At 65.6% G+C, this 56,543-nt stretch carries 50 protein-coding genes (2 of these 50 cut by a window edge); 27 read left to right on the top strand and 23 right to left on the bottom strand.

What is annotated here, in order from left to right; genetic code table 11:
* A protein-coding gene (locus BRSPCE3_RS06195) for a (2Fe-2S)-binding protein (RefSeq protein WP_244064902.1) crosses the window boundary here: on the bottom strand, positions 1 to 203 show its beginning. Its footprint begins 265 nt before the window's first position; the window shows 203 of its 468 coding nt (coding positions 1-203); the start codon lies at positions 201 to 203; its stop codon lies off the left edge, out of view.
* A gap of 277 nt (positions 204 to 480) precedes the next feature.
* Between BRSPCE3_RS06195 and BRSPCE3_RS06190 the strand changes: the two genes are divergently transcribed.
* From BRSPCE3_RS06190 to BRSPCE3_RS06155, 8 genes are all read left to right on the top strand, one after another.
* Positions 481 to 1,929, top strand: a complete 1,449-nt coding sequence (locus BRSPCE3_RS06190) for a 6-hydroxynicotinate reductase (protein WP_244064901.1) — start codon at positions 481 to 483, stop codon at positions 1,927 to 1,929.
* On the top strand, positions 1,926 to 2,834 hold the full coding sequence (locus BRSPCE3_RS06185; protein ID WP_244064900.1) for a UPF0280 family protein: 909 nt from the start codon (positions 1,926 to 1,928) through the stop codon (positions 2,832 to 2,834). The genes BRSPCE3_RS06190 and BRSPCE3_RS06185 overlap by 4 nt, the downstream gene beginning before the upstream one ends.
* A gap of 16 nt (positions 2,835 to 2,850) precedes the next feature.
* The gene (locus BRSPCE3_RS06180) at positions 2,851 to 3,435 is read left to right on the top strand and encodes an amino acid synthesis family protein (RefSeq protein WP_244064899.1); all 585 of its coding nucleotides are present in this window, start codon (positions 2,851 to 2,853) and stop codon (positions 3,433 to 3,435) included.
* Positions 3,436 to 3,462: 27 nt separating this feature from the next.
* The gene (locus BRSPCE3_RS06175) at positions 3,463 to 4,677 is read left to right on the top strand and encodes an ABC transporter substrate-binding protein (RefSeq protein ID WP_244064898.1); all 1,215 of its coding nucleotides are present in this window, start codon (positions 3,463 to 3,465) and stop codon (positions 4,675 to 4,677) included.
* Positions 4,678 to 4,860: 183 nt separating this feature from the next.
* Positions 4,861 to 6,750, top strand: a complete 1,890-nt coding sequence (locus BRSPCE3_RS06170) for an ABC transporter permease (RefSeq protein ID WP_244064897.1) — start codon at positions 4,861 to 4,863, stop codon at positions 6,748 to 6,750.
* On the top strand, positions 6,747 to 7,538 hold the full coding sequence (locus BRSPCE3_RS06165; RefSeq protein ID WP_244064896.1) for an ABC transporter ATP-binding protein: 792 nt from the start codon (positions 6,747 to 6,749) through the stop codon (positions 7,536 to 7,538). The genes BRSPCE3_RS06170 and BRSPCE3_RS06165 overlap by 4 nt, the downstream gene beginning before the upstream one ends.
* Entirely contained in the window at positions 7,535 to 8,239 is a 705-nt protein-coding gene (locus tag BRSPCE3_RS06160) for an ABC transporter ATP-binding protein (RefSeq protein ID WP_097670354.1), read from the top strand. Before BRSPCE3_RS06165 ends, BRSPCE3_RS06160 begins: the two co-directional genes overlap by 4 nt.
* Positions 8,240 to 8,254: 15 nt before the next feature.
* A complete protein-coding gene (locus BRSPCE3_RS06155) occupies positions 8,255 to 8,710 on the top strand; it encodes a MarR family winged helix-turn-helix transcriptional regulator (RefSeq protein WP_244064895.1) in 456 nt (151 codons plus the stop codon).
* A 40-nt stretch (positions 8,711 to 8,750) separates the two neighbouring features.
* Here BRSPCE3_RS06155 and BRSPCE3_RS06150 read toward each other — a convergent pair whose 3' ends face one another.
* The gene (locus BRSPCE3_RS06150; protein WP_244064894.1) at positions 8,751 to 9,947 is read right to left on the bottom strand and encodes an amidohydrolase family protein; all 1,197 of its coding nucleotides are present in this window, start codon (positions 9,945 to 9,947) and stop codon (positions 8,751 to 8,753) included.
* 167 nt (positions 9,948 to 10,114) lie between these two features.
* Between BRSPCE3_RS06150 and BRSPCE3_RS06145 the strand changes: the two genes are divergently transcribed.
* Positions 10,115 to 10,888 (top strand): ferredoxin--NADP reductase, encoded by a 774-nt coding sequence (locus BRSPCE3_RS06145; RefSeq protein WP_207836068.1) that lies wholly within the window; start codon positions 10,115 to 10,117, stop codon positions 10,886 to 10,888.
* Between the two features lie 143 nt (positions 10,889 to 11,031).
* On the opposite strand, the gene soxA is transcribed toward BRSPCE3_RS06145, so the two are convergent.
* From soxA to BRSPCE3_RS06105, 8 genes are all read right to left on the bottom strand, one after another.
* Positions 11,032 to 11,805: a sulfur oxidation c-type cytochrome SoxA gene (gene soxA, locus BRSPCE3_RS06140; RefSeq protein ID WP_244064893.1), complete on the bottom strand. Its 774-nt coding sequence runs from the start codon at positions 11,803 to 11,805 to the stop codon at positions 11,032 to 11,034.
* Entirely contained in the window at positions 11,802 to 12,122 is a 321-nt protein-coding gene (gene soxZ, locus BRSPCE3_RS06135) for a thiosulfate oxidation carrier complex protein SoxZ (RefSeq protein ID WP_244064892.1), read from the bottom strand. The genes soxA and soxZ overlap by 4 nt, the downstream gene beginning before the upstream one ends.
* Positions 12,122 to 12,586, bottom strand: coding sequence for a SoxY-related AACIE arm protein (locus BRSPCE3_RS06130; RefSeq protein ID WP_244064891.1), 465 nt, complete (start codon positions 12,584 to 12,586; stop codon positions 12,122 to 12,124). Before BRSPCE3_RS06130 ends, soxZ begins: the two co-directional genes overlap by 1 nt.
* 13 nt (positions 12,587 to 12,599) lie before the next feature.
* Entirely contained in the window at positions 12,600 to 13,055 is a 456-nt protein-coding gene (gene soxX / locus BRSPCE3_RS06125) for a sulfur oxidation c-type cytochrome SoxX (RefSeq protein ID WP_244064890.1), read from the bottom strand.
* On the bottom strand, positions 13,042 to 14,313 hold the full coding sequence (locus BRSPCE3_RS06120; protein WP_244064889.1) for an NAD(P)/FAD-dependent oxidoreductase: 1,272 nt from the start codon (positions 14,311 to 14,313) through the stop codon (positions 13,042 to 13,044). The genes soxX and BRSPCE3_RS06120 overlap by 14 nt, the downstream gene beginning before the upstream one ends.
* Positions 14,314 to 14,370: 57 nt before the next feature.
* A complete protein-coding gene (locus BRSPCE3_RS06115; RefSeq protein ID WP_244064888.1) occupies positions 14,371 to 16,584 on the bottom strand; it encodes a xanthine dehydrogenase family protein molybdopterin-binding subunit in 2,214 nt (737 codons plus the stop codon).
* 10 nt (positions 16,585 to 16,594) lie between these two features.
* Positions 16,595 to 17,044 (bottom strand): (2Fe-2S)-binding protein, encoded by a 450-nt coding sequence (locus BRSPCE3_RS06110; protein ID WP_244064887.1) that lies wholly within the window; start codon positions 17,042 to 17,044, stop codon positions 16,595 to 16,597.
* A 153-nt stretch (positions 17,045 to 17,197) separates the two neighbouring features.
* Positions 17,198 to 18,595 carry an MFS transporter gene (locus tag BRSPCE3_RS06105; protein WP_244064886.1) on the bottom strand — a complete coding sequence of 466 codons (1,398 nt, stop codon included), beginning with the start codon at positions 18,593 to 18,595 and terminating at the stop codon, positions 17,198 to 17,200.
* A gap of 456 nt (positions 18,596 to 19,051) precedes the next feature.
* On the opposite strand from BRSPCE3_RS06105, the gene BRSPCE3_RS06100 reads away from it, so the two are divergent.
* From BRSPCE3_RS06100 to BRSPCE3_RS06090, 3 genes are read left to right on the top strand one after another with little or no spacing between them, the layout of a single operon-like run.
* A complete protein-coding gene (locus BRSPCE3_RS06100) occupies positions 19,052 to 20,827 on the top strand; it encodes an iron ABC transporter permease (RefSeq protein WP_244064884.1) in 1,776 nt (591 codons plus the stop codon).
* Between the two features lie 20 nt (positions 20,828 to 20,847).
* Positions 20,848 to 21,873 carry an ABC transporter substrate-binding protein gene (locus BRSPCE3_RS06095; RefSeq protein WP_244064882.1) on the top strand — a complete coding sequence of 342 codons (1,026 nt, stop codon included), beginning with the start codon at positions 20,848 to 20,850 and terminating at the stop codon, positions 21,871 to 21,873.
* 15 nt (positions 21,874 to 21,888) lie between these two features.
* Complete coding sequence (locus BRSPCE3_RS06090; RefSeq protein ID WP_244064880.1) at positions 21,889 to 22,992, top strand: ABC transporter ATP-binding protein; 1,104 nt, start codon at positions 21,889 to 21,891, stop codon at positions 22,990 to 22,992.
* 15 nt (positions 22,993 to 23,007) lie between these two features.
* On the opposite strand, the gene BRSPCE3_RS06085 is transcribed toward BRSPCE3_RS06090, so the two are convergent.
* On the bottom strand, positions 23,008 to 23,796 hold the full coding sequence (locus tag BRSPCE3_RS06085; protein ID WP_244064878.1) for an IclR family transcriptional regulator: 789 nt from the start codon (positions 23,794 to 23,796) through the stop codon (positions 23,008 to 23,010).
* Between the two features lie 122 nt (positions 23,797 to 23,918).
* On the opposite strand from BRSPCE3_RS06085, the gene BRSPCE3_RS06080 reads away from it, so the two are divergent.
* Entirely contained in the window at positions 23,919 to 25,739 is a 1,821-nt protein-coding gene (locus BRSPCE3_RS06080; RefSeq protein ID WP_244064877.1) for an NAD(P)/FAD-dependent oxidoreductase, read from the top strand.
* A gap of 49 nt (positions 25,740 to 25,788) precedes the next feature.
* Entirely contained in the window at positions 25,789 to 27,732 is a 1,944-nt protein-coding gene (locus tag BRSPCE3_RS06075) for an alkyl/aryl-sulfatase (protein ID WP_244064875.1), read from the top strand.
* Positions 27,733 to 27,853: 121 nt separating this feature from the next.
* Here BRSPCE3_RS06075 and BRSPCE3_RS06070 read toward each other — a convergent pair whose 3' ends face one another.
* From BRSPCE3_RS06070 to BRSPCE3_RS06045, 6 genes are all read right to left on the bottom strand, one after another.
* Positions 27,854 to 28,558, bottom strand: a complete 705-nt coding sequence (locus BRSPCE3_RS06070) for an ABC transporter ATP-binding protein (RefSeq protein WP_244064873.1) — start codon at positions 28,556 to 28,558, stop codon at positions 27,854 to 27,856.
* On the bottom strand, positions 28,551 to 29,300 hold the full coding sequence (locus tag BRSPCE3_RS06065) for an ABC transporter ATP-binding protein (RefSeq protein WP_244064871.1): 750 nt from the start codon (positions 29,298 to 29,300) through the stop codon (positions 28,551 to 28,553). Before BRSPCE3_RS06065 ends, BRSPCE3_RS06070 begins: the two co-directional genes overlap by 8 nt.
* A gap of 10 nt (positions 29,301 to 29,310) precedes the next feature.
* Positions 29,311 to 30,297, bottom strand: a complete 987-nt coding sequence (locus BRSPCE3_RS06060; RefSeq protein WP_244064869.1) for a branched-chain amino acid ABC transporter permease — start codon at positions 30,295 to 30,297, stop codon at positions 29,311 to 29,313.
* Positions 30,297 to 31,166 (bottom strand): branched-chain amino acid ABC transporter permease, encoded by an 870-nt coding sequence (locus tag BRSPCE3_RS06055; protein WP_244064867.1) that lies wholly within the window; start codon positions 31,164 to 31,166, stop codon positions 30,297 to 30,299. The genes BRSPCE3_RS06060 and BRSPCE3_RS06055 overlap by 1 nt, the downstream gene beginning before the upstream one ends.
* 16 nt (positions 31,167 to 31,182) lie before the next feature.
* Positions 31,183 to 32,433 carry an ABC transporter substrate-binding protein gene (locus tag BRSPCE3_RS06050; protein ID WP_244064865.1) on the bottom strand — a complete coding sequence of 417 codons (1,251 nt, stop codon included), beginning with the start codon at positions 32,431 to 32,433 and terminating at the stop codon, positions 31,183 to 31,185.
* A gap of 293 nt (positions 32,434 to 32,726) precedes the next feature.
* Positions 32,727 to 33,794, bottom strand: coding sequence for a glycosyltransferase family 4 protein (locus tag BRSPCE3_RS06045; RefSeq protein ID WP_244064863.1), 1,068 nt, complete (start codon positions 33,792 to 33,794; stop codon positions 32,727 to 32,729).
* 317 nt (positions 33,795 to 34,111) lie between these two features.
* Here BRSPCE3_RS06045 and BRSPCE3_RS06040 point away from each other — a divergent pair, with 317 nt between their 5' ends.
* The 5 genes from BRSPCE3_RS06040 (at position 34,112) to BRSPCE3_RS06020 (ending at position 41,920) form a co-directional block, all read left to right on the top strand.
* The gene (locus BRSPCE3_RS06040) at positions 34,112 to 35,875 is read left to right on the top strand and encodes an ABC transporter ATP-binding protein (RefSeq protein WP_244064861.1); all 1,764 of its coding nucleotides are present in this window, start codon (positions 34,112 to 34,114) and stop codon (positions 35,873 to 35,875) included.
* An 84-nt stretch (positions 35,876 to 35,959) separates the two neighbouring features.
* Positions 35,960 to 38,161, top strand: a complete 2,202-nt coding sequence (locus tag BRSPCE3_RS06035) for an amylo-alpha-1,6-glucosidase (RefSeq protein WP_244064859.1) — start codon at positions 35,960 to 35,962, stop codon at positions 38,159 to 38,161.
* Positions 38,162 to 38,214: 53 nt separating this feature from the next.
* The gene (locus BRSPCE3_RS06030; RefSeq protein WP_244064858.1) at positions 38,215 to 38,754 is read left to right on the top strand and encodes a PRC-barrel domain-containing protein; all 540 of its coding nucleotides are present in this window, start codon (positions 38,215 to 38,217) and stop codon (positions 38,752 to 38,754) included.
* A gap of 88 nt (positions 38,755 to 38,842) precedes the next feature.
* Positions 38,843 to 40,081, top strand: a complete 1,239-nt coding sequence (locus BRSPCE3_RS06025) for an MFS transporter (RefSeq protein ID WP_244064856.1) — start codon at positions 38,843 to 38,845, stop codon at positions 40,079 to 40,081.
* 216 nt (positions 40,082 to 40,297) lie between these two features.
* Positions 40,298 to 41,920: a L,D-transpeptidase gene (locus BRSPCE3_RS06020; RefSeq protein WP_244064853.1), complete on the top strand. Its 1,623-nt coding sequence runs from the start codon at positions 40,298 to 40,300 to the stop codon at positions 41,918 to 41,920.
* Between the two features lie 77 nt (positions 41,921 to 41,997).
* On the opposite strand, the gene BRSPCE3_RS06015 is transcribed toward BRSPCE3_RS06020, so the two are convergent.
* Positions 41,998 to 43,056 (bottom strand): class I SAM-dependent methyltransferase, encoded by a 1,059-nt coding sequence (locus BRSPCE3_RS06015; RefSeq protein WP_244064851.1) that lies wholly within the window; start codon positions 43,054 to 43,056, stop codon positions 41,998 to 42,000.
* Between the two features lie 181 nt (positions 43,057 to 43,237).
* On the bottom strand, positions 43,238 to 44,665 hold the full coding sequence (glgA, locus tag BRSPCE3_RS06010) for a glycogen synthase GlgA (RefSeq protein WP_244064850.1): 1,428 nt from the start codon (positions 44,663 to 44,665) through the stop codon (positions 43,238 to 43,240).
* 212 nt (positions 44,666 to 44,877) lie between these two features.
* Here glgA and BRSPCE3_RS06005 point away from each other — a divergent pair, with 212 nt between their 5' ends.
* The 8 genes from BRSPCE3_RS06005 to BRSPCE3_RS05970 all read left to right on the top strand — a co-directional run bounded on the left by BRSPCE3_RS06005 (position 44,878) and on the right by BRSPCE3_RS05970 (position 53,923).
* On the top strand, positions 44,878 to 46,047 hold the full coding sequence (locus BRSPCE3_RS06005; protein WP_244064848.1) for a CaiB/BaiF CoA-transferase family protein: 1,170 nt from the start codon (positions 44,878 to 44,880) through the stop codon (positions 46,045 to 46,047).
* Between the two features lie 116 nt (positions 46,048 to 46,163).
* Complete coding sequence (locus BRSPCE3_RS06000; RefSeq protein ID WP_244064847.1) at positions 46,164 to 47,705, top strand: ABC transporter substrate-binding protein; 1,542 nt, start codon at positions 46,164 to 46,166, stop codon at positions 47,703 to 47,705.
* A 6-nt stretch (positions 47,706 to 47,711) separates the two neighbouring features.
* Positions 47,712 to 48,662, top strand: coding sequence for an ABC transporter permease (locus BRSPCE3_RS05995; protein WP_244064845.1), 951 nt, complete (start codon positions 47,712 to 47,714; stop codon positions 48,660 to 48,662).
* Positions 48,649 to 49,518: an ABC transporter permease gene (locus BRSPCE3_RS05990; RefSeq protein WP_244064843.1), complete on the top strand. Its 870-nt coding sequence runs from the start codon at positions 48,649 to 48,651 to the stop codon at positions 49,516 to 49,518. The genes BRSPCE3_RS05995 and BRSPCE3_RS05990 overlap by 14 nt, the downstream gene beginning before the upstream one ends.
* Positions 49,515 to 50,501, top strand: a complete 987-nt coding sequence (locus BRSPCE3_RS05985) for an ABC transporter ATP-binding protein (RefSeq protein WP_244064842.1) — start codon at positions 49,515 to 49,517, stop codon at positions 50,499 to 50,501. The genes BRSPCE3_RS05990 and BRSPCE3_RS05985 overlap by 4 nt, the downstream gene beginning before the upstream one ends.
* Positions 50,498 to 51,466: an ABC transporter ATP-binding protein gene (locus BRSPCE3_RS05980; protein ID WP_244064840.1), complete on the top strand. Its 969-nt coding sequence runs from the start codon at positions 50,498 to 50,500 to the stop codon at positions 51,464 to 51,466. The genes BRSPCE3_RS05985 and BRSPCE3_RS05980 overlap by 4 nt, the downstream gene beginning before the upstream one ends.
* Before the next feature lie 139 nt (positions 51,467 to 51,605).
* Positions 51,606 to 52,676 carry an alcohol dehydrogenase gene (locus BRSPCE3_RS05975; protein WP_244064838.1) on the top strand — a complete coding sequence of 357 codons (1,071 nt, stop codon included), beginning with the start codon at positions 51,606 to 51,608 and terminating at the stop codon, positions 52,674 to 52,676.
* Positions 52,677 to 52,840: 164 nt separating this feature from the next.
* Positions 52,841 to 53,923 carry an isocitrate/isopropylmalate dehydrogenase family protein gene (locus BRSPCE3_RS05970; protein WP_244064836.1) on the top strand — a complete coding sequence of 361 codons (1,083 nt, stop codon included), beginning with the start codon at positions 52,841 to 52,843 and terminating at the stop codon, positions 53,921 to 53,923.
* A gap of 45 nt (positions 53,924 to 53,968) precedes the next feature.
* Here BRSPCE3_RS05970 and BRSPCE3_RS05965 read toward each other — a convergent pair whose 3' ends face one another.
* The 4 genes from BRSPCE3_RS05965 to BRSPCE3_RS05950 all read right to left on the bottom strand — a co-directional run.
* Positions 53,969 to 54,943 (bottom strand): bifunctional 2-polyprenyl-6-hydroxyphenol methylase/3-demethylubiquinol 3-O-methyltransferase UbiG, encoded by a 975-nt coding sequence (locus tag BRSPCE3_RS05965; RefSeq protein ID WP_244064834.1) that lies wholly within the window; start codon positions 54,941 to 54,943, stop codon positions 53,969 to 53,971.
* Positions 54,944 to 55,006: 63 nt separating this feature from the next.
* Entirely contained in the window at positions 55,007 to 56,242 is a 1,236-nt protein-coding gene (locus tag BRSPCE3_RS05960; protein ID WP_244064831.1) for a GNAT family N-acetyltransferase, read from the bottom strand.
* Positions 56,239 to 56,520 (bottom strand): acyl carrier protein, encoded by a 282-nt coding sequence (locus tag BRSPCE3_RS05955; protein WP_244064829.1) that lies wholly within the window; start codon positions 56,518 to 56,520, stop codon positions 56,239 to 56,241. The genes BRSPCE3_RS05960 and BRSPCE3_RS05955 overlap by 4 nt, the downstream gene beginning before the upstream one ends.
* Positions 56,517 to 56,543: the end of an amino acid adenylation domain-containing protein gene (locus BRSPCE3_RS05950; protein WP_244064828.1), read on the bottom strand. The gene runs 1,581 nt beyond the window's last position; only the last 27 of its 1,608 coding nucleotides appear in the window; its start codon lies off the right edge, out of view; the stop codon is at positions 56,517 to 56,519. The genes BRSPCE3_RS05955 and BRSPCE3_RS05950 overlap by 4 nt, the downstream gene beginning before the upstream one ends.

Raw genomic sequence — 56,543 nt, 5'->3', positions numbered from 1 at the left:
CTGCGGTCCGTGCAGCCTTCGATCGGGATCACGCAGGCGCGTGCGGCGACGCCGTCGATCAGCACCGCGCAGGCGCCGCACTCGCCGAGCCCGCAGCCGTATTTCGGTCCGTTCAATGCGAGGTCGTTGCGCAGCACGTAAAGCAATGCGGTGTCGGGAGCGGCGTCGACATCATGATTCCTGCCGTTCACGGTCAGGCGCATTGCTCCGGTTCTCCCCTGATGTTTGCGCTGCAATGTCAGCGTCAAATCCGCCGGTGAGGATAACGTTTGTATACAAACGTGCAAGCGGCGGCATGCCGCGCTGCAGCGAGTGCACGCTTTATGAACAGGGTGCGCAAGCGAATGGCAGCTTTTGATCGCAAAGGCCGCTTGACAGGTTTGAGACCTGCGCGCAGGATCATTCGTATACGAACGATATAGGCAGGGAGGCGGAAGCGCAGTATGATCGACCGCCACCACAAGTCCAGGCTTGGTCACGATGGCTGACACAATGACCGTCGCCGCCGGCGACAAGATACGCTGCGATGCCTGTCCGGTGATGTGCTACATCAAACCGGGCGCGGCCGGCGCCTGCGACCGTTATGCCAATCACGACGGCACGCTGGTGCGCGTCGATCCGCATGTGGTGCTGGAGCGCACCGTCTCGCATGGCGGCAAGCTGGTGCCGTTCCAGGCGAGCGGCGACTGGGACGGCAAGATCGTCCGTCAGCCCGAACTGTTCGTCACCGCGATCGGCGCCGGCACCACCTATCCGGACTACAAACCGGCGCCCTTCATCGTGTCGTCGGAGGTCGACGGCGTCGATATGGTCACCGTGGTGACCGAGGGCATTTTCTCCTATTGCGGCGTCAAGGTGAAGATCGACACCGATCGCTATCTCGGCCCGGAGACCGCGACCGTGCGCGCCGATGGCGAGGCGGTGGGCCATGTCACGACCAGCGAATACGGCTCGCAGATGCTCTCGCTCGGCGGCGTGCATCATCTGACCGGCGGCTCCAAGAAGGAGGGCCGCGTCACCTGCGACACGCTGATGGACCTCTCCAACTGCAAGGCGGTGGAGCTTGTGATCGACGGCGGCGCCACCGTCGTGGTGCAGGCCGGCAAGCCGCCGATCGTCAATGGCGTGGCGGAAGAGCGCATGCGGGTCGGCTGCGGCTCGGCGACCATCGGCATGTTCGCCAAGCAATGGCACGGCAAGGTCGACGAGGTCGTGGTGGTCGACGACCACATCACCGGCGTGCTGAGCGAGCACCAGGCCGGTAAGCTGCTCGATATCGCCGACACCGGCATCAAGATGAAGGGCCGCCGCTCGACGCCCGGCCGCTATTTCCAGGTCGCCGATCCCGGCACCGGATGGGGCGGCACCAACATCTCCGATCCGCTGTCGATCCTCGGTCCCTTCAATGCCAAGGAAGCGCGGCCGGGGTTGACCATGCTGATGGTCTCGACCACCGGCGAGCATGCGTCCTACTACGTGCTCGACGAGGCGCTGCAGCCGGTCGAGACCGAGATGCCCGCGGACCTCAAATTCTCGGTCGAGCGCATCCAGGAGAATTGCGAGCCGGCGCTGTGCACGGTGCTGTTCATGGGCGGCGCGGGTGGCTCGTTGCGCGCCGGCGTCACCGACAACCCGGTGCGGCTGACCCGCTCGGTCAAGGACGCGCTGACCCGGGTGACCAGCGGTGGCGCACCGGTCTATGTCTGGCCCGGCGGCGGCATCACCTATATGGTCGATGTCACGCAAATGCCGACCGGCGCCTTCGGCTATGTGCCGACGCCGGCACTTGTGGCGCCGATCGAATTCACGATGCGGATGTCGGATTACGCGGCGCTCGGCGGCCATATGGACTTTGTCCGGCCGCTGTCCTCGCTGCGTGACAGCGCCGAGGTCCGCCCGATGCCGGTTCTGCCCGGGCGGCGCGCATGACGAGGCTCCCGCAAATCGCGCTTCTTCCTGACGGCAAGCGGCTGCATTTGCAGGACGGTCCGATTGATCTGGTCATCGAGGCCAAGGGCAGGGACTTGGACGTCAGCGCGGCCTATCAGGCGGCGGCCGAGCGTTTCACCGGTTTGCTCGACGAACTCTGTGCGGAACTCGCCGGGCTGCGCAGTGCGGCTGATCCGCAGCGCTGCACGCTGAAGGGCGCCATCGCACGGCGTATGCATGCGGCAGTCGCGCCGTTCGCCGCCGATTGGTTCATCACGCCGATGGCGGCGGTCGCGGGCTCGGTCGCCGAGGAGATTCTCCGTGCGATGCTGCAGGCCGCGCCGCTCGACCGCGCCTATGTCAACAATGGCGGCGATATCGCCCTGCATCTCGGCGATGGCAAACAGTTCAGCGTCGGCCTGATGGACCGGCCGGACCGCCATGGCGTGATGCGGACCATGACCGTGGAGAGCGACATGCCGGTCCGCGGCATCGCGACCAGCGGCCGGCACGGCCGCAGTTTCTCGCTCGGCATTGCCGATGCCGTCACCGTGCTGGCGCGGACGGCGTCGCAGGCCGATGCCGCGGCGACCGTGATCGCCAATGCGGTCGATCTGCCCAATCATCCCGCGATTCTGCGCGTTCCGGCCAACGAGTTGCAGCCGGACAGCGATCTCGGCGCACGGCTGGTGACGCGCGATGTCGGGCGGCTCGCGGAACACGAGATCGAGCAGGCGCTTGAGGCGGGGGCGGCGCGGGCGCGCGTGCTCCTGATGTCGGGATTGATCGAGGGCGCGGCATTGCGTCTACTGGGCGAAACGCGGTTTGTCGGTGCAACTGGGGCGGGGGCGCCGGTGTCGCACGCGTTTCAAGGAAGAACGTCAGAAATCATGCTGCAGGCATGACCGGGAGCGAAGCAAGATGAGCGCCGTCATTCGCAAGATCGTCACCGTGGTCGAGGAGACCCATCTGGAGATGGGCAAGACCATTGCGCCGCCGACCCGGCGCGCCGCGGCGATCGCCGTGATCGAAAACCCGTTTGCCGGCCGCTATGTCGAAGATCTGGCGCCGCTGATCGCGATTGGCGAGGAACTCGGAGAGTTGCTCTCCAAGCGGGCCGTCGCCGCGCTCGGCATCGACGGCGCCAAGGCACACAGCTACGGCAAGGCTGCCGCCGTCGGCGAGAATGGCGAACTCGAGCACGCGGCCGCGATCTTGCATCCCAAGATGGGCGCGCCGGTGCGCAAGGTGCTCTCCAAGGGCGCGGCGCTGATCCCGTCGTCGAAGAAGCGCTCGGGTCCAGGCACCACGCTGGATATTCCGCTCGGGCACAAGGATGCGGCTTTCGTGCGTAGTCACTTCGACGGCATGGAGGTGCAGATCAACGACGCGCCGCGGGCCAACGAGATCATGGTCGCGGTCGCGGTGACCGACAGCGGCCGGCCGCTGCCGCGCGTCGGCGGGCTGACGGTTTCTGAAGTCAAAGGCGAAGACGGATTGCGATAATCTTTTGAAGAAAAACTGGAGGACGGGATGCGTGGTTATTTCGTAGGGGCGGGATTGGCGATCGCGGTGGCGACCATGGCAACGAGCGCCATGACGACGCAGGCCCTGGCGCAGAGCGAGATCAAGATCGGCGAGATCAACTCCTATTCCTTGCTGCCGGCGTTCACCGAGCCCTATCGCAAGGGCTGGCAGCTCGCGGTGGAGGAGATCAATGCGGCCGGCGGCATCAACGGCAAGAAGCTGGTCGTCGTCTCCAAGGACGACGGCGGCAAGCCGGCCGATGCGCAGACCGCGGCCAACGAGCTGGTGTCGAGCGAGAACGTCGCGATGCTCACCGGTACCTTCCTTTCCAATATCGGCCTCGCGGTCTCTGACTTCGCCAACCAGAAGAAGGTGTTCTTCCTGGCGGCTGAACCTTTGACCGACGCGATCACATGGTCGAAGGGCAACCGCTACACTTTCCGCCTGCGGCCGTCGAACTACATGCAGGCGGCGATGCTGGTGGAGGAGGCGGCAAAGCTGCCCGCAAAACGCTGGGCGACGATCGCGCCGAACTATGAATACGGCCAGTCGGCGGTCGCGGTGTTCAAGAAGCTGATGTCGGAGAAGCGGCCCGATATTCAGTGGGTCGACGAGCAGTGGCCGCCGCAAGGCAAGATCGACGCCGGTCCCGTGGTGCAGGCGGTTGCCGCGGCCAATCCGGAAGCGATCCTCAACGTCACCTTCGGTGCCGACCTCGTCAAGCTCGTGCGCGAAGGCAACACCCGCGGCGTGTTCAAGGGCCGCACGGTGGTGAGCTTCCTGACCGGCGAGCCGGAATATCTCGATCCGCTGAAAGACGAGACGCCCGAAGGCTGGATCGTCACTGGTTACCCCTGGTACTCGATCAAGACGCCAGAGCACGACGCGTTTCTGAAAGCCTATCAGGCCAAGTACAACGACTATCCGCGGCTCGGCTCGATCGTCGGCTACCAGACTATCAAGGCGGCAGCGGCGATCCTCGCCAAGGCCGGTTCGAGCGATCCGGAGAAGCTGATCGCTGCGGCGGAAGGCATCTCGATGCCGTCGCCATTCGGCGAGATCACTTTCCGCAAGATCGATCACCAGTCGACGCTTGGCGCCTTCACCGGCAAGACCGCGCTGAAGGACGGCAAGGGCATCATGGTCGATACCGCCTATCGCAAGGGTTCGGATTATCTGCCCAGCGACGCCGAAATCGAGAAGCTGCGGCCGAAGGATTGAGGCTTCTTCTCCCTCGCCCCGTTCTTACGGGGAGAGGGTCGGGGTGAGGGGCTCCATCCATGAATCGTACTCGTGGAGAGTCTCCCTCACCCGAATTCAGGCTCGCGCGTGAATTCGACCTCTCCCCGCAAGCGGGGCGAGGTGAAGGAAACTGACGCTTGTGATCTCCAACGCGGACCGCCCATGGCCTTCTACATCGTCCAGTTCCTGACCGGTCTTGCCAGCGCGGCGTCGCTGTTCCTGGTCGCTTCGGGTCTGTCGATCATCTTCGGCGTGACGCGGATCGTGAATTTCGCGCACGGCGCGTTCTACATGCTGGGCGCCTATGTCGCCTTCACGCTGACCGAGCGCTTTTCCGGCGCGTTCGGCTTCTGGGGCGGCATCGTCGTCGCGGCGCTGATCGTCGCCGTGATCGGCGTGCTGGTCGAGATGGTGCTGCTGCGCCGGATCTATCATTCGCCCGAACTGTTTCAGTTGCTGGCGACCTTCGGCTTGACGCTGATGGTCGAGGATCTCGTGGTGCTGATCTGGGGGCCCGACGATCTGGTCGGCCGCCGCGCGCCCGGCTTCAAGGGCGCGATCGATTTCTTCGGCCAGAATATTCCGAGCTACGATCTGTTCCTGATCGTGCTGGGGCCGGTCGTGCTCGGCGTGCTCTGGCTCTTGTTCCAGCGCACCCGCTGGGGCGTGCTGGTGCGCGCAGCGACGCAGGACCGCGACATGGTCGCGGCGCTCGGCGTCAATCAGAAGTGGCTGTTCACCAGCGTGTTCGCGCTCGGCGTCTTCCTCGCCGCGCTCGGCGGTGCGCTGCAGATCCCGCGCGATGCGGTCAATCATGCGATGGACCTGCGCGTCATCGTCGAGGTCTTCGTCGTGGTCGTGATCGGCGGCCTCGGCAGCATCATCGGCGCCTTCGTCGCGGCGGTCCTGGTGTCGGAGCTCAACGCCTTCGGCATCCTGATCTTCCCGAAGATCTCCATCATCCTGGTGTTCCTGGTGATGGCGGTGGTGCTGATCGTCCGTCCATGGGGCCTGTTCGGCAAGCCGGAGGCGCCGGCGCGGCGTACGCCGGGCCTGACCGTCAATCCGTGGCGGCCGCTGACGACGAACGAGCGGCTTGCGGCGCTCGCTGCGCTTGTGGTCGCCGCCGCGCTGCCGCTCGTCGCCGGCAATTACCTGCTCACCGTCGGCTCGGAGATCGCGATCTTCGTGATCTTCGCGGTCAGCCTGCACTTCCTGATGTCGGTCGGCGGGCTCGCCTCGTTCGGCCACGCCGCCTATTTCGGCCTCGGCGCCTATGGCGTCGCGCTGCTCGCCAAGATGGCGGGCTTGCCGATGATCGCCTGCCTGCTGCTCGGCCCGCTGCTCGGGCTGATGGGCGCCGCCGTGTTCGGCTTCTTCGCCGTACAACTCTCCGGCGTCTATTTCGCGATGCTGACCCTGGCCTTTGCCCAGATCGTCTGGTCGATCGCGTTCCAATGGGTTTCGGTGACCGGCGGCGACAACGGCATTCTCGGCGTCTGGCCGGAGAAATGGGCGGCGAGCCCGTCGCATTTCTACTGGCTGTCGCTCGGCATCGCCGCGCTTGCGGTCGTGATCCTGCGCATCATCGTGTTCTCGCCGTTCGGCTTTGCACTGCGTGCCACGCGCGACTCGCCGTTGCGCAGCGAAGCGGTCGGCATCGACGGCAAGCGCATCCAGTGGACCGCCTTCGTGATCGCAGGCACGGTCGCCGGCCTCGCCGGCGCGCTGTTCGCCTATCTCAAGGGCAGCGTCTTCCCTGACAACATGGGCATCTCGCTGTCGGTCGATGCGCTGGTCATGGTGCTGCTCGGCGGCGTCGAGACGGTGTCGGGCGCGGTGGTCGGCGCCATCGTCTACAAGGCGCTCAATATCTGGCTGGTCAGCCAGACCGATTGGTCGAAACTCGTGCTCGGCGCGTTCGTCGTGCTGATCGTGGTCGCCTTTCCGAAGGGCATCGTCGGCACGCTGGAAGCGTTGCTGTATCGCCGCCGCAAATCCTCGTCCTCGGTGTCGCCCTTGCTGACCTCCCGCGTCGAGAGCGCCGAATGAGCATGGTCCCCACATTGCTGTCGGTCGAAGGGCTGACCAAATCCTACGGCGGCGTCCATGCCGTGCGCGGCGTCTCGTTCGACCTGCGCGCCGGCGAGATCCTGGCGCTGATCGGGCCGAACGGCGCCGGCAAGAGCACCTGCTTCGACATGCTGAACGGCCAGAACATCCCGGATAGCGGCCGCATCCGCGTGCTCGGCGCAGAGACCACCGGCAAGAAGCCGCGGGTGATCTGGCGGATGGGCGTCGGCCGCACCTTCCAGATCGCGGCGACATTCCCGACCATGACGGTGCGCGAGAACGTCCAGGTCGCGCTGGTCTCGCATGGCGGGCAATTGTTCAACCTTTGGGCCTCGACCGCGCGCCACGCCCGCGACGTGGCCGGGCGGCTGCTCGATCTGGTCGGCATGGGCGCCTATGCCGAGCGGCCCTGCGGCGAGCTGGCCTATGGCGACGTCAAGCGGCTGGAGCTTGCGATCGCGCTCGCCAACCAGCCGAAACTGCTCTTGATGGACGAGCCGACCGCCGGCATGGCGCCGCGCGAGCGCGTCGAGTTGATGCGGCTGACCGCGCGGATCGCGCGCGAGCAGTCGATCGGCGTGCTGTTCACCGAGCACGACATGGATGTGGTGTTCGAGCACGCCGACCGCATCCTGGTGCTGAACCGCGGCAGCCTGATCGCCGAAGGCTCGCCCGAGGAAGTCCGCGGCAACGCCCAAGTGCGGGCGATCTATCTCGGCGAGGGCCTGCTCTATGACGCCCGGCACCGCGAGGGAGCATCGGCATGAAGCTCACGGTGAAGGACCTCAACAGCTTCTACGGTCCGGCGCATATCCTGTTCGACATCGCGCTCGAGGTCGGGGAGGGCGAAGTCGTCGCGCTGCTCGGCCGCAACGGCGCCGGCAAGTCGACCACGTTCCGCTCCATCGTCGGCCTGGTCGAGAACCGCTCGGGCCGTGTGATGTTCGAGGGCCGGGACGTCTCCGAGCTGCCGACGCACGCGATCGTACGCGGCGGGCTCGGCTATGTGCCGGAGGAGCGGCGCATCTTCACGGATTTGACGGTCGAGGAGAATCTCGAGGTCGGCCGGCAGCCGAAACGGCCGGGCGCGCCGCAATGGGACCGCGACAAGCTGTTCAAGCTGTTCCCGAACCTCGGCGAGATGCGCGGCCGGCCCGGCGGGCGGATGAGCGGCGGCGAGCAGCAGATGCTGACGATCGCGCGCACGCTGATGGGCAATCCGTCGCTGGTGCTGCTCGATGAGCCGTCGGAAGGCCTGTCGCCGAAGATCGTCGAGCAGATGGTCGATGCGATCCTGGCGATGAAGAAAGAGGGCGTCAGCATCGTCGTCTCCGAGCAGAATCTGCATTTCGCCCGGCTGATCTCGGATCGCGCCTATATCATCGAGCGCGGCCGGATCTGCTTCGGCGGCACCATGGCGGAGCTCGACGCGCGTCCGGATATCCGTGACGCGCATCTGTCGCTGTAACGGGTGGGGTGGACAATGGCGAGGAGTGCTGCACAGAAGCGAAGCGTCAAGGCGGCCAAGCCGGGTTACGTGCTCGACGACCAGATCGGCTTCATCCTGCGCCAGGTGTCGCAGCGCCACGCCGTGATCTTCGCCCGCGAAATCGGCATCAATCTGACGCCGACGCAGTGGGCGGCGCTCTCGAAGCTGTCGGAGGTCGGCGCGTGCTCGCAGAATCAGCTCGGGCGGCTGACCTCGATGGACGTTGCGACCATCAAAGGCGTGATCGATCGTCTGACCGCGCGCGGCCTGACCGAGACCTCGCCCGATCCCGACGACGGCCGCCGGCTGCAGGTGAGCCTGACGCGCGCCGGCCAGCAGATGGCGGACAAGGCCGCGCCGAATGCGCTTGTGATCTCCAGGGAGACGCTGGCGCCACTCGATGCCAAGGAGCGCGAGACGCTGATGGCCCTGCTCGGCAGGCTGCGGTGATCTTACCCTCCCCCTCCAGGGGAGGATGAAGAAGTGTCGCCTACTTCGCCACGATCTCCGGCACTTTCCCTGCGGGCGGCGTGTTGCGGCTGCGCTGGGTGCGGACGATGCCGTCGATGATGGTCATGCCGATGCCGGGAAGATCGCCGAGCTGAACGCTCTCCAGGATGTTCTTGCCCGGCGAATGCTGCGCCTTGTCCATCAGCACGAAATCGGCGGAGCGGCCGACCTCGATCAGGCCGCAATCGAGCTCGCGCATCCGTGCGGTGTTGCCGGTGGCTAGGCAGAATGCCAGCTCGGCCGGCAGCTCGCCGAGCGAGGACAGCAGCGACACCATGCGCAGGATGCCGAGCGGCTGCACGCCGGAGCCGGCCGGCGCGTCGGTGCCGAGGATGACGCGGTGCAGATCGCCCATCTCGCGCGCGGTGCGCAGCGTGAACAGCGCCGAACGCTCATTGCCGTTATGCACCAGCTCGAGCCCGCGCTTGCAGCCCTCGCAGATGCAGCGGATCTGGTCGTCGGGCAGCGCGGTGTGGCCGCCATTGATGTGGCCGACCACGTCGGTGTCGGCCTCCAGCACCACGTCCTTGTCGATCAGGCCCGAGCCGGGAATCGAAGGTCCTCCGGTGTGGATCGTGCTCTGAATGCCGTATTTGCGCGCCCAGCCGACCATCTTGCGTGCCGTCGGTCCGTCCTTGACGCCGCCGAGCCCGACCTCGCCGAGCAGCTTGACGCCGGCGGCGGCCATTTCCTTGAAATCGTCCTCGACCATCTCGCATTCGATGACGGGCGCGCCGGCATGCACCTTCACGCCGCCCGGCCGCAGCGTCCAGAACGCGCGCTGCGCGAAGATCGCCATCGCCTTGACGCCGACCACGTCGCGCGGCCGCCCGGGCATGTGCACCTCGCCGGCGGAGATCATGGTGGTGACGCCGCCATGCAGATAGCTGTCGATCCAGTTGATCTGGTTCTGCCGCGGCGTCCAGTCGCCGGCGACCGGGTGGACGTGGCTGTCGATCAGGCCGGGCGCGACCGTCGTTCCCATGGCATCGACGATCGTGGTGGCGCCTTCGGTGTCGACGTCCTTGAAGCGGCCGATCGCAGTGATCTTGCCGTTCTCGGCGACGATGGTATCGGCATCCAGGATCGGCTTCTCCAGCGCTCCCGACAGCAATAGCCCGATATTGCGGATCACCAGCTTGCTGGGGCCGGTGGCCTGGGGCGCGTCGTGAGCCATGGGTGTTGTCCTTCTGTTTCTGCCGAATAGCCCGGGAATTTGAGCCCGGCTTGACTTTTCGATCAAGCCGGATTATTCGTTTGTGTACGAATGATCGTATACAAACGATCCGGCCGGTCAACTGGGTTCAAGTCCTTCCGCCGCAGCACAAATCAGGGATTGGTGCGATGAGCAATTTCAACCAGGAAAGCGTCCTCAGCGTCCACCACTGGACCGACACGCTGTTCTCCTTCAAGACCACGCGCAATCCGTCATTCCGTTTCCGCAACGGCGAGTTCACCATGATCGGGCTCAAGGTCGGCGAGAAGCCGCTGCTGCGCGCCTACAGCGTCGCCAGCGCGAACTACGAGGACACGCTCGAGTTCTTCTCGATCAAGGTTCCGGACGGCCCGCTGACCTCGCGCCTCCAGCACCTCAAGGAAGGCGACGAGATCATCGTCAGCCGCAAGGCCACCGGCACGCTCGTCATCGACAACCTCGAGGACGGCCGCAACCTCTATCTGATCGGCACCGGCACCGGCCTTGCGCCGTTCCTCAGCGTGATCAAGGATCCCGAGACCTATGACCGGTTCGAGAAGGTCGTGCTGCTGCACGGCTGCCGCCGCGTCAAGGAGCTCGCCTATGGCGAGATGATCACCGAGAAGCTGCCGCAGGACGAACTGATCGGCGAGCTGGTGCGCGATCAGCTGATCTACTACCCGACCGTGACGCGCGATCCGTTCCGCAACCGCGGCCGCATCACCGACCTCATCACCTCGGGCAAGCTGTTTGCCGACATCGGCCTGCCGGCGCTCGATGCCGCGCATGATCGCGTCATGATCTGCGGCTCGCCGGCGCTGGTCGCCGACACCCGCACGCTGCTCGGCGGCCGCGGCTTCGTCGAGGGCAATCACGGCGAGCCGGCGCAGTTCGTGGTCGAGAAGGCGTTCGCCGAACGTTGATCTTCGCACTGATCTCCAGCCCCGTCATTGCGAGGAGTTTGGGGCAAGATTGCAAAAGCAATTTGCGCTGAAGCGATGAAGCAATCCATCTTCCGGTACAGCCGGGAGTAATGGATTGCTTCGCGTCGCTTGCCGATGATGCGCTAGGGTCTCACCGCGGGCGTCTCGACCGGCATGCCGCGCGCCCGCGACATCAGATAGAGCTCGAGCTCGACCAGCTCCGGCGAGCCGTAATCATAGGCCTGCGCCCGGATGCCGGTGATGCAGGCGCGCAGCCGCCGCTGCAACGACCCGAGTGATTGCCATTCCAGCCGGTACAGCGGATAGCCGGTCGGCTGCCCTTGCGTGATCGGGCTTCCCGCGAGCTTCCTGTCCCAATTATCATCGTGGCAGTTGGCGCAGCCGAGGTTGAGCTGTCCCTGCCGCTGCATGAACAGCGCGTGGCCCTTTTCGACGAACGGCGCCAGCTCCGGATCGTCGTCGGCCGCGATCGGCATGCCGCGCGATTGCTGCGCGACGTAGGCGGATAGCGCCAGCAGCTCACGGCTTTCATAGGCGAACGGCGTTGCCTGCTGATGGTTGGTGCGGCACAGATTGATCCGGCCTTCGAGATCGATCGGCTTTCCGAGCATCTTCTCGAAGGCAGGATAGCGCGCCGCGACGCCCTTCATGCTGACCCGCGCATCATTGTGGCATTCGGCGCAGGCCTTGTCCGCGCTGCCGGCCTTGCGCGTCCACAGCGCTTCGCCGTCGAGCACGGAGAGCATGCCGGGATTGGCGGTGTCCTCGTCCTGCATCGCCTTGGTGTCCGCGCCCATGAAGCTGTAGCCGGAGCGGCGTGCGGCTGGGGGAATCTCCGTGGCGAGCGCCGCGCCCACCATCGCCGCCAGCAGCGCGATGCAGACCGCAATCCTCATTCGACCGTGATCGAAGCCTGCGCGGTCTCCGAAAACCCCTTGTCGCCGATCCATTCGAACTCGAACTTGCCGCTCTCGGTCGCGGTGGTGAAGAAGGTGATGAACGGATTGGCGGCGATCGCTGGAAACAGATCGGCACGGAACACCTCCTGGCCGTTGAAGCGGCACGTGAAGCTCGTGATGATGTCGCGCGCCACCACATCACCCGAGGCGGTGTGGCGATAGCCGGTCTCCATGATATGCGACATCAACGTCTTGATCTCGATGACGTCGCCGCGCCTGGCCTTCTTCGGCACGTTGATCAGGGCCGACGGCATCAGATCGCCTCCTCGGTGCAGGCGGCGAGCGTCACCACGACATCTGCGGTCGCCGACCAGAACGTGTCGTCGGACAGCCGAGCGATGGCGGTGACCTTCTGGCTGTCGGCGAGGCGGATCCGGGTCGACACCTGGGCACGCCCGGCGTGCGGCCCGAGATAGAAATTGCCGATATTCGGCTGCGGGTTCTTCTCGTTGAAGACGTGGATGCTCTTCACATACTCGTCCGCCGTCATCGGGCTCGAGACGCTGATCGTCATCGGCACCGTGTTGCCGTTCTCGACCAGCGGCGGGATGTCGAGCTTGACCTTGCCGGTGCGCACATTGGCTTCGCCGACGATGTTGCGGATCGCGGCCTGCAGCATCGCCGGCGTTGCGTCGACCGGGCGCACGATCACCAGCGCGGCGGCACCTCCGGCGAGGCTCAGAACCGTGCGGCGTGTGGTGTGGTTTGAATTCGCCATTGATTGGTAGGTCCTAGTTCCGCAACGTTACCAGATAGGCCACGATATCCTCGATCTGCTCCGCCGACAGGATCGGCTTGCCGCGCCATGAGGCGCCGACGCGCGCGAGCCCGTCAACGCGATAGTAGGACGGCATGATCGTCGCCGCATTGAGATGCGCCGCATCGACCAGCCGGAGCCGCAACTGTCCTTCCGACCAGCGGCCGCCGCTGCCGCTGAGATTCGGCGCGAGATCGCCCTGGAACGCCTGCTCGGGAAATGGGCCGCTGTGGCAGAGGATGCAAGTGGAGGAACGCTCGACGATCAGCGCACGGCCGCGCGTAACGTCGCCTTTGGTTCCCGTCAGCGAGACCGGAATCGCATCGCCCACGATGCCGTAGGGCCGCAGCTCCTCGGCGCCGGCGGGCGCGCAGGCTGCGAACAGAGCCGCGACGAGGAACGATGTCGGAACGGGCCTAGCCAAAGGCATCTCCCGTGATGGTTCTGAACCAGTCGAGCGCCTGCTCGGCCTCGCGTTGGCGCACCTCGCGCGGCGCGTCGACCGGGCTCGTGGTCACCTCGGCTTCGGCATACTGATCTTCCTTCGGCTGATAGATGCCCTTCAGCGAGAACGCGTAGCCGGGCGCGACCGTGTTGTAGCAGGCGCCATCGAGCCGCGGCGTCTCCGGTGGCTTGCCTGCGAGCGCGTTGACGATCGCGGCGGCGCAGGCCCGGCCTTGCGCCGCCGCCGCGGAGGCGGATTTCGGAATGCCGCCGGCGATCGCGGCGTCGCCGATGACGTGGATGTTGGGAACGAGCTTTGAGGCAAACGTCACGGGATCGATCGGACACCAACCGGTGTGGTCGGCGGCACCGGCGATGTCCGCAATGCGGCCGGCCCGCTGCGGCGGGATCACATTGGCGACTGCGGCGGTGTAATTGCCGAAGTCGGTGACGATCTCGCCGGTCGCTGGATCGACCGACGTGACTCGCCCGCCCTGCGACAGCGCGATCCGTTCGATCATGCCGGGATAGAGTTCCGCCCAGGCCTTCTCGAACAGTTTTTGCTGTGAATAATTGTCCTTGGCGTCGAGCACCAGGATCTTCGACTTCGGCTTTTTCGCCTTGAGATAGTGCGCGATCAGGCTGGCGCGCTCGTAGGGCGCCGGCGGGCAGCGTAGCGGCGCGGCGGGCACCGCGATCACGACGAGGCCGCCATCGTCCATCGCCTCGAGCTGCCTGCGCAGCAGCATGGTCTGCGCGCCGGCCGTCCAGGCATGCGGCATCTTTTCGGCGGCCGCCTCGTCATAGCCGGGCAGGCCATCGAAGTGCATGTCGATACCGGGAGCGAGCACAAGCCGGTCGTACGAGAGCGTCGCGCCATCGGAGAGCGTGACGGTGCGCGCCTGCGCATCGACCTTGGTGGCCGCCTGTGCGGCAACCGTGATGCCGTCGGCCGCGACCTTGTCGTAGCTGAACTGCTGCGCGGAGATCTCGCGCAGGCCTGCGATCACCTCGTTGCTGAACGGGCAGGCGGTGAAAATCTTGTTCGGCTCGATCAGCGTAACCTGGAGATTTGCATCGAGCCGCCGCAGCGCCCGCGCGCACGCCGCGCCGCCAAAACCGCCGCCGATCACCGCGATGCGCGCCGCCGCTTGCGCCAGCGCCGGACGCGCCAATGCCGCCGCTGCGACGACAGCGGCGCCACGGACCACATCCCTGCGCGTCGGATGACGCGTGACGGCCATGCACGAGAATCCGGAAATAGGAAGCGGCGGCCGGTCGGGCCGCCGCCTCGGGTTTGATCAGGCGAAGGAGATGTTCTGGTTGCGCAGCGGGAAAGAGCGGATGCGCTTTCCCGTCGCCGCGAAATAGGCGTTGAGCACCGCCGGCGCGGCGACACCGATGGTCGGCTCGCCGACGCCGCCCCAGAACCCGCCGCTCGGCACCATCACCGATTCCACCTTCGGCATTTCGTTGATCCGCATCGAGTTGTAGGTGTCGAAATTGGTCTGCTCGATGCGGCCGTCCTTCACGGTGCAGCCGCCATAGAACAGCGCGCTGAGGCCATAGACGAACGAGCCCGCGATCTGCCGCTCCACCTGCGCCGGATTGACGACATAGCCGGGATCGGTGGAGGCTACGATACGATGCACCTTGATCTTGCTGCCGTCGGTCACCGAGATCTCGGCGGCGCCGGCAACATAGCTGCCATAGCCCATAACCTGCGCGATGCCGCGTGAGATGCCCTTGGGCGCCGGCGTGCTCCAGCCGATCTTCTCGGCCACGGCGTTGAGCACCGCGAGATGCTTGGGGTTCTTGCCCATCAGCTTGCGGCGAAATTCGAGCGGGTCCTGGCCGGCGGCCAAGGCGAGCTCGTCCATGAAGCATTCCATGTAGATCGCGTTGTGATTGACGTTGACGCCGCGCCAGAAGCCCGGCGGGACGTGCGGGTTGCGCATCGAATGCTCGACCAGCAAATTCGGCACCGAATAGCCGATCGCGGCCTCGCCGGATTGCGCAACGCCCTGGAACGCGGCGGGGTCCATGCCGTTCTGCAGCGCTTCCGGGCGCACCGAGAACAGGATGGATTGTCCCGACAGCCGGTAGTGCAGTGCCACCAGGTTGTTGTCGGCATCGAACGCGCCGGTCAGCTTGCACTGTGTGATCGGGTGATACTTGCCGTGCTGCATGTCCTCTTCGCGCGACCACAACAGCTTGATGGGCGTGCCCGGCATCTGCTTGGCGATCGCCACCGCCTGCCGCACATAGTCGGTCATGCCGCGCCGGCCGAAGCCGCCGCCGAGCATCAGCTTGTGCACGTCGACCTTGTCGGCCGGCAGGCCTGAGGCCTCGAGCGCCGCCGCGAATGCCGCCTCGCCATTCTGTGTGCCGCACCACACCTCGCATTTCTGAGGGGTGTAGAGCACGGTAGCGTTCATCGGCTCCATCGTGGCGTGATTCTGATAGGGGTAGCTGTAGACCGCCTCGACCTTCTTGGCGGCCCCGGCGATCGCCGCTTTTGCGTCGCCATTCTGGTTGCCGATGTAGGCCGGCTGCGCATTGTCGAGACCTTCGGCGAGCCATTTTGCAATCGTCTCGCTGGAGACCTTGGCGTTGTCGCCTTCGTCCCAGACGATCGGCAGCGCATCCAGCGCGGTCTTGGCGTGCCACCAGGTGTCGGCGACGACGGCAACCGCGCTGTCGCCGACCGGCACCACCTTCTTGACGCCCTTCATGCCTGATATCTTGGCTTCGTCGAAGCTCTTCACCTTGCCGCCGAACACCGGGCAATCCTTGATCGCGGCGTTCAGCATGCCCGGCAGCTTGACGTCGATGCCGTAGGTCATTTTGCCGGTGGTCTTGTCGACGGTGTCGAGCCGCTTCAGGCCCTTGCCGGCGATGGTCCAGTCCTTCGGGTCCTTCAGCTTGACGTCGGCCGGCGGCTCGAGCTTGGCGGCGGCTTCCGCGACCTTGCCGTAGGTCGTGGTCTTGCCCGAGGGCGTGTGGGTGATCACGCCGTTGGAGACCTTGCACTCGGTGGCCGGCACCTTCCACTCGTTGGCGGCGGCCTGGATCAGCATCACGCGCGCGGTGGCGCCGCCCTTGCGGACATAGTCCTGCGAGGTGCGGATGCCGCGGCTGCCGCCGGTGGAAAAATCGCCCCAGGCGCGCTTGCGGGCGACGCTCTGGCCGGGCGTCGGGTATTCGGTGGTGACTTTCGACCAGTCGCATTCCAGTTCTTCGGCGACGAGCTGGGCGAGGCCGGTCAGCGTGCCCTGGCCCATCTCGGAGCGGGCGATGCGGATCACCACGGTGTCGTCGGGCCGGATCACGACCCAAGCATTGACCTCAGGAGCGTTCACCTCGGGCGCGCCGTCGGCCGCGCGCACCACGGCGGGACCGCCGAACGGCAGATCGAGGCCAAGCGCGAGGCCTGCGCCGGCGGTTGCGGTGCCGATCACGAAGGCGCGACGGTTGAGTTTGGGCATCAGATGCTGGTTGACTTGCAAATTCATGGCTGCCTCCTCACGCGTTCGCGGCAGCATGAATCGCCTCGCGCACCTGCTGGAAGGTGCCGCAGCGGCAGATATTGGTAATGGCGTCGTTGATGTCGTCGTCTGATGGCTTCGGGTTTTCCTTCAACAGCGCCGCGACCGCCATGATCATGCCGCTCTGGCAATAACCACACTGCGGCACGTCGTTTGCGATCCAGGCGAGCTGCACCTTGTGCATCACGCCGCCCGCGGCGAGGCCCTCGATGGTGGTGATGTCCTTGCCGGCCGTCTCGCCGACCGTGACGCCGCAGGAGCGCATCGCGACGCCGTCGACATGCACGGTGCAGGCGCCGCATTGTGCAATGCCGCAGCCGTATTTGGTCCCCGTCAGTCCGACATTCTCTCTGATCGCCCAGAGCAGTGGCGTGTCGTCCTCGACGTCTACTGTGATTGTCTTGCCGTTGATTTTGAGGTTTGCCATCGCGATCCCCTGAATGGTCCGATCCTCCGATCGAACTCCGCCGCGATGTTGGCCTTGAAACTGGAACGGTTCAAATCAAGAAAATGCGCTCGCAGCGCGGAAGAAAGTTGATGCTGTGGTGTTTGGCCGCGCCCTGCGCGCGCAACATGCCTGTCATGATTTTTGCGGCGCGGCGACGGCAAGGCGCAGGAAGCTCATGACCGCGCCCAGCGCGGCAAATCCGGCACCCAGCGCCAGCGCGACCGTGGCGCCTTCGCGGTCGGCCAATGCGAAGCAGAGGGCGGCCAGCGCAGCACCGGTGGTCTGCCCGGTCAGCCGCGCGGTCGCGACGATGCCGCTGGCGCTGCCGCTGCGATGCGACGGGGCACTCGACATGATCGCCTTCATGTTCGGGGTCTGGAAGAAGCCGAAGCCGATGCCGCAGATCATCGTGCGCCAGACGATGTTGGCGACGCTGGGCTCCGTCGGCAGGGTCGCAAGCAGCACCATACCAAGCCCGAGCAGCAGCATGCCGATGCCGCCGAGGATGCCGGCCGGATAACGATCCGACAGCCGGCCGCCGATCGGCGCCATGAAGGCGACCACCAGAGGCCAGGGCGTCATGAAGAAGCCGGTCTCGACCTGCGACCGGTGCAGGATGTCCTCGAAGTAGAACGGCAGCGAGACGAAGGCGAGGCCCTGCACGGCGAATGAGCAGACCGCGGTCGCGGCCGACAGCGCGAAGATCGGCCGGCGGAACAGATCGATCGGCAGCATCGGCGCCGGATGATCGGCATGCCGCCGGGTCAAGATCCAGCCGAACAGGACGGCGCCGATCAGCTCGGCGATGACCAGCGCAGGCGCGGTCTTGTGCGCGGCGCTGCCGATACCGATGATGAACAGGCCGAGGCAGGCGCAGGCCAGCGCGGCGCCGGTGAAGTCGAAGGCATGGGTGGCGCGCGGTGTCTTTGGCAGCGTCTTGATGCCGATCAGCAACGCGACGACGCCGAACGGAATGTTGACGGCGAACAGCCAGGGCCACGGGCCGAGCGCGAGGATCCCGGAGGCAATCGTCGGCCCCAGCGTAAAGGCGGTCGCCACCACGAGTGCATTGTGGCCGAAGCCGCGGCCGAGCATCCGGCTCGGATAGACGAACCGCACCAGCGCGGTGTTGACGCTCATCAAGCCGCTGGCGCCGAGCCCCTGCAGGGTGCGCGCGACCAAAAGGCTCGGCAGCGACCACGCAAGCGCACAGCCGAGCGACGCTAATGTGAACAGCAGCAGGCCGGCGAGATAGATCCGCTGGTGGCCGACGATTTCGCCGAGCGCACCGAGTGGCAGCAGCGTCGCGACCAGGGCAATCTGGTAGACGTTGACGACCCAGACCACTTCCGCAGGGCTGACATGCAGATCGTTGGCGATCGCCGGCAGCGCGATGTTGGCGATCGCGGTATCGAGCGAGGCCATCGCCAGCGCCGTGAAGATCGCGGCCACCGCCCAGCGCCGCCGTTCCCAAGGCAATCCATCGGTGATCGGCGCCGCGGCTGCGGTGGTCGGGGTCTTCTCGAGCATGTCTGAAAATGTCTCCGGACCGCCATGTACTACGGCACCATCCCGTTCCCCAGCCGCGCCATTGCATGATGCGTATGCGAAGCGGCCTTGCCGGGAGCGTGCCGGCGGACTGCGGACTTGGGCGGTCGGGGCGGAAGGGCGAGAATGCGAAAACTGCGTCCCCATCCTCATCTGTCATCGCCCGGCCTCGACCGGACGATCCAGCCAAGTTGATGTGTCGGCTATGTCTCCGAACACCCGTCAGTGATCTGTCCGGACTAAACAATGCGCGGGTGATGACACCGAACGAGCTGTTCGACAGCTGAAATCAGGCTGCTTAGCAATTCTTGTTCCCGCGCTGCGTCACAGAAACGCGGCGAGGCGACTTTCGGATAGCTTGCGTCACAGTCGCGATCGACTACGCTTGGTATACAAGCAGGGCCGACGTCAGATCGGACCGCAAGAGGGAAGAGCGCATTGCACGGACAGGCCGACCGGCGCAGCGAAGCCATGCGAAGCGCCGGCGAGGGAACCCGGCGCCGCGCATTCACGACCCTCTGGGTCACAGCGCTGCTGGCGATCCTGGCCTTCCTGGTGATCTATCCCGTTTTCATGCTGCTGCTCGGTGCGCTCACCGACACCAATCCGGTGGTCGACGGCATCCGTCTCAGCCTGAGCCATCTGTCGATCGCCAATTTCCTCGCGGTGCTCGCCAATCCGAATGTCGCCGAGGCGCTGCTCAACACGCTGATCGCCTGCGGCGGCGGTACCGTGATCGCGGTCGCGATCGGGCTGTTGTTCTCCTGGATCGTGGTTCGCACCAACACGCCGTTCAAGGGCTTCATCGCCGCGGCCAGCATCCTGCCGCTGTTCGCGCCGCCGCTGGTGGCGGGCGTGGCCTGGGCCATCCTCGGCTCGCCGAAGACCGGCCTGATCAACACGATGTTCAAGTGGATGGGCTCGGACTTTCGCATCGATCTCTATTCGATGTGGGGCCTGGTGTTCGTGTTCGGCATCTACTACGCGCCCTATGTCTACATGTTCACCTCGTCGGCGCTGCGCAACATGGATCCGAGCCTGGAGGAGGCCGCGGAGATTTCCGGCGCCAGCGCGTTCGCCACCCTGTTCACGGTGACATTCCCGCTGATCATGCCGGCGATCGTCTCCGGCATGCTGCTGTCGTTCATCGTGATGCTCGGCATCTACGGCATCCCGGCCGTGCTCGGTGCGCCGACCAATCTGAACGTGCTGACGACCTACATCTTCAAGCTCACCAACTGGTCGCCGCCGCTCTACAACACCGCAGCCGCCGTCGCGATCATCCTGATGGTGGTCACGGGGTTGCTGGTCTATCTGCAGCAGAAATTGCTCAGCGGGCGCAGCTATACGACCGTCGCCGGCAAGGCGTTCCGGCCGCGCAGCCTCGATCTCGGACCGTGGCGCTGGCTCACATTCGGGCTCGGGATCGCCTATCTCCTCGTCGTCGTTGTGCTGCCGTCGCTGGCGCTGATCGTTGCGGCGTTCCGCAAATTCATGTTCATCCGCGACGCAGCCAGCCTGTTCGACATGCGGCAATATTCGCTGACGCATTTCGAGAGCATTTTCGACAATCCGCTGACCCTGAAGTCGATCTACAATGCGCTGGAGGTCGGCATCATCACCGCAATTGTCGGCGGCGCGCTGGCCTTTACGATCGGCTACACCATCCATCGCACCCGCGTCGCCGGACGCGGCGCCATCGATCTGATCTCGACGCTGCCGGTCGCGATCCCCGGTCTGGTGGTCGGCGTCGCCTATCTCTGGGCCTGGATCGGCGTGCCGGGCGGACTCTACGGCACGATCTGGATTCTCGCGCTCGCCTTCATCGCGCGCTTCATGCCCGACACCGTGAAGGCGCTGTCGACCTCGTTCCTGCAGATCCATCGCGAACTCGAGGAGGCCGCCTGGGTTTGCGGCCGCGGCATGCTCGGCACCATCGCGACGATCGTGCTGCCGCTGGCGCGGCCTGGCGTGCTGGCGTCGATGACGCTGCTGTTCGTGCTGGCGATCCGCGAGCTCGGCTCGTCGCTGTTCCTTTACACCAGCAACACCATGGTGATGTCGGTGCTGCTGCTCGACTATTACGAAGGCGGCAACATCGGCAAGACCGCGGCCTTCAGTCTGGTCCAGACGGTGCTGCTCGGCGTGCTGATCGGCGGCGCCAACTGGCTGTCGCGCGGGGCGGCGCAGGGCAACGTGGCGCGGACTGGATAACAATAAGGGGAGGATGGGCGATGGATAGACGAACCTTCACCACATTGGCTTTGGCGAGCGTCGCGGCGCTCGTGCTGGCGCCGGCAGCGCGAGCCCAGGAGTTCGGTTCGGCGGAGTTGATCGCGGCCGCGAAGGCCGAAGGCAAGCTCGTGTTCTACACGGCGAATTTCGCCGAGATCGAGCAGCAGGTGATCAAGGCCTTCAACAAGCGCTTCCCCGAGATCAAGGTCGAGATGGTCCGCGCGCCCGGCGGCCAGCTGATCACCCGCGTCAAGACGGAAGCCGCCGCAGGCAAGCTGATCGCCGATGTCGTCGACCATTCGGATCGCGCGCTGATGCAGCCGCTGGAGGATCTGTTCCAGGATTACGCGCCGCCGAACGCGGCCGACTATGATACGCACGCGCTGATCTCGCCAAAACTCTGGCCGCGCGCCACCATCGCCTGGTCGATCGGCTACAACACCGAATTGGTGAAGGATCCGCCGAAATCCTGGATGGACCTGACCAAGCCGCAATATGACAAGCTGATCGGGCAGGTGTTCGCGCAATCCGGCGGCACCACCTGGACCCGGATCATGTTCGAGCGGCAGGTGCTCGGCGAGGATTACTGGGCCAAGCAGGCCGCGACCCATCCCGTGCTCTATCCCTCCGGCGCGCCGACCGCCGATGCTCTGGTGCGCGGCGAGATCGCGATCGCGCCGCTGCTCTACAACGTGATCTACCAGAAGAAGAAGGACGGCGCGCCGATCGAGATCTTCTTCCCGCCCGAGGGATCTCCGGTCAATCCCTATGCGAGCGGCATTCCGAAGACGGCGGCGCATCCCAATGCGGCCAAGTTGTTCCTGAACTGGTGCCTGTCGAAGGAAGGACAGACCTTCATGATCAAGGAGCTCGGTAATCTCACCTCGTTGAAGGAGCCGCCGGCATTTCCGGAAGGGTTCGATCCCAAGGTGGTCAAGCTGTGGTATCCGAAGTTCGACGACTACGTGAAGCTGCACGCAGCGTGGGTGGCGGACTGGGACAAGACGTTCGGATACCGGCAATAGGCGGCGAGGTTAGCGATGACGGCGACGCTCGAAGTCACCGACCTCAGGAAGCAGTTCGCGATCGGCCGCCCGGCCATCGATGGCGTCAGCTTTGGCGTGCCGGCCGGCGAGATCGTGGTGCTGCTCGGGCCGTCCGGCTGCGGCAAGACCACGACGCTGCGTTGCGTCGCCGGGCTCGAGCATCCGACCGACGGCGAGATCAGCATTTCCGGCCGGGTGGTGTCGTCGCCGGTGCGCGGCATTTTGGTGCCGCCGCGCGCGCGCAACCTCGGCATGGTGTTCCAGTCCTATGCGGTGTGGCCGCACATGACGGTGCGGCAGAACGTGATCTATCCGCTGAAGCACCGCACGGTCGCGCGGGCCGATGCCGCCCGCATGGTCGAGGACGCGCTGGCGCTGGTCGGGCTGTCCGACTATGCCGACCGGCCGGTGGTGGCGCTGTCGGGCGGGCAGATGCAACGCGTCGCGCTGGCGCGCAGCATGGTGTACCGGCCGCAACTGCTGCTGCTCGACGAGCCGCTGTCGAACCTCGATGCCAAACTGCGTCTGCGGCTGCGCGACGACCTTCGCGTCATTCTCAAGCAGACCGGCATGACCGCGCTCTATGTCACCCACGATCAGGCCGAGGCGGTGGTGCTTGGCGACCGGATCGGCGTCATGCGCGACGGCAAGCTGTTGCAGATGGATACGCCCGACGTGATCTATAACCGCCCGGCCGATCTGTTCGTCGCCAATTTCACTGGCGCCACCAACGAGCTCGCCGGCCGGCTCGTGGCTTGCAACGATGGATATGGCACGGTCGATTTCGGCGATGGCCGGCAAGGCGAGGTCGCCCTGTTCCAGCCGCTGGCACCCGACGAGAAGGTCCGCGTGGCGCTGCGGCCGGAGAACATCGCGATCGGCCGGCCCGATGGCGCGAATACATTCTCGGCGAAGGTGCTCGACCGTCGCTACCAGGGCACCCAGACCGCCTACGGCATCGAGCTGTTCGGCAAGCGGCTGGAGGCGATCGAGCTCGGCACCGCCGCGCGCCATCAGGTCGGCGTCGAGGCACGGGTCGCTTTGCCGCGCGAATGCCTGTGGGCTTACCGCGACAGCGGGCCGGCGTCACAGGACTAGCTGCCGACGCGCCGCCTAGCCTTCCTCGACCAGCGCGCGGATGCTGCGGGCGAGGCCGAGGATGCGCGGGCCGCATTCGCGCCCGATCTGCTCGGCGCTGAAGCGGTAGGAGGGAACGCCGCAATTGACCGACAGGCATTCGCCGCTCGGTGTGCGGTAGAGCGGGGCGGCGACGCCGAAGATCTCGCGCCGCCATTCGCCGAGCGAGATGGCAAAGCCGCGCTCGCGGCACAATTCGACGTCGGGCAAGGTGCGCTTCTGCACGTAGTCGAACTCGTCGGGACGCTCGGCCTTGACGCGCGCGACATAGGCGTCGAGCTCCTCGTCGGTGAACAGCGACAGCAGCGCGCGCCCGACCGCGGTCGGCGCCAGCGTGCTGACGAAGCCGACATCGGGCACATGCGGCGCGGTGTCCGTCGTGCGCAGCGTCTCGACATAGATGAAGTCGATCCCGAACGGCATCGCGATCGACACGGTGCCGCCGGCATAGGTCGCGAAATCGCGCATCAAGGGACGCGCGAGCTGGCGCACTTTCAGCGAGGACAGCACCGGATAGGCGGCGGCGAGCGCGCCAAGCCCGAGCACGAAGCGGCCCTTGGCGTCGCGCCTGAGATAGCCGAGCTGCTCCAGCGTGTAGGTCAGCCGCGACACCGTCGGCCGCGACAGCCCGGTATGCAGCGCCAGTTCGGCGTTCGACAGCGAGCCCGGGTGGCGGCGAAACGCCGCCAGCACGTCGAGCCCGTGGGCCAGCGTGGTCGCGAAGGACGGATCTGCCTGAATTTCGGCAGGGGAAGATGCTGTCATACGGAATATTGATCTCGGATGGGCTGATTTGTCAATATATCGAAATGAATTTGCAAATCGTGTCGATATCTGGTTATCTGCCCGCATAAAGACAAAGAACCGCTGGAGCGAGGCGCCCTCCGATGACGATGACCGAGCAAGCCCGAGACGCAAAGCCCGCCGCGATCGACAAGGAGCGGCTGCGCCTGAAGTATCAGGAGGAGCGCAACAAGCGGCTGCGTCCTGACGGCAACGACCAGTACCTGCAGATCAAGGGCCAGCTCGCGCATTATCTCGACGATCCCTACACGCCGGTGGTCGAGCGCGCGCCGAAGACCGACCACGTCACCTTCGCCTTCATCGGCGGCGGCTTTGCCGGGCTCGCCACCGCGGCGCGGCTGACCGAGGCCGGCGTTAAGGACGTCCGCATCGTCGAGAAGGGCGGCGACTTCGGCGGCACCTGGTACTGGAACCGGTATCCCGGCGCGCAATGCGACACGGCGTCGATGGTCTACATGCCGCTGCTCGAAGAGACCGGCCACATGCCGTCGGAGAAGTACGCGCATGCGCCGGAAATCCTGGCGCATTGCCAGCGGATCGGCCGGCAATTCAATCTCTACGACAACGCGCTGTTTCATACCGAGGTGACGAGTCTCGACTGGGACGCTGCGCAATCGCGCTGGATCATCCGCACCACGAGGGGCGATGCCTTCACCGCGCAATATGTCGGCATCGGCACCGGCCCGCTGCACGTGCCGAAGCTGCCCGGCATTCCCGGCATCGAGCGTTTCAGGGGCCACTCGTTCCATACCAGCCGCTGGGAATACGACTACACCGGCGGCGACCCCAAGGGCGCGCCGATGGACAAGCTTGCCGACAAGCGGGTCGGCATCATCGGCACCGGTGCTACGTCGGTGCAGTGCATTCCGCACCTCGCGCGTGCGGCGAAGGAGCTCTACGTGTTTCAGCGCACGCCGTCGTCGGTCGACGTGCGCGGCAACGGCCCGATCGATCCGGACTGGTTCGCCGATATCGCGACGCCGGGCTGGCAGCAGCGCTGGCTGGAGAACTTCACCGCCAATCAGGCCGGCGGATCGGCCGAGGAAGATCTGGTGCAGGATGGCTGGACCGACCTGTCGAAGCGGATCCGCGCCAAGGTCATAATGCTGCCGCGCGAGCAGCGGACCGTGGAAAACATGCGCGCGGTGTTCGAGGATTCCGACTTCGAGAAGATGGAGGAAATCCGCAACCGGATCGATACCATCGTGAGCGATCCGAAGACGGCGAGCAACCTGAAGGCCTGGTACGGCCAGCTCTGCAAGCGGCCATGCTTCCACGACGCCTATCTGCAGGCCTTCAACACCCCCGGCACCCATCTGGTCGATACCGACGGCAAGGGCGTCGAGGAGATCACCGAGAACGGGATCGTCGTTACGGGCAAGGAATACCAGCTCGACTGCATCATCTACGCGTCCGGCTTCGAGGTCGGCACCGAGTACAAGCGGCGGGCGGGTTTCGATGCGACGGGCCGCGACGGCATCAAGCTGTCGGAGTATTGGGCCGAGGGCATGCGCACCAAGCACGGTATCCATGTGCATGGCTTCCCCAACCTGTTCTTCGTGCAGCCGACGCAGGGCGCCAACCTGATCTCCAATGTGCCGCATAACCTGACGGAGGCGGCGCGCACCATCGCCCTGATGGTCGGTCACGCACAGGACAACGGCTTCAAGGAAATCGAGGTCAGCAAGGACGCCGAGGACCGCTGGGTCGAGCTGCTGCTGACCGCGGTCGGCCGGATGATCGGCGGGCCCGATTGCACGCCCGGCTACTACAACAATGAGGGACGCGAGCCGGGGCGTGCGGCCAAGCTCAATGTCGGCTATCCGGCGGGCGCATTGGCCTACTTCAAATATATCGACGGCTGGCGCCGCAGCGGCGAGTTCGAAGGCGTGCAATTCCGCTGAGGGAAGCGCGATCGCGACTGATGTCCGGCAATTAAGGGAGTGCTCGAGTATGACCCAGACAGCCACAGGCGAGACCTCGCAGCAACTTCCGAAGGCGGCATCGGCGCCGGTCGTCGCGCAGCACGAGGCGACGCTGAAGGCGCTGCCGTTCGCCGACACCAGGGATTTCGACGACGCCGCGCGCGGCTTCCTCGGCACGATCGAGCACGCGCGCGTCGTCTCGGCCCAGGGCAGGGTGGTCTGGAGCCTCGAACCTTACGGTTTCCTCGCCGACGAGCGGGCGCCCGCGACGGTCGATCCGAGCCTGTGGCGGCAGTCGCGGCTCAACATGCACCATGGCCTGTTCGAGGTGGTGCCGGGCGTCTATCAGGTGCGCGGCCTCGACATCGCCAACATGACGCTGATCGAGGGCGACGCGGGCGTCATCGTGGTCGACTGCCTGACCTCGATCGAGGGGGCGCGCGCCGCGATGGAGCTGTACTTCCAGCACCGCGGCAAACGGCCGGTCGCCGCCGTGATCTTCACCCACACCCACACCGACCATTGGGGCGGCGCCCGCGGCGTGCTCGACGACGCCATGCTGGCCGCGGGCGTGCCGATCATCGCGCCGAACTTCTTCATGGAGCACGCGGTCTCCGAGAACATCATCGCGGGTCCGGCGATGCTGCGCCGCGCGCAGTACCAGTTCGGACCGTTCCTCGCCAAGGGCGTGCGCGGCCAGGTCGATTGCGGCCTCGGCAAGACCATGGCGGCGGGCGGCGTCGCGCTGCTGCGGCCGACTGACCTGATCATCGCGACCGGCGACAGGCGCGTGATCGACGGCGTCGAGTTCGAATTCCAGATGGCGCCGAACAGCGAAGCGCCGGCGGAGATGCACTTCTTCATCCCGCGCTACAGACTGTTGAATCTCGCGGAGAACTGCACGCACAATTTTCACAATCTGCTGCCGTTCCGCGGCGCCGATGTGCGCGATGCGCTGGCGTGGTCGAAATATCTCGGCGAGGCCTTGCAGATGTGGGGCGGCAAGGCGGAGGCGATGTGCGGCCAGCACCATTGGCCGGTGTGGGGGCGCGAGCGGATCGACACCATGATCCGCCAGCAGCGTGATCTCTACAAATACGCGCACGACCAGACCATCCGGCTGATGAACCACGGCCTCAACGCGGCCGAGATTGCCGAGATGATCCGCCTGCCCTCGAGCCTGGAGGGCGCCTGGCACGGCCGCGGCTATTACGGCCACATCAGGCACAATGTGAAGGCGATCTACCAGAAGTATCTCGGCTGGTACGACGCCAATCCGGTCAATCTCGATGCCTTGCCGCCGGTCGAGGCCGGCAAGAAGTATGTCGAGTATATGGGCGGCGCAGATGCGATTCTGAAGCGTGCCACCGCGGATTTCGCCAAGGGTGAATTCCGCTTCGTGGCGCAGGCCGTCAGCCATCTCGTATTCGCCGAGCCCGACAACCAGGCCGCACGCGCATTGCTGGCGGACACGTTCGAGCAGCTCGGCTATGCCGCCGAGAGCTCGACCTGGCGCAATGCCTATCTGTTCGGCGCCCAGGAGCTGCGGCAGGGCATGCCGAAGACACCACCGCGCTCGCCGATGCCGCGCGAGACGCTCGCCGCGCTGCGCACCGAGCAGCTGTGGGACGTGCTCGGCATCCGCCTCAACGGCCCCAAGGCCGAAGGCAAGCGTATCGTGCTGAACTGGAGCTTTACCGACACCGGCGAGACCTTCATCCTCAACCTCGAGAACTCGGCGCTGACCTACGTCAAGGGTGCGCAGACCGCCGATGCGCACGCCAGCTTCACGCTGGCGCGCGGCGTGCTCGACGAGGTCATCGCCAAGCTGACCGCGTTCCCGGACGCCGTCGACGCCGGCAAGATCAAGGTGGCGGGCGATCCGCAGCGCCTCGGCGAGTTGATGGCGCTGATGGACGAGTTCCCGCGTATGTTCGAGATCGTCGAGCCGAAGCGGACGGCGGTGACGTGACCCCGTCATTCCGGGGCGCGCCTCTTGGCGCGAGCCCGGAATCCATCAAGCCGCAGACCCTGTGGATGAATGGATTCCGGGGCTCTCGCTTACGCGAGCCCCGGAATGACGAAGGGTTGCCTCAAATCCCGAGATACGCCGCCTGCACCTGCTTGTTGCCGGCAAGCTCGGCGCTCGAGCCCTGCATGATCACGTTGCCGCTTTCCAGCACGTAGGCGCGCTGCACCAGTGACAGCGCGCGGCTGACATTCTGCTCGACCAGCAGGATCGCGGTGCCCATCCTGTGGATCTCGCCGATCTTCTCGAAGGTGACGTCGGTCATCACGGGCGCAAGGCCGAGCGAGGGTTCGTCCAGCATCAAGAGGCGCGGCTTCAGCATCAGGCCGCGGCCGACCGCGACCATCTGCTGCTCGCCGCCGCTCATGGTGCCGGCAAGCTGCTTCCTGCGGTCGGCGAGCCGCGGGAAGATGCTGTAGACGAGCTCCATCGTGCGGGCGCGGTCCGCCTTGGCTTTTGGCGTGTAGGCGCCGATCTCGAGGTTCTCCTGCACCGTCATGTCAGGAAACACCTGGCGGCCTTCCGGGACATGCGCGATGCCGAGCTCGGGGATCCGGTAGGGCGGCAGCGTGGCGAGGTCGACGCCGTCGAAGGTGACCTTGCCTGCGAACAGCTTGACGAGGCCGGAGACCGCGCGCAGCGTCGTGCTCTTGCCGGCGCCGTTGGCACCGAGCAGGCCGACGGCTTCGCCTTCGCCGATGGAAATGCCGACATCGGTGATGGCGGGGACCGAGCCGTAGCTGGCGCTGACACCGGAGAGCTCAAGCATCGGCATCTCCCTCAGCCTGCGGATGCACGTAGGAGCCGAGATAGGCGCGGATCACTTCCGGGTTCTCCACGATCTCCTTCGGCGTTCCCTCGGCGATTTTCTGGCCGTGATCGAGCACCACGATGTGGCGGGCCACCGCCATGATCGCGCGCATCACATGCTCGACGATCACGATGGTGAGGCCGCTGGCGGAAAGCTTCTTCACCAGCGCGACCGCCTGGTCGATCTCGGCCGGGTTGAGCCCGGCCATCACCTCGTCGAGCAGCAGGATCCTCGGCTGCGTTGCGAGCGCGCGGGCCATCTCGAGGCGGCGCTGGTCGATGGTGGTGAGGTCGCGGGCGCGCGTCTGCTCCCTGGCGGCAAGGCCGACGAACTCGATCGCTTCGCGCGCTTTCTTTTCGGCGGCCGCGATATGGCGGTCGCGCAGGAAGGCGCCGGTCATCACATTGGCGAGCACCGTCATCGCTCCGAACGGTTTTGCCACCTGGAAGGTGCGCGCCATGCCGAGCGCGCAGACGTCGTGCGGCTTGAGGCCCACGACCTCGTGGCCGAAGGCGAGCACCGAGCCCGAGTCCGGGCGATGAAATCCCGTGATCAAATGAAAGCTGGTGGTCTTGCCGGCGCCGTTCGGCCCGATCAGCGCCACCGTCTCGTTCTCCTGCACGATGAAGCTGACGTCCTGCACGGCGCGCAGGCCGCCGAAGCGCTTGCTGAGACCCTTGATGACCAGTGCTTCTGCCATCGTGGCGACCTCAGGCGCGCGCCGGCTTGCGCCGGGCATAGCGGTGATAGACGTCGGTCGCGAACCCGATCAGCCCGGTCGGCCGCCACAGGATGACGGCCATCAGGATCAGGCTGTAGACCGTGAGCTGGATGCCGCCCACCGAACTGCCGAGCCAGCTCTGCAGCAGCGCCGAGGTGGTCTCCAGCAGCACGGTGCCGATCACCGGACCCCACAGCGTGCCGATGCCGCCGACAATCGACACCAGCGCCGCCTCGATCGAGACGTTGAAGCTGAACGCGGTCGCCGGATCGATGAAGTAGATGTACTGGGTGTAGAAGGTGCCGGCGAGCGCAGTCAGGAACGCGCTGATCATGTAGATGTCGCGCTTGACCTTCGGCGCGTTGACGCCGATCGCCTCGGCCGCATCCTCATCCTCGCCGATCGCGACGAGGTAATAGCCGATCCAGGACTTTTCGATTCTGTGGGTGATCCACAGTCCGACCACGAGCAGGCCGAGCACGACGTAGTAATAGGACGACTTCTCCTCGAACTGCATCATCAGCGGCGCGCTGCCGAGATTCGGGATCGTGGTGCCTTCGGCGCCCCAGGCGAAATCGCGGAACTTAAGGAAGATCAGCATCAACACCTGCGCGGTCGCGATGGTGGCGATGGTGAAATAGGGGCCGCGCAGCCGGAAGCACAGCCAGCCGATCGGCAGGCTTGCCAGCATCGCGACCACGCCGCCCGCGACCATCCCGATCCACGGCGAGATGCCGTAGTTCACCTGCATGATGGTCGAGGTGTAGGCGCCGAGCCCGAAATAGGCGGCGTGCCCGAGCGACAGCTGCTTGGCATAGCCGCCCATCAGGTTCCAGGCGACGCCGATGAACGAGAACAGCAGGATGCGGATCAAGATGTCGATCGCGAATGAGGAGGTGACGAGCTGGGGCAGGGCAATCATCACGACCGCACCGATCGCGAGCCACAGCCATCTCATGTTGTCTGCGCTCTGCATCAGCGGCCCCTTTTGGCGCCGAGCCCGCTCGGCCTGAAGGCGAGCGTCAGCAGCAGCAGCGCGAACACCACGATCAGGCCGGAATCGGCGCCGACGAACTGGATGCCGAGCGATTCGGCCACGCCCATCATCAGGCTCGCGATCAAAGCCCCCATCACATTGCCGAGCGTGCCCATCACGACCGCGACGAACGCCATCAGCACGAACACCTGGCCGACGAACGGATAGGCCGAATAAAACGGCATCAGCAGTGAACCGGCGGCACCGGCGAGTGCCAGCGCGGTGCCGAACGCGACCGCGAACACGCGGTTCGGATTGATCCCCATCAGCATCGCGACATCACGGTTCTGCGACGCCGCGCGCATAGCGCGGCCGAGATCGGTGGTGTGCAGGAAGATCCAGAGCAGCGCGCTGAGCGCCATCGCGACCGCGAAGGCGATCAGTTTCGCCACCGGAATGTACAGCCCGCCGATGTGCCACGCTTCATCGGAGTAGGACGTGTGGACGGTGCGGTAGTTGGCGCTGAACAGCATCAGCGAGAGATTGAGCAGCAATAGCGACAGCGCGAAGGTCAGGAAGATCTGCGGCATGTCGTTTGGCCCGAGCACCCTGCGGATCAGGAAATGCTGGATCAGGACGCCGACCACGAACAGCACCGGCATCGAGACCACCAGCGAGACCAGCGGGTCGATGCCGAACTGGGTGGCGAGGAAGAACGAGATGTACGTCCCGATCATCACGAACTCGCCCTGGGCGAAATTGACGATCTTGACCACGCCGAAGATCAGCGTGACGCCGATGCTGACGAGCGCGTAGATGCCGCCGATGAGCAGGCCGTTGATCACGGCCTGGGCCAGTGTCTCCCACATGCGATGCGACCGCGGCTCAGGTCTTGATCAGCGGGGCGCGGGCGTCTTCCTTGGGGAAGATGCTGGCGAGATCGGCGTTCTGCCACTGCACGCCGACCGGACGGCCATAGACGTTCTTGCCGTCGGGGCCGAACTTGACCTTGCCGCCAGGCGCCATCGCCGCATAGCCCGAGGAGACGTCGAGCGTCGAGAGTGCCTCGCGCACCTTCTTGGGATCGGCGGAGGCGGCGCGTTCCAGCGCGTCGGCCAGCATGAAGGTCTGCGCGACCAGGCCGCCGGCATATTCGAACGCGAACTCGCCGGTGCGTTTCTTGAATTCGGCGTTGACCTTCTGCGCATCGTCATTGACGTCGTGGTTCCAGTGCGCGACGCCCTGCAGGCCCTCGGCCGCCTTGCCGACATTCTTGTAGAAGTCCGGCATCACGAAGCCGCCGGAGCCGCCATTGATCGCGATGTTGAGCCCGACCTGCTTCACGGTGCGAACGATCAGGATGAGGTCGTTGAGGTAGGACAGCGAGAACAGCGTGTTGGCGCCAGAGGCCTTGACCTTGTTGATCAGTGGGCTCGCATCGGTGAAGCCGGCCGAGTAGGGCTCGAACATCACGATCTCGACGCCTTCGCCGGGCGCGAGCTCCTTCAGCCCGTTCGAGGTCGAGGTGCCGAACGCGGTGTTCTCGAAGATCACGGCGACCTTGGCCTGCTCGCTGACCAGCTTGGCCATCTGCAGCTGCGCCTTGGCGAATTGCGAGGCGCGCGCGAACGGCGTGAAGGTGTAGGTGCGGCCCTTGTTGAGTTGGTCGGAACTCGACCCTGATATGATTGGAACCTTGGCGCGCTCGCAGACCTCGCTCGCGATCAAGGTCAGCGCGCTGGCGTAGCAGCCATGGATCGCCGACAGCTTGTTGCCTGATATCAGACGGTCGGTCTCGGTGCGCGTCACCGTGGTGTCGCTCTGCACGTCGGAGACGATCAGGTTGAGCTTGGCGCCGCCGAGCGACTTGATGCCGCCGGCCTCGTTGACCATGTCGACCGCGAGCTTGGCGGCGGCGACGCAGCCTGTGCCGATCTGCGCCATGCTGCCGGTGGTCGGATAGAGCGCGCCGATGTTGATCGGATCGGCGGCCCAACCCCGCAGCGGGACGGCTCCGAATGCGCCGGCGGCCAGCACGCCACCGGTTTTGACCAGGAATTTGCGGCGGTTCAGCTTCTTCGGTGAGACATTGGTCGGCGCATTATTAATGGCCGACGACTTGCGGTCCCCTGTCATGGCGTTCCCCCTGTGCGACCACGGCACGGTTGCTCCGTCCGTTCGCTTATTATTTTTTGCTCAGGCAGGGCGCATAAGAGCACGTAATTCGGCGCTCGCAAAGGCGATATCGGTCGCCCTCTTGGGGAAACGTGTCGCTACTGGTGCGTCGCAGCAATCGCGCGACGCACCGTGTGAGCAGCTTCGCTGCATTGGGAGTGATCGATGGTATTATTGACAATCGAATGACCCAACGAACCGGCACGGAGAGTGCCGGCCGGCCCGCCGGATCATTCGATCGGCCGCTGCAACTGCTACTCCGCGCTGGCCACCAGCTTGAAGCGAGGCTTGGCCTCCATCAGGCTGCGATAGGCGGCGAGATAGTCGAGCGCCATCCGGCGCGCGGTGAAGCGGGTCTCGAACTGCTTGCGGATCGCGTCGCGGTTCAGCGTCGACAGCCGGCCGACGGAGGAGATCGCGCTGATCTCGTCCTCGACGATGAAGCCGGTCAGGCCGTCCTCGATGATCTCCGGCACCGAACCGCGGTTATAGGCGATGACCGGCGTGCCGCAGGCCATCGCTTCGATCATCACGAGGCCGAACGGCTCCGGCCAGTCGATCGGAACCAGCAGTCCGATCGCGCCGCTGAGAAAGTCCGGCTTCTCGCGGTCGCTGATCTCGCCGATGAACTCGACCAGCGGATTGTTGGTGATCAAGGGTTTGATCAACTCGTCGTAATATTCCTGATCGGCGCGATCGACCTTGGCGGCGATCTTCAGCGGGATGCCGCAACGGGTCGCGATCTTGATCGCGCGATCGACGCCCTTCTCCGGCGCGATCCGCCCGAGAACGGCGAGATAGGATTGCTTGGCCGGCTGCGGCGTCAGCAAATTCTCCGGCAGGCCGTGATGGATGGTGCGCACCCAGTTCGCCTGCGGCACCGGTCGCCGCTGCGCGTTGGAGATCGAGATCACCGGGATCTTCGAGAAGGTGTTGAAGACCGGCTGATGCTCCGGCAGGTCGAGCCGTCCGTGCAGCGTGGTCACGAACGGTGTCGGCTGCCGCGCGAACAGCGACCACGGATAATAGTCGAGATGACAGTGCAGGAAGTCGAACTCGTCGTCGTCGGCCTTCTGCCGCACGCGCTCCAGCATCACCATGTGCAGCGCATTGGGATCGCGGACGGAGCCGTCGAGGCGCAATGCCTTCGGCCAGGTCGCATCGAGCTTCGCGGAGGTCTGTGAATCGCCACTGGCGAACAACGTCACGTCATGTCCAAGTGTTACAAGTTCTTCGGTCAGCCAGTGCACGACCCGTTCGGTGCCGCCGTAGAGCTTGGGGGGAACAGCCTCCGTCAGCGGGGCAACCTGCGCGATGCGCATTTCTCCGTCTCCTGTTTGTAATGTGGAATGAACCAGACCCCTCAGCCCTGTGATGGCACTGACATGCCGAAGACGGGAACGTTCTCGCACGTGCGAGGTTCCTTATGGGTGTGTGAATTCCCGGTTCTTTCTTCCATCACACTGTGGTCTTGCTGATGCCATCACGCTCCAACAGGTTTTTGCCGACGCCAGCGTTGCAAAATTGTTGCGCAGTGATGGCTGCATCAAGGAATCCCGCCGCCGCCCTTCACGTCATCGTGCACGAGAGCTTCGACTAAAATTTTCTCGTTCACCTTCAACAGCTTTTGCAGGACGTCATGGATCATCTGTCAGGATATGCGCACCGCCCGTTTCCCTTTGTGCTGCGCTATCTGCGCCGGCGGCTTCCGTCGCATGTTGTGATCTTGTCGGCCGTCGTTGCGGCAGTTGCCTGCTCGGTAGGCACGCAATACGGCGTCAAGAATCTGGTCGATGCGCTGTCGGCCGGTCCGTCGGCCGCGAACGGCGTATGGCTGGCATTCGCTCTGCTCATGTCGCTGATCGCAGCCGACAACTTCCTGTGGCGGATCGCGAGCTGGACCGCGAGCTACACCTTTGTCAGCGTCACCGGCGATCTTCGCCGCGACATGTTCCGCCATCTCACCGGCCACGCGCCGAGCTACTTCACCGACCGGCTGCCGGGCATGCTGACCAGCCGGATCACGGCAACGTCGAACGCGGTGTTCACCGTCGAGAACATGTTCGTCTGGAACGTGTTGCCGCCATGCATCGCGACCTTCGCCGCGATCACCCTGGTTGGAACCGTCAGCGTGACAATGTCAGCAGTGCTGATCCTGATCGCGGGAACCATGGTGGTGGCGATGTTCCGCATGGCCGCCGCCGGCCGGCCGCTGCATGACGACTTCGCCAACAGGGCAGCTTCCGTTGATGGCGAAATGGTCGATGTCATCAACAACCTGCCGCTGGTGCGCGCGTTTTGCGGCCTCGGCTACGAGCATGACCGTTTCGACGCGACCGTGAATCGGGAACTCGTCGCGCGCGGCCGTTCCCTGCGCTACCTGGAAAAGCTCCGCCTGGTTCACGCCGGCGTGACCGTGATCCTGACGATCGCGATGCTGGCCTGGGCGCTCTCGCTCTGGCAGCAGGGCCAGGCCAGCACCGGCGACGTCGTGCTGGTCTGCACGCTCGGCATCTCGATCCTCAGCGCCACCCGCGATCTCGCTGTTGCGCTGGTCGATGTCACCCAGCATGTCGCCCGCCTCACCGAGGCGCTGGCCACGCTGTTGCAGCCGCACGAGCTGAAGGACCATCCGGAGGCCGAGACGCTGGTGAAGAGCGGTGCGGCGATTGCCTTCAACAATCTCTCGTTCCGCTATCCCGGCGGCCTGCAGGTGTTCGAGCGCTTCAGCCTGCGTATCCAGCCCGGCCAGCGCGTCGGCCTGGTCGGCCAGTCCGGCGGCGGCAAGTCAACACTGTTTACCCTTCTGCAGCGCTTCTACGACGTCGAGCAGGGCAACATCACGGTCGACGGGCAGGACATCGCGCGCGTCACCCAGCAGAGCCTGCGCGCCGCGATCTCGGTGGTTCCGCAGGATATCTCGTTGTTCCACCGTTCGATCCTGGAGAACATCCGTTACGGACGGCCGGACGCCACCGACGACGAGGTGCTGCGGGCGGCGATCGCTGCGCGCTGCGACTTCATCGAAACCCTGCCCGAGGGCATGAACACCATCGTCGGCGATCGCGGCATCAAGGTCTCCGGCGGCCAGCGCCAGCGCATCGCGATCGCGCGCGCCTTCTTGAAGGATGCGCCGATCTTGCTGCTCGACGAGGCCACCGCGGCGCTCGATGCGGATTCCGAGGAGGCGATCCGCGAGGCGTTGTCGCGGCTGATGCGCGGGCGTACGGTGGTTGCGATCGCGCACCGGCTCGCGACGCTGCGCAGCTTCGATCGCGTGATCGTGCTGCAGGGCGGCCGGATCGTCGAGGACGGTCCGCCCGATATCCTCGTGAAGGGAAGAGGTCCCTACCGCGACCTGGTCGCGCGCGAGATGGGTCGCCTTTCCACCAGCGCGGCCTGACCCCGCGTCCTCAAGCGTGTCCTTGCGTTCCGGTGCGTTCCTACGAGCCGAGAGTCGAGCCAAGCAAAGTCGCCAGAGGTTCAGATGGCAGCTGACGTCGTTACGCAGATCATCACTGCTCGCATCACTGAGCACGTCGCCGAACAGCCGTTCTACATTCCGATGACCGGGCCCGCGGCTCGGCCGCGGCGCTCGCTCAAGCATGACGACACCTTCATCGTGCTCGACAGCCATGGCGACATCGGCGCCTCGGCCGGCGGGCCGGACGGCCTGTTCAATGCCGACACGCGCTACCTGGCGCGGCTGGAGATGGTGCTGGAGGACGTGCAGCCGCTGCTGCTCGGCTCCAACATGCGCGACGACAATTCGGCGCTGACGGTCGATCTCACCAATTCCGACGTCTATCGCGACGGCCGGCTGACCTTGCAGAAGGACACGCTGCACATCGTCCGCTCGATCTTCCTGTGGCGCGGCACCGCCTATCAGCGCATCGGCCTGCAGAACCACGGCGATCATGCCGCGAGTTTCGACCTCACGCTGCTGTTCGACAACGACTTCGCCGACCTGTTCGAGGTGCGCGGCGAGCGCCGGCCGCGCCGCGGCATCGGCTCCAGCAAGCTGCTCGGCCCGACCGACGTCGTGCTGGAATATTGCGGCCTCGACGAGCAGACACGGATCACCGCGCTCCATTTCGATCCTCGGCCGACGCGGCTGTCGGTCAACGCGGCGACCTATCATTTCGAACTCGAGCCCGGGCGGGTCACCTCGCTGTTCGTCGCGGTGTCCTGCAACAAGCCGATCATGCAGAAGCCGGTGCCGTTCTTCCGAGGACTATTGGCGCACCGCCGCGAGATGCGGAATTCGTCGGCCGGCGCGGCCTCGATCGAGACCTCGAACAACATCTTCAACGAGGTGCTTTGCCAGGCGATGGCCGACCTCAACATGCTGATGACGGAGACGCCGCAGGGCCGCTATCCCTATGCCGGCATTCCCTGGTATTCGACCACATTCGGCCGCGACGGGCTGATCACCGCGCTGCAGATGCTGTGGGTCGATCCGCGGATCGCCAAGGGCGTGCTGAAGCGGCTGGCGCTGTTCCAGGCCAAGGCGGTCGATCCGCTGTCCGATGCGGCGCCGGGCAAGATCCTGCACGAGATGCGCGGCGGCGAGATGGCCGCACTGCGCGAGGTGCCGTTCGCGCATTACTACGGCAGCGTCGATTCGACCCCGTTGTTCGTGCTGCTCGCCGGGCTCTATCTGGAGCGTACCGGCGATGTGGCGACGTTGCGCGAACTGTGGCCGGCGGTCGAGGCCGGATTGCAATGGATCGACGGTCCGGGCGATCCCGATCGCGACGGCTTCATCGAGTACCAGCGCGCCACCGAGGAAGGCCTTCGCAATCAAGGCTGGAAGGATTCCTTCGACGCCATCTTCCACGCCGACGGAACGCTTGCCGAGGGCAATATCGCGCTGGCGGAAGTGCAGGGCTATGTGTTCGCCGGCAAGCGGCTTGTCGCGCGCGCGGCGCGCCAGCTCGGCCTGGCGGACAAGGCCCTCAAGCTCGAAGCCGAGGCCGAGCGGCTGCGCGAGCGCTTCGAGGACGCATTCTGGTGCGAGGAACTCGGCACCTATGCGCTCGCGCTCGACGGCGCCAAGCAGCCGTGCAAGGTGCGCACGTCGAATGCCGGACAGACCTTGTTTTCCGGCATCGTGCGGGAGGATCGCGCGCGCCGGGTCGCGGCCGATCTGATCAGCCAGAAATTCTTCTCGGGCTGGGGCATCCGCACCGTCGCCGCGGGCGAGGCGCGCTACAATCCGATGTCCTATCACGACGGCTCGATCTGGCCGCACGACAATGCGCTGATCGCGCTTGGATTGGCCCGTTACGGCCTCAAGCATTCGGTCGCGCATCTGTTCAAGGGCCTGTTCGATGCCGCGAGCTACATGGAGCTGCGGCGGCTGCCGGAGCTGTTCTGCGGCTTCCGCCGCGAGCGCCGGCGCGGCCCGGTGCTCTATCCGGTGGCCTGCGCGCCGCAGGCCTGGGCGAGTGCGACGCCGTTCACGCTGCTGGAGGCCGCGCTTGGCCTCGAGTTCGACATCGCGCGCGGCGAGATCCGCTTGCGCGATCCGCGCCTGCCGGAATTCCTCAACGACGTGGTGCTGCGCGACCTCAGGCTCGGTGCGTCGAGCGTCGATCTGCGGCTGCGCCGCCACGGCGACGAGGTGTCGCTCGAAGTGCTGCGCACGCGCGGCCAGATCCAGGTGTCGATCGTGCTGACGCATTGAACGTCGTCGCGCGGCGGGCGCGTGCGCCGGCAAATCGTGGGGAGAGTAGTAAGATGCGTTCGAGGATATTGGGTTTGCTGGCCGCAGCGGTGCTGCTGACATGCGCTGGCGTTCGCGCCGCCGAGGATGAATCGCCGTCACCGACACCTTCGCCGCCGGCAGCAGCGCAGGCGCCGCCAGCAGTTCCTGCACCGCCAGCGGCCCCCGCGGCACCGAAGGAGCAGGCCAAGGAGCCGTCGCCACCTCCCTCGGTGACGGTGATCGGCGCGCGCGATGCGCACGGCATTCTCGGCCGCGACGTTCGCAGTTCCGCCAATGAGGACATGGGCCGCATCGTCGACGTCATCGTCGACCGCGACGGCAAGGTTCGTGCGGCGGTGATCGATTTCGGCGGCTTCCTCGGCGTCGGCAGCCGCAAGATCGTGGTCGATTGGAACGCGCTGCGTTTCGCCGGCGTTTCCAGCAAGAGCGACAGCATCACGCTGGACCTGAACAAGCAGCAGGTGAGCGCTGCGCCGGAATACAAGGAAGATACGCCGCTGATCGTGCTCGGCGCGGCCGGCAATCTCCACCCATGGGATTACGAACATTAGGGGGCTCAAGCTGGTCGCGCGTCCGAACTCTTCCTTCGAGACGGTTGGCGACGATCGTGGCGAGCGATCAGCCGGCGGCACTCAAATTGTGTCAGTTGTTCCCGATCGGCCCAGTCCGGAGCCGCCGCGCGGGCCGTCACGCGAAAGCCAGCGCGGGCTCGACTGGTTCATCTTCTTCCTGGCCGACGTGCAGACCGGCTTCGGCCCGTTCATCGCGGTCTATCTGACCACGCAGAAATGGACCCAGGTCGAGATCGGCTTCGTGCTCTCGATCGGCGGCATCATCGGCCTGCTGGGCCAGATGCCGGGCGGCGCGATCGTCGATGCGGCGCGCTCGGAGCGGGTCGTCGCGGGCTGCGCGGTTGCCGCCATCGGCGCCAGCGCGCTGGCCTATGCGCTGTGGCCGATCTTCCCTGTGGTCACGCTCGCCGCGACGCTGCACGCGCTTGCAAGCTGCGTGCTGGGACCTGCGATCGCCGCGATCAGCCTCGGCCTGGTCGGGCCGCTCGCGATCGGCGAACGGCTTGGCCGCAACGCGCGCTTCGCGTCGCTCGGCAGTGGCTCAGCCGCGGCGCTGATGGGCGCCTGCGGCTATTTCCTGTCGAGCCGTTCCGTGTTCCTCGTGACCTTCATGCTGGCGATCCCGACATTGCTGTCGCTGGCGCGGATCCGCGAACGCGAGATCGACATCGCGCAGGCCCATGGCGAGGTGAAGCGCGAGGTTCCCGACAAGCGCGCCACCAGCGTCGTCGCCCTGGTGCGGCAGCGGCCGCTCTTGATCTTCGCTGGCGCGATGATGCTGTTTCAGCTTGCCAATGCCGCGATGCTGCCGCTGATGGCGGGCGTTGTCACGACACGGTCGAGCCAATGGGCGCCGGTCCTGATCGCGGCCTGCATCATCGTGCCGCAGGCGATCGTCGCGCTGTGCTCGCCGTCGGTCGGCCGCAAGGCCCAGGCCTGGGGCCGGCGGCCGTTGCTGCTGATCGCCTTCGCCTCGCTGGTAATCCGCGGCCTGCTGTTCGCAACGGTGCGCGATCCCTATCTCTTGGTGATGGTGCAGATCTTCGACGGCATCACCGCGGCGATCTTCAGCGTGATGGTGCCGCTGATCGTGGCCGACGTGGCGTTCGGCAGCGGCCATTTCAACCTGGCGCAAGGCATCGTCGGCACCGCGGTCGGGATCGGCGCGTCGCTCAGCACGGTGTTGGCCGGTTATGTCAGCGACAAGCTCGGCAGCAGCACCGCCTTCATGGGCCTGGCCGGCGTCGCCGCGTTCGGGCTGTTTGTAATCTGGCTGGTGATGCCGGAAACGCGGCGGACGGCATGATGGCGAGACGTGCCGGCATTGGCCACCTTCCGGACCACGGATTTCGGCGGCTGCGGGGCGGTTTTGGCCGCACCGCACCCTTTCTCCCGCATGCGCCGTCATATATGAGTGATTTGCTGCTGGAACGCGCCGATAGTCCCCCGGATTAATCTATCCAAAATCGCGATCTGGTATGGATCGACGCAACGCGGGCAGGCATTTCGACCGAGGAATGGCATGGAAAATCGAACGACGACGGCGCAAACCTTCGGAGCGATGCGGCGTTGGGGGCATCCCGCCTTTGTGACTTTCGCAGCGTTAGTCACACTTGCGTCACTGACCGGCGCCGCCGCGGCGAAACAGCAGCGTCCAGCGGCGACCGTCGAGGCGACCGCACCGCGCACCGCCGGCGAGCCGATCATGGCGATCGTGTCGATCAAGGCCCAGAAGGTGACGTTCTACGACGCCGACGGCTGGATCTACCGCGCGCCGGTGTCGAGCGGCGTCAAGGGACGCGAGACGCCGGCCGGCGTCTTTGCGCTGATCGAAAAGGACAAGGACCACCACTCGACCCTCTATGACGATGCCTGGATGCCGAACATGCAGCGCATCACCTGGAACGGCATTGCGCTGCATGGTGGGCCGTTGCCGGGATATGCGGCTTCGCACGGCTGCGTGCGGATGCCCTACGACTTCGCCGAGAAGCTGTTCGACAGGACCCGGATCGGGATGCGGGTGATCATCGCGCCGAACGACCCGGCTCCGGAGGATTTCACCCACCCGGCGCTGTTCGTGCCCAACGCGCAGGCCATCGCGGCTGCTCCGGCGCGTGCCGAGAAGCTGGCGCGCGAGGCCGCGGATGCCGCCAAAGCGGCCGACGAGGCGAAGAAGGCCGCCGCGGCCGCGACCAAGGAAGCTGCACTGTTCACGCCGGCGTCCCTGCGCAAGCTGGAGAAGGCCAAGGCCCGCGCCGACGCCGAGCTTGCGTTCGCCGACAAGACGCTCGCCAATGCCAAGACCGACCAGGCCAAGGTGCGCGCCGAGGACCTGAAGCAGAAGGCCGCCGCCAGGGCCGCGGAAGCAACCACCCAGTTCGAGGCGGCCCAGGGCGACGCCAAGCCGAAGCTCGACGCCGCGGCAGCGGCGAAGGACGCAGCCAAGGCGGCCGAGACCAAGAAGGCGGATACCCAGAAGGCGGCGACCGAGGCGAAGCTGGCGACCGAGCCGGTGTCGGTCTACATCAGCCGCGCGACGCAGAAGCTCTACGTCCGGCGCAACACCCATAAGCCATGGGCCGACGGCGGCGAGGTGTTCGATTCAAGCATCGAGGTTCCCGTTACGATCCGCGATCCGGACAAGCCGATCGGCACGCATATCTACACGGCGATGTCGCGCAACGACTCGGGCCTGCACTGGACCGAGGTGACGATCGACGACGGAGACAACGCCAAGGACGCGCTCGACCGCATCACGATCCCGCAGGATGTGCTGGACCGCATCGCGCCGACCGCCGTGCCGCGCTCGTCGATCATCATCTCGGACGAGCCGCTGAGCGCCGAGACCAACTATCGCACCGAATTCGTCGCGGTGCTGAGCAACCAGCCCCAGGGCGGGTTCATCACGCGCAAGCCGACCCGGCCCATGATGAACGACGACATGGTTGCGAGCGGTGATGACGGCTTCGGCTTCTTCAGTCAGCGCAGCTGGAATCCCCAGTCGGGCACCCAGTACGGGTATCCCCAATACGGCAATCCGCAAGCGCCGACCCAGTACGGCACGCCGTACTATAACAATCCGCAGGCCGCCAATCCGCGCCGGCGTGGCGGCGGCCAGTACTACTGGCAATCGCAGGACTGGTAGAAGGCGCGGCCTTCGATCGAACAGAACTCTGAGCATTGGACGGCGGCATGATGCCGCCGTCCAAGCGCGTGGCGTTGTTACGGGCGAGCTTCCAGGATCAGGTTGAACGGCGTTTCCGCGGCGCGTCGGAACCGTGAGAAGCCGCCCTGGCGCGCCACCTCGCGCAGCCGGGTCTCGCCGGCCTGCGCGCCGAGCGCGAGCCCGACCTCCTGGTCCAGCGAGGCGGGCGTGCAGATCATCGTCGAAGCGGCGTAATAGACCCGCCCGATCGGATTGAGGTTGTCCTCCAGCCGGTCGTTGGCGAACGGCTCGATCAACAGGCAGGTGCCGTCATCGGCGAGGGTGGAGCGGGTGTGCTTGAGGGCGCCGACCGGATCGCCCATGTCGTGCAGGCAATCGAAGAAGCACACCAGGTCATACTTGTTGGCGGGGAAGTCCTTGGCGGAGTGGGTTTGGAAATGGACGCGGTCCGACAATCCGGCCTCCTTGGCGGACATCCGCGCCGCCTGGATCGAGCCGTCGTGATAGTCGAAGCCGTAGAAGGTTGATTTCGGAAACGCCTCCGCCATCAATCGCGTCGAGACGCCGTGCCCGCAACCGACGTCAGCGACGACGGCGCCCTTCTTCAGCTTGTCGACGACGCTCTCGAGCGCCGGCAGCCATTCCTGCACCAGATAGTGCTTGTAGCTGGTGCGGAAGAAGCGGGCGGTGCCGCAGAACAGGCACTCGCTGCGCTTGTTCCAGCCGACACCCTTGCCGGTCTTGAACGCGTCGGTGATTTTCGGCTCATCGAGAAAGGTCGCGCCGACGAGGCTTCCCACGGCGCCGAGGAAGACCGGGCTGTCCTCGTCGGCAAGCGCCAGCGCCTGCTCGGGCAGCATCGAGAATTTTCCGGTCTTCGTGTCGTACTCGACGTAGCCGGAAGCGGCCTGTGCCGAAAGCCATTCCTGAACGTAACGGCCGGAGGTTCCGGTCGCCTTGGCAAGCGCCGCGGCGTCCATCGGTCCTTGCCGGGCGAGGGCCTTGTAGAGCCCGAGCTTGTCGCCCAGCAGCATCAGCGAGGCGTTCATTGCCGCGCCGACGTCGCCAATCATCTTTCCCATGAATGAATTAAGACGTTCCTCGTTGACGTCCATGATGTTCCTCCATCGCAATCGCGTTTGGCCAAAAGTCCATCATTCGCAATTTCACGCATGCGTCGTCGTCCAGTCGTGGGGCGACGTAACCGCCTAGAAGGTTCGGTGCAATGAAGCGATTGTTACCGGGCGGGTGGGATCCCACGGCAGCCCGGCTTCACAAGCTTGCGAGGCGCGCGGCCTACGCCGCCGCACGTGGCATGATCAGCCTCCGGTACAGCGCGCCGTAGCAGGCGGCCGACAGGTCCCAGCTGTAGGATTTGGCCATCGCGCTGGCGCGCATCGCGTTGAGGCGGTCCTTGGCGCGGTAGGCGTCGAACGCGCGCCTGACGCCGCCGAGGAAGGATTCCGCCGACGGCTGCGAGAACAGGAAGCCGGTCTCGCCGTCGGCGATGGTCTCCGCGAGCCCGCCGGTCTGGTGGCCGATCGGCAGCGAGCCGAAACGCTGGGCATACATCTGGCTGAGGCCGCAGGGCTCGAAACGCGACGGCATCAGGGTGAAATCGCTGCCGGCGAAGATCCGGCGCGCCTGGGCGTCGTTGAAGCCGATGATGACGCCGATCGCGTCGGGCCGGCGCCGGTGCGCGGCCACCAGCGCATCCTCGATCGCGGGCTCGCCGCTGCCGGTGACGACGATCTGCCCGCCATGGCTGATGATCTCGTCGGCGGCCGACAACACGAGGTCGACGCCCTTCTGATGCACCAGCCGCGCGACCAGGCCGAAGATCGGTCCGCGCGAGACCGCAAGCCCGAATTGCCGGCGGACATAATCGGCGTTGGCCTGCTTGCCCTTCCAGTCGCCGGCGCCGAACGGCTGCGCGAGCTGCGGGCAATGGCGCGGATCCCAGCTCTCGTCGATGCCGTTCAGGATACCGGTCAGCTGGTCGGCGTCGGAGCGGACGCGGAGCAGGCCCTCGAGCCCGCAGCCGAGTTCAGCCGTGGTGATCTCCCTGGCGTAGGTCGCGCTGACCGTGGTCAGATGCGAGGCGTAGACGAGGCCGCCCTTGAGGAAGGAGAGCTTGTCGTAGAACTCCAGCCCGTCGATGTGGAAGGAGCTTTCAGGTGCGCCGATCCGCCGCAGCGAGTCCTTCGGAAACAGGCCCTGATAGGCGAGGTTGTGGATGGTCAGGATCGAGGGAATCCGCAGCTCGCGCCACGCGAGGTAGGCGGGTGTGAGCGCGGCCTGCCAGTCATTGGCGTGCACGAGGTCCGCTGCCCAATTCTTGTCCAGCGTTCCGGCTGCAAGTTCGGCAGCGGCGGAGGCAAAGCGGCCGAAGCGGATATCGTTGTCGGGCCAGTCGCGGCCGGACTCATCGCCGTAGGGATTGCCCGGCCGGTCGTAGAGCTGAGGACACAGCAGCACATAGACCGGCAGCCCGTCTTTGGTCGATGCGCGGCCGAGCGTGCAGGCCGGCATCTCGGCAAGCGCTGCGCATTGTCCAACGATTTCAATATGCGTGAACTGTTCGACCACATCCCGGTAGCCGGGAAGCATGATCCTGACGTCGCTCCAGGAGCGGAGCGCCCGGGGAAGCGCAGCGGAAACGGCGCCGAGCCCGCCCACGCGGACGAAATCGTCCATCTCCGTCGTGACGAATAAGACCTTCAACAAGCGCCCTCGTTCCAGCCCGTGACAGGGCTATGCAAGATCGGGTCCAATCTGCCTTTGAGTAAAATGCAAGACGGCCCGCAGTCCCGGTCTGGATGAGACGCTTTCCTGTCAGCACGGCTCACTTTAGGGTCACGCCACGCCGAACGATCGAAACGACGAAGCTGGAGGAAGCCTTGGCAACGACAATAGCCGCTGACGATGAGGGGAATTTGACACGCAGCTTCGACGGCCTTCGCGTGCTCGATTTTTCGACCACGATCGCCGGACCTCATTGCACGCGGATGCTCGCCGACATGGGCGCCGAGGTCATCAAGATCGAGCCCGCCGAAGGTGAGACGATGCGGACGCGGCCGCCGCTGCGCAACAATTGCTCGACGGCGTTCGGCCAGCTCAATATCGGCAAGAACAGTCTGGTGCTCGACCTGAAGTCGCCTGCCGGCGTCGAGGCTGTGCGCCGGCTGATCGCGACCGCCGACGTGCTGGTGGAGAATTTCCGCCCCGGCGTGATGCGGCGGCTGAAGCTCGACTACGCCTCGATCCGCGACATTAACCCGAAGCTGATCTTCTGCTCGATCTCCGGCTACGGCCAGACCGGCCCGTCGGCGGAATTGCCGGCCTACGCGCCGGTGATCCACGCCGCCTCGGGTTACGAGATGGCGCATCTCGCCTACCAGCCGGGCCGCAGCCGGCCCGACTATTGCGGCATCTATCACGCCGACGTGTTGACCGGCGTGTACGCCTTCGGCGCGATCTCGGCGGCGCTCTACCAGCGCAGTGCCAGCGGCACGGGCCAGCATATCGATGTCTCGATGCTGGAATCGATGCTGAGCCTGACCCTGAATGAGTTGCAGTGGACGCAATTCGAGGTGAAGCAGACCCAGCGGCCGATGTTCGGCCCGATCGAAACCACCGACGGCTATGTGATGGTGGCGATCGCCAGCGAGAAGACATTCCAGAACCTGATGCAGGTGATCGGCCGGCCCGAATGGGTGTCCGATCCGCGCTTCGCCAAATATTCCGATCGGCGGGAGAACTGGGCGGGCCTGATGGAGGGCGTCGAGGCGTGGTCGCGCGCGGTCAGCACGCAGGCCTGTCTCGCCGCGCTCAACGAGTATGGCGTGCCGTCGTCGGCCTATCGCACGGTGCGAGAGGCGCTTGCCGATCCGCAAATCGCCCATCGCGGCGCGCTCGCCGAGGTCGCGGACGGCGGCGGCAGCTTCAAGGTGCTCAATCTGCCGTTTCGGATGTCCGGCGCCGCGGTCGGTGCGCGCAAGCGGATGTCGACGCTTGGCGAACACACGCTGTCCTATCTGAAGGAGATCGGCCTCTCCGACGATCAGATCGCGGGATTCGCGGCACCGAAGAGCGCGCGCAGTTAAGCCTGCGGCTTTTCATCCGTATTACGGTCTTGTCGCGCGCGGCGATTCCGGACAAGCTGCCGCCCGAATACGACGATCCGGAACACCGGACGTCGCCCACCTGGGAGGGAGCATTGATGAAGCTGGCCGGGCGCGCGCACGCGGTTGCGCGCATATTTCTTGTGGCGGGATTAGGTGCAGCAGCGTTCGCTGCACCGGCTCATGCGCAGAAGCAGGGCGGTACGCTCACCGTCGGCCAGGAACTGGACATTCCGGGCTTCGACCCGCTCAAGGTCGGCGTCTACGACACGTCGGCCAACACCGCGGCGGCCGCGATCTTCGACACGCTGACCACGCTCGACGACAAGGGCGAGCCGAAGCCGAAGCTCGCGCTATCGTGGACGCATTCCGACGACTTCAAGACCTGGACCATCAAGCTGCGGCCCGGCGTCAAATTCCACGACGGCACGCCGTTCAATGCGCAGGCGGTGAAGGAGAACTTCGACCGCCAGAAGGACCCGGCCAACAAGTGCCGTTGCGCCTTCTACATCACGAGCATCACCAGCGTGCAGGCGGTCGATGACCTGACGGTGGTCTATAATTTCAGCGACCCGTCGGTGAACTTTCCGGCGACCCAGTCGATCCAGAGCTCCAACAACGTGATGCAGTCGCCGACCGCCTGGAAGACCAAAGGCGACGATTACAATCGCAACCCGGTCGGCACGGGTCCCTACATCCTTAAATCCTGGACAGCCGGCGACCGCATGGTGCTGGAGAAGAATCCGGACTATTGGGACAAGGGCAAACCCTATCTCGACCGCATCATCCTGAAGCCGCTGCCGGATGCGCAGTCGCGGTTTGCCTCGCTGCAATCGGGTGAGGCCGACGTCATCTGGGACGATGAAGCCGACGCCGACAACATCATCAAGGCGCGCAAGGACTCGACCCTGACCGTGCACACCTATGAAGGCTCGGGCGCTTCAGTCGCCGCCTTCAACACCAAGGTCCCGCCACTCGACGACGTGCGCGTGCGCCAGGCGCTGGTGATGGCGCTCGACCGCAACAAGATGTCGCAGGCGATTACCAATGGCCTGGCGCGGCCGGCCAGCAATCCCTACGGCGACGGGTCCTGGGTGAAGTGCAAGGATGACGGCGCGTTGCCCTACGACGTCGAAAAGGCCAAGGCGCTGCTCAAGGACTACGGCAAACCGGTCGAGTTCAAGATGCTGGTCACGGCGACGCCGCGCGGCCGCACCGGCGGTCAGGTGCTGCAGCAATTCTGGAAGCGCATCGGCGCCAATATGGAGATCGAGCAGGTCGATCAGGCAACCATTCCGCCGCGCGCCTTCATGCGCCAGTTCCAGCTCACGCCATGGCGCATCGTCGATCTCGCCGATCCCGATCCGCAGATGTACGCCAATTTCCACACCGGCAGCCCGGTCGCGTTGGCGAACTACTCCAATCCGGAACTCGACCGGCTGCTGGAGCATGCGCGAACCACCGCCGATGTCGCCCAGCGTACCGAGGACTATTGCGCGATCAGCCGCCTGATCAACAAGGAGGCGATCTGGTTCTGGACCTTCCAGAACACCTACTACGCGATCTCGAGCGTGAAGGTGAAGGGCGTGCCGAAAATGTTCAACGGGGTGCTCGACGTTTCCTACGCCTGGAAGGAATAGCCTTTCATGCTGTTCTTTGTCGCGCGCAGGCTCCTGTACCTGGTACCGGTGCTGATCGCGGTCTCGGTGCTGACCTTCGTGATCGCTTCGCTGTTGCCGGGCGATCTGGCCTACGTGATCCTCGGCGACCAGGCGACGCCCGAGAACGTCGCGGCCCTGCGTCACGACTTGGGGCTCGATCAGCCGATCTGGCTGCGCTATCTCGGCTGGCTGTGGCACATCCTGCAGGGTGATTTCGGACGGTCCTTCCGCACCGGGCAGACCGTGTTGCAGGCGGTCAGCGAGCGCGTCCCGATCTCGTTCGAGCTGATGATTCTGGCCGAGCTGATCGGGCTTGCGATCGGCGTGCCGCTCGCAATCGCCTGCGCGGCCAAGGCGGGCTCCGCGTTCGATCGCTTCATGACCGGCTCGGCCTTCGCCATGCTGTCGGTGCCGACCTTCCTGTCCGCGATCCTCTTGATCTACCTGTTTGCGGTCGAGCTGCGGCTGCTGCCGGCGACCGGCTATGTGCCGTTCACCGAGGATCCGCTCGCCAATCTGCGCTTCATGGTGTTGCCGGCGCTGACGCTCGGGCTTGCGGAATGGCCGGGCATCATGCGCGTGCTGCGCTCCGACATGATCGCGGCGTTGCAGGAGGACTATATCGCGCTCGCCAAGGCCAAGGGCCTGAAGCCGTCGCGCATCCTGTTCGTGCATGCGTTGAAGCCGTCGTCGCTGACCCTCGTCACCATCACCGGCATCAATATCGGCCGGCTGATCGGCGGCGCCGTCATCGTCGAATCGATCTTCGCGTTGCCTGGGATCGGCCGGCTGCTGGTCGGCGCGATCTATACCCGCGACCTGATCATCCTGCAGGGCGTGGTGCTGCTGGTCGCCGCGGGCTTCGTGATCATGAACTTCATCGTCGACATGCTCTACGCCCTTCTCGACCCGAGGATCCGCCATGGCCACGCTTGAGCTGAGCCTCGAAGAGGAGGCGGGTGCGACGCCGGTTCGCCGCCGCCGGCTCGGCACGCTGTTCTGGATCGCGATCGGCTGGATGGTGCTGGTGTTCGCGGTCGCGATCTTTGCCGACCTGCTGCCGCTGCCGAGCCCGACCGACATGGACATGCTGGAGCGGCGGGCGCCGATCTCGGTTGAGCACTGGCTCGGCACCGACGGGCTCGGCCGCGATGAGCTGTCGCGGCTGATCTTTGGCGCACGCATCTCGCTGATCGTCGGCCTGTGCGCGCCGATGATCGGGGTCACCATCGGCGGCGCGCTCGGTATGCTCGCCGGCTATTTCCGGGGGCGCTTCGAAGCCTTCGTGGTCGGCGGCATGGATGTGCTGCTGGCGTTCCCGCCGCTGATCCTGGCGCTGGCGGTCACGGCCTATCTCGGCCAGTCGATCTTCAATCTGACCTGCATCCTCGGCGTACTCGGGATTCCCGCCTTCATGCGGGTGGCGCGGGCCGCGACCCTGTCGCTGGCGCGGCGCGAATTCGTCATCGCGGCGCAGGCGCTCGGCGCCACGCATACGCGCATCCTGCTGCGCGAGCTGCTGCCGAACGTCATGCTGCCGCTGCTCGCCTTCTTCCTGCTCGGCGTCGCAGTCACCATCGTGGTCGAGGGCTCGCTGTCGTTCCTCGGTCTCGGCGTGCCGCCGCCGATCTCGAGCTGGGGCAGCATGATCGGGGAAGGGCGCGAAAGCCTCGACGTGGCGCCGCGGCTCGCCTTCATTCCGGCGATCGGGATGTTCCTGACCGTGCTCTCCTTCAACCTGATCGGCGATACCATGCGCGCCCTGACCGACCCGAGGCAGGGTGCGCTATGAGCGGTGCGTTGCTTTCGGTCGAGAATGCGGTGGTCGATCTGCCGACGCCGCGCGGCAATCTGCGGGCGGTGGATCATGTCGATCTCGAAGTCGGCGCCGGCAAGACGCTCGGCATCGTCGGCGAGTCCGGTTGCGGCAAGACCATGCTGTCGCGCGCAATCCTGCAGCTGCTGCCCAAAAAAGCGAAACTGTCCGGCCGCGTGATGTTCGACGGGCAGGATCTGACAAGGCTGTCGGCGGAGAAATTGCGCAAGCTGCGCGGCCGCTCGCTCGCGGTCGTGTTCCAGGATCCCATGACCTCGCTCAATCCGGTGCTGACCATCGGCACCCAGCTGATCGAGACCATCGTCGAACATCTCGAACTCGATCTGGCCCAGGCCAGGCAGCGCAGCGTCGAACTCTTGGCAGCGGTCGGCATTCCCGCGCCCGAGCAGCGCCTGACGCAGTATCCGCACCAGCTCTCCGGCGGCATGCGCCAGCGCGTCGCGATCGCGGTGGCGCTGTCCTGCGAGCCGCAGCTTTTGATCGCCGACGAGCCGACCACCGCGCTGGACGTCACGATCCAGGCCCAGATCCTCGATCTGCTGGCGCGCGAGCAGCAGCGCCGCCACATGGCGATGATCATCATCACGCATGATCTCGGCGTGGTCGCCGGCCGCACCGACGAGGTCGCGGTGATGTATGCGGGACGCGTCGTCGAGCGCGCGCCGACGCCGGCCTTGTTCAAGCAGATGCGGATGCCCTACACCGAGGCGCTGCTCGCCGCGCTGCCGAAGCTCGACGTGCCGCCGCACACGCCGCTGCCGGCGATTTCGGGACGGCCGCCCGATCCGACCCGGCCGCTCAAGGGCTGCTCGTTCTCGCCGCGCTGCCGCTATTCCGCGGGTCGCTGCAGCACGGAGAAGCCGCGGCTCAGCCCGGCGGAGACACTGGAGCATCTTTACGCCTGCTTCCATCCGATCGCGGCGGGAGGCGGCGCATGATGCTGCAGGCTGCACCCAATCCGCTGATGAAAGTGGAAAACCTCGTCGTCGAATATTCGGTAGGAGGCAAGACCATCCATGCCGTCTCAGACGTCAGCCTCGAGATCGCGCGCGGCGAGACGCTGGGGCTGGTCGGCGAATCCGGCTGCGGCAAGTCCACGCTCGGCCGTGCCGTGCTGCAATTGCGCCAGGCCGTCTCCGGCAAGGTGCTGTTCGACGGCCACGATCTCACCACGCTGAAGGGCGAGCCGCTGCGCAAGATGCGCCGGCGCGTGCAGCTGATCTTTCAGGACCCGATCGCCTCGCTCAATCCGCGGCGGCGGATCGGCGATATCGTCGCCGAGCCGCTGGTGATCGCGGGCGTCAAGGATCCCGAGGAGCGCAAGCGGCGCGTCAGCGAGGTGCTATCGGCGGTCGGCCTCGATCCGGCGCTGGTGAGCGGCCGCCTGCCGCATGAATTCTCCGGCGGACAGTGCCAACGCATCTGCATCGCGCGCTCGCTGGTGCTCAATCCGGAATTCGTGATCTGCGACGAGCCGGTATCCGCGCTCGACGTCTCGATCCGTGCCCAGATCCTCAATCTGCTGGAGGAGATGAAGGCGCGCTACGGCCTGACCCTGCTGTTCATCGCCCATGACCTCGCGGTGGTGAAGGCGGTCTCGGATCGCGTCGCGGTGATGTATCTCGGCCGGCTCTGCGAGGTCGGTCCGTCGGAACAGCTGTTCGCGCGCCCCGCGCATCCCTATACCGCGCTGCTGATCGAAGCGATCCCGGTGCCGGATCCGGATGTCCGCCCGACCCAGAGCGTGCCGGTCGGCGAGCCGCCGTCGCCGATCGCGCCGCCCTCCGGCTGCCGCTTCCGTACCCGCTGCCCGCGGGCCGATGCGCGCTGTTCGAGCGAGGTGCCGGAATTGCGCCTGGTTGCGTCCGGCCAGTTCGCGGCGTGCCATCATCCGCTGGTCTGAACAGGGCTCTGTCTGAAATAGGTCCCTGGCCCTCGATCGAGCCGCATGGCGGCTTGCGCGAAATGGGGTCATCAGCGTTTGTCCCGCGCGGGCAGGCGTGGCAAGGTCCGCCGCAAGAACAAGCTTCGGGAGAACAGCGATGAAGAGTTTCCAGGTCGTCGATTTCAACGCCCCCTTGAAAGAGGTCGATCAGCCGACGCCGCAGCCGTCCGGCACGCAGGTGCTGATCAAGGTGAAGGCCGCCGGCGTCTGCCACAGTGACCTGCACATCTGGGAGGGCGGCTACGATCTCGGCCATGGCCGCAAGCCGCTGTCGCTGAAGGATCGCGGCGTCTCGCTGCCGCGCACGATGGGCCACGAGACGGTTGGCGAGATCGTCGCCTTCGGGCCCGACGTCAAGGACGCCGACAAGGGCGGCCTCAAGGTCGGCGACGTCGCGCTGGCCTATCCCTGGCTCGGTTGCGGCAAATGCCCGACCTGCCTCGGCGGCGACGAGAACATGTGCGCGATCAAGCCGAATGCGCTCGGCGTCTATTGCGACGGCGGCTACGCCGATCACATGACGGTGCCGCACCCGAAATATCTGCTGAACCTGCAAGGGCTCGATCCCGTCACCGCCGCGCCTTACGCCTGCTCAGGCGTCACGACCTACAGCGCGCTGAAGAAGGTCGAGAACGATCTCGACACGCCGATCGTGATCTTCGGCGCCGGCGGTCTCGGCCTGATGGCGCTGTCGCTGCTGAAGGCGATGGGCGGCAAGGGTGCGATCGTGGTCGATATCGACGCCAGGAAGCGCGAGGCGGCCGAGGCCGCCGGTGCGCTCGCGACCGTCGACGGCAAGGCGCCCGATGCGCTGGAGCAACTCATCAAGAAGGCCGGCCAGCCGATCCGCGCCGCGATCGACCTGGTCGGCAACGCCCAGACCTCGCAGCTCGGCTTCGACTGCCTGACCAAGGGCGGCAAGCTCGTGATCGTCGGCCTGTTCGGCGGCGGCGCGACCTGGGCGCTGCCGCTGATCCCGATCAAGGCGGTCACCATCCAGGGCAGCTATGTCGGCAATCTGCGCGAGACGCAGGAACTGCTCGACCTGGTGCGGACCAAGAAGATCCCGGCGATCCCGGTGACGCCGATGCCGCTCGCCAAGGCGAACGAGGCGCTGACCAACCTGCAAAAGGGCCAGCTCGTCGGACGCGCGGTGCTGACGCCGTAAGGCGGTTCGGCCCATCCGTCATTGCGAGGAGCTCGTGACAAAATTGCAAAGCAATTTTGCACTGACGCGACGAAGCAATCCATATCTCCGCAGCAGCGGCATGGATTGCTTCGCTTCGCTCGCAATGACGGGCACAATGTTTCCTGCCGATTCCGGAGATTTCCATGTCCGCCAACAACGCACTCCACATCGCAGTCCTCGGCGGCGACGGCATCGGCCCCGAGGTGATGGCGCCGGCGCTCGACGTGCTGCGCAAGATCGAAGCGACCACGGATCTCAAATTCCGTTTCACCGAGGCCCCGGCCGGTGCCGGCCACTACAAGGAGACCGGCAAGTCGATGCCGGAGAGCACGATCCGGCTGTGCGAGGAGGCCGACGCGATCCTGCTCGGCGCCTGCGGCCTGCCGTCGGTGCGCTATCCCGACAACACCGAGATCGCGCCGCAGATCGAACTGCGCATGATCTTCGATCTCTATGCCGGAGTACGGCCGGCGCGATTGATCCCGGGCGTCAGCAGCACGATCGTCGGCGCCGACCAGAAGGGCATCGACCTCGTCGTGATCAGGGAATCGACCGAGGGCCTGTTCGCTTCGATGGGCAAGGGCGTCGTCACCGACCGCGAGGCGCGCGAGACCATGGTGATCACACGTCACACCTCGGAGCGGCTGTTCGAATTCTCGTTCCGGCTTGCCGAACGCCGCAAGGCGCGCGGCAGGGCCAATGGCGGGCTGACCTGCGTCGACAAGGCGAACGTGTTCAAGGCGTTCGCATTCTTCCGCAACATCTTCGACGAGACCGCGAAGCGCCATCCTGAGGTCAGGGCCGACCATCTCTACATCGACGCGACCGCGGCCGCGCTGGTGAAGCGTCCCTGGGATTTTGACGTCATGGTGACCGAGAACATGTTCGGCGACATCCTGTCCGATCTCACCGCCGGCCTGATCGGCGGCATGGGCATGGCGCCGTCGGCCGATATCGGTGATCGCTATGCGGTGTTTCAGCCGTGTCACGGCACCGCGCCCGACATCATGGGGCAGGGCAAGGCCAACCCGACCGCGATGATCCTGTCGACGGCGATGATGCTGGACTGGTTCGCCGACAAGCACGGTCTCGAAGGCGCTGCCGAAGCCGGAGAGCGGATCGAGCGCGCGGTCGACAAGGTCTATGCCGGCGGCATCAAGCCGTTCGAGTTCGGCGGCAGCAACGGCACCGCCGATGTCGCGAAGGCCGTGCTGGCGGCGCTTTAGGCGACGCGGTCGGACTGCGTCACCGCGAGGAGGTCGCGAAAGGGATCACTGCCAGGCATTCGCAGTGAGCCGTTCGGGCCGGCTGACTTCGCCGAGGAATCCCCCGTTGTGTGCCAGCATCGTGTAGCCTGCCGGCGCGTATAAATCCTCGAGAACGAGCAGTTGCTGGCGTTTGGGCAATCTGGCGTAGACCTCTTCGAGATCAGGCGAATTGAGCTTGCTTCGCGGATCGGTGCGCGCGACCGGCATTGCAAAGCGGGCGTCGAGCCTCGATTCCACCAACAGGCCATTGCGCTCCAACGTGAAGCCGTAAGGCACGCACGCCGCAAGACTGTTCGAAACCAATTTCCCGATGGTCTCGAGCGTGTACAGAACCTCGTAGTGGTTGATATAGGCGTCGACGATCATGGGATCGACGTCGGTCGGATCTTGAACCGCCCATCCGTACGGGAAGTCGGTGAATCCGAGGCGTTTTGCCGATTCGATCTTCTGCCCCACTTGGTCCTGGCCGTGCAGGTGACCGAGCAGCCGCTTCCTGCGCAATCGCTCTCCAGAGCCGTATTCCCCGTACACGTAAAAGATGAGCACGCCGCGGCTGGTGAGGAGGCGGGACAGCCGCTCGATCGCTTCGGCGGGACGTTGCAGATGATGCAGCACGCCCATGCACAGGATCACATCGAATGGTCCGCCTTGCGGGTCCGCGGCCATGATATCTCCGACCCGGAACGAAACCGGCGCAGCGGGGAATGCTTGCTTGGCGCGCTCCGCGCAGGCAATCGAGTTTTCCGAATAGTCGATCCCGACATAGTCGTTGTCAGGAAATGCCGCGGCGAGCTCCAGCAACCGCAAGCCGGTGCCGGTGCCCGCATCGAGAATTCGCCTTCGCTGCAGGTGGTACCCGCAATCCAGACGCAGCAACTTCATGAGATTGACCAGCTCCCGGTAGCCGCCATTGCTTGACGTATTGGTGGGGTAGGGAAATGCCTCGTATTGGCGCTTGAGCATATCGACGGACGTCATGGTCAACTTCCCTTTCACAGAAGCGCGCAACCGTTGCGATGCAGCGAGCGGTCGCCCCGCCGGCTACGGCAGTAGCGTCGTATCGCCGTCCATCGGGCCGGCGTACCAGCCGTTGCCATCGGCGAGGAACCGGCCGAGGGGCTCGTCTCCGGTCCGGTAGATCAGCGGATCGGTCGGATAGGTCCTGACATAAGGCCTCCAGCGCATCAGGATCCGCCGCACATGCGCGGGCAGTCCCACCACCTCGAAGAAGTCGTCGCCGGCGGCGACGGCGTTGGCGTAGGCCGCCTCGAGCAGCGCCTCGGTCACCGCCGGATCGTCCTGTTCCGCCAGGATGTCGGCCAGCATCGCGCGGCGCAGGCCGGTCTTGCGGTCGGTCGAATGCTCCAGGATGGCGTAGCCTGCCAGACGACCGGCCCGGCGGCAGCGCAGCACGGCGGCGCGCGATGTGCCGCCGGGGATGGTGAAGTGCCAGCGCAGCGAAGCGGCGCCGCGGTCCGCCATCAGCCGCGGTTCCTCGGCGAGCTTGCGCCGCCACAGATCCTCGAACTCGTCGCCGATCTCGTTGACGTCGATTGCGGCGACGTCAAACCCGTCATCGCGCGGTCCTCCGGAAGATCGTCCGGGCCCGCGGCGCAGTCCCATGTCGGCCCGCAGAACCGTCGCGCCGAGCGCGCTCGCGATCGCGGCGGTTCCGCCCGAAAGGCGAAGCTTCGACGCCAGCGTCTGCGCAAACCGAGGCGGGTCCAGCACCCAGAACAGCACCTTGGCGAAGTCGGGCTGCGCCAGCGTCCGCCCCTGCAGCGCCTTCGACAGCTTGACGGCGGATTCGATTGCGAACGTCACGAAGGCGAGATCGACGCCGGGCTGCCGGAAGAACGCGGTCAGAAGCCCGATGCCGCGTGCGCGGTAGGCCGGATCGATGGCGAGGCCGGTGCCGACCGCGCCAACCAGCGTACGGTCTCCGAGCCGGTAGAGCAGCGGCAGGCTGCCCTGATAGCCGACGATGCCCGCCTCGGTCTCGAGCACCCAGCCCATGCCGGGCTGCGACCCGGTCGCCGCCAGCACCGGGTTCTGCCGCCACAGCCGGTGCCAGTTCTCCGGGTTGTCCTTCGGCAGGCCGTAGCGCTCCTTCAGGTCTGCGACGGCCTCGAAGTCCGAGAACCGCACTTCGCGCTGCCTCGCCGGAGACAACGGCCTGGCAAGCAGGTCCGGCTCGACGTGGCTGGCCACCGGCTCCGGCCGCGGCTTCAGCAACGGAAGCAGGACGTCGGTGACGTGGCTCTTGGCGTACGTCATGACGGATGCGGCCTCAATTGGGCCGAGACGAACTGGCACAGCGCGCCGATCAGCGTCATCTGTTCCGGGTCGAGGTTCTCGAAATCGATCTCCCGGTCGAAGTGCTCGCCGGCCGCCATCATCATCTCGACGAAGCCCAGCGAATCCAGCGCACCCGACAGCAGCAAATCATAGTCGTCGGGGAGATCGCGCAGCGGACGCTGTCCGCGGTCTTCCAGCTTGCGGTTGAGGAAGGCGCCGAAGAACGAGCGGACGTCGTCCGGGGTCGGACCATTCATTGACTGTCTCCCATCACCGCGGG

This window comes from Bradyrhizobium sp. Ce-3, from assembly GCF_022835695.1.
In the GTDB taxonomy this organism is placed as follows: Bacteria; Pseudomonadota; Alphaproteobacteria; order Rhizobiales; family Xanthobacteraceae; genus Bradyrhizobium.
The sequence above is the reverse complement of the archived record's forward strand: the minus strand, read 5'-3'. Positions and strand labels throughout refer to the sequence as shown.

Bases quoted from the DNA above. Each gene is read 5' to 3' on its own strand.
- BRSPCE3_RS06190 (WP_244064901.1), top strand. From the start codon at position 481: ATGGCTGACACAATGACCGTCGCCGCCGGCGACAAGATACGCTGCGAT.
- BRSPCE3_RS06185 (WP_244064900.1), top strand. From the start codon at position 1,926: ATGACGAGGCTCCCGCAAATCGCGCTTCTTCCTGACGGCAAGCGGCTG.
- BRSPCE3_RS06180 (WP_244064899.1), top strand. From the start codon at position 2,851: ATGAGCGCCGTCATTCGCAAGATCGTCACCGTGGTCGAGGAGACCCAT.
- BRSPCE3_RS06175 (WP_244064898.1), top strand. From the start codon at position 3,463: ATGCGTGGTTATTTCGTAGGGGCGGGATTGGCGATCGCGGTGGCGACC.
- BRSPCE3_RS06170 (WP_244064897.1), top strand. From the start codon at position 4,861: ATGGCCTTCTACATCGTCCAGTTCCTGACCGGTCTTGCCAGCGCGGCG.
- BRSPCE3_RS06165 (WP_244064896.1), top strand. From the start codon at position 6,747: ATGAGCATGGTCCCCACATTGCTGTCGGTCGAAGGGCTGACCAAATCC.
- BRSPCE3_RS06160 (WP_097670354.1), top strand. From the start codon at position 7,535: ATGAAGCTCACGGTGAAGGACCTCAACAGCTTCTACGGTCCGGCGCAT.
- BRSPCE3_RS06155 (WP_244064895.1), top strand. From the start codon at position 8,255: ATGGCGAGGAGTGCTGCACAGAAGCGAAGCGTCAAGGCGGCCAAGCCG.
- BRSPCE3_RS06150 (WP_244064894.1), bottom strand. From the start codon at position 9,947: ATGGCTCACGACGCGCCCCAGGCCACCGGCCCCAGCAAGCTGGTGATC.
- BRSPCE3_RS06145 (WP_207836068.1), top strand. From the start codon at position 10,115: ATGAGCAATTTCAACCAGGAAAGCGTCCTCAGCGTCCACCACTGGACC.
- soxA (WP_244064893.1), bottom strand. From the start codon at position 11,805: ATGAGGATTGCGGTCTGCATCGCGCTGCTGGCGGCGATGGTGGGCGCG.
- soxZ (WP_244064892.1), bottom strand. From the start codon at position 12,122: ATGCCGTCGGCCCTGATCAACGTGCCGAAGAAGGCCAGGCGCGGCGAC.
- BRSPCE3_RS06130 (WP_244064891.1), bottom strand. From the start codon at position 12,586: ATGGCGAATTCAAACCACACCACACGCCGCACGGTTCTGAGCCTCGCC.
- soxX (WP_244064890.1), bottom strand. From the start codon at position 13,055: ATGCCTTTGGCTAGGCCCGTTCCGACATCGTTCCTCGTCGCGGCTCTG.
- BRSPCE3_RS06120 (WP_244064889.1), bottom strand. From the start codon at position 14,313: ATGGCCGTCACGCGTCATCCGACGCGCAGGGATGTGGTCCGTGGCGCC.
- BRSPCE3_RS06115 (WP_244064888.1), bottom strand. From the start codon at position 16,584: ATGAATTTGCAAGTCAACCAGCATCTGATGCCCAAACTCAACCGTCGC.
- BRSPCE3_RS06110 (WP_244064887.1), bottom strand. From the start codon at position 17,044: ATGGCAAACCTCAAAATCAACGGCAAGACAATCACAGTAGACGTCGAG.
- BRSPCE3_RS06105 (WP_244064886.1), bottom strand. From the start codon at position 18,595: ATGCTCGAGAAGACCCCGACCACCGCAGCCGCGGCGCCGATCACCGAT.
- BRSPCE3_RS06095 (WP_244064882.1), top strand. From the start codon at position 20,848: ATGGATAGACGAACCTTCACCACATTGGCTTTGGCGAGCGTCGCGGCG.
- BRSPCE3_RS06090 (WP_244064880.1), top strand. From the start codon at position 21,889: ATGACGGCGACGCTCGAAGTCACCGACCTCAGGAAGCAGTTCGCGATC.
- BRSPCE3_RS06085 (WP_244064878.1), bottom strand. From the start codon at position 23,796: ATGACAGCATCTTCCCCTGCCGAAATTCAGGCAGATCCGTCCTTCGCG.
- BRSPCE3_RS06080 (WP_244064877.1), top strand. From the start codon at position 23,919: ATGACGATGACCGAGCAAGCCCGAGACGCAAAGCCCGCCGCGATCGAC.
- BRSPCE3_RS06075 (WP_244064875.1), top strand. From the start codon at position 25,789: ATGACCCAGACAGCCACAGGCGAGACCTCGCAGCAACTTCCGAAGGCG.
- BRSPCE3_RS06070 (WP_244064873.1), bottom strand. From the start codon at position 28,558: ATGCTTGAGCTCTCCGGTGTCAGCGCCAGCTACGGCTCGGTCCCCGCC.
- BRSPCE3_RS06065 (WP_244064871.1), bottom strand. From the start codon at position 29,300: ATGGCAGAAGCACTGGTCATCAAGGGTCTCAGCAAGCGCTTCGGCGGC.
- BRSPCE3_RS06060 (WP_244064869.1), bottom strand. From the start codon at position 30,297: ATGCAGAGCGCAGACAACATGAGATGGCTGTGGCTCGCGATCGGTGCG.
- BRSPCE3_RS06055 (WP_244064867.1), bottom strand. From the start codon at position 31,166: ATGTGGGAGACACTGGCCCAGGCCGTGATCAACGGCCTGCTCATCGGC.
- BRSPCE3_RS06050 (WP_244064865.1), bottom strand. From the start codon at position 32,433: ATGACAGGGGACCGCAAGTCGTCGGCCATTAATAATGCGCCGACCAAT.
- BRSPCE3_RS06045 (WP_244064863.1), bottom strand. From the start codon at position 33,794: ATGCGCATCGCGCAGGTTGCCCCGCTGACGGAGGCTGTTCCCCCCAAG.
- BRSPCE3_RS06040 (WP_244064861.1), top strand. From the start codon at position 34,112: ATGGATCATCTGTCAGGATATGCGCACCGCCCGTTTCCCTTTGTGCTG.
- BRSPCE3_RS06035 (WP_244064859.1), top strand. From the start codon at position 35,960: ATGGCAGCTGACGTCGTTACGCAGATCATCACTGCTCGCATCACTGAG.
- BRSPCE3_RS06030 (WP_244064858.1), top strand. From the start codon at position 38,215: ATGCGTTCGAGGATATTGGGTTTGCTGGCCGCAGCGGTGCTGCTGACA.
- BRSPCE3_RS06020 (WP_244064853.1), top strand. From the start codon at position 40,298: ATGGAAAATCGAACGACGACGGCGCAAACCTTCGGAGCGATGCGGCGT.
- BRSPCE3_RS06015 (WP_244064851.1), bottom strand. From the start codon at position 43,056: ATGGACGTCAACGAGGAACGTCTTAATTCATTCATGGGAAAGATGATT.
- BRSPCE3_RS06000 (WP_244064847.1), top strand. From the start codon at position 46,164: ATGAAGCTGGCCGGGCGCGCGCACGCGGTTGCGCGCATATTTCTTGTG.
- BRSPCE3_RS05995 (WP_244064845.1), top strand. From the start codon at position 47,712: ATGCTGTTCTTTGTCGCGCGCAGGCTCCTGTACCTGGTACCGGTGCTG.
- BRSPCE3_RS05990 (WP_244064843.1), top strand. From the start codon at position 48,649: ATGGCCACGCTTGAGCTGAGCCTCGAAGAGGAGGCGGGTGCGACGCCG.
- BRSPCE3_RS05985 (WP_244064842.1), top strand. From the start codon at position 49,515: ATGAGCGGTGCGTTGCTTTCGGTCGAGAATGCGGTGGTCGATCTGCCG.
- BRSPCE3_RS05980 (WP_244064840.1), top strand. From the start codon at position 50,498: ATGATGCTGCAGGCTGCACCCAATCCGCTGATGAAAGTGGAAAACCTC.
- BRSPCE3_RS05975 (WP_244064838.1), top strand. From the start codon at position 51,606: ATGAAGAGTTTCCAGGTCGTCGATTTCAACGCCCCCTTGAAAGAGGTC.
- BRSPCE3_RS05970 (WP_244064836.1), top strand. From the start codon at position 52,841: ATGTCCGCCAACAACGCACTCCACATCGCAGTCCTCGGCGGCGACGGC.
- BRSPCE3_RS05965 (WP_244064834.1), bottom strand. From the start codon at position 54,943: ATGACGTCCGTCGATATGCTCAAGCGCCAATACGAGGCATTTCCCTAC.
- BRSPCE3_RS05960 (WP_244064831.1), bottom strand. From the start codon at position 56,242: ATGACGTACGCCAAGAGCCACGTCACCGACGTCCTGCTTCCGTTGCTG.
- BRSPCE3_RS05955 (WP_244064829.1), bottom strand. From the start codon at position 56,520: ATGAATGGTCCGACCCCGGACGACGTCCGCTCGTTCTTCGGCGCCTTC.